At 72.9% G+C, this 55739-nt stretch carries 51 protein-coding genes, 1 tRNA gene and 1 pseudogene (2 of these 53 running past the window's edge); 29 read left to right on the forward strand and 24 right to left on the reverse strand.

The annotated features are described in order from the left end of the window. The 11 genes from nuoF to SGUI_RS14270 all read left to right on the forward strand — a co-directional run. Positions 1-439: the 3' portion of an NADH-quinone oxidoreductase subunit NuoF gene (gene nuoF, locus SGUI_RS14220; RefSeq protein ID WP_066641385.1), read on the forward strand. Its footprint begins 875 nt before the window's first position; only the last 439 of its 1314 coding nucleotides appear in the window; its start codon lies off the left edge, out of view; it ends in the stop codon at positions 437-439. Further along, positions 436-2970: an NADH-quinone oxidoreductase subunit G gene (locus SGUI_RS14225; RefSeq protein WP_066641386.1), complete on the forward strand. Its 2535-nt coding sequence runs from the start codon at positions 436-438 to the stop codon at positions 2968-2970. The genes nuoF and SGUI_RS14225 overlap by 4 nt, the downstream gene beginning before the upstream one ends. Next, positions 2967-4400: an NADH-quinone oxidoreductase subunit NuoH gene (gene nuoH / locus SGUI_RS14230; protein WP_066641387.1), complete on the forward strand. Its 1434-nt coding sequence runs from the start codon at positions 2967-2969 to the stop codon at positions 4398-4400. The genes SGUI_RS14225 and nuoH overlap by 4 nt, the downstream gene beginning before the upstream one ends. Next, entirely contained in the window at positions 4393-5109 is a 717-nt protein-coding gene (gene nuoI / locus SGUI_RS14235; RefSeq protein ID WP_083190707.1) for an NADH-quinone oxidoreductase subunit NuoI, read from the forward strand. Before nuoH ends, nuoI begins: the two co-directional genes overlap by 8 nt. Continuing rightward, positions 5106-5999: an NADH-quinone oxidoreductase subunit J gene (locus tag SGUI_RS14240; protein ID WP_066641388.1), complete on the forward strand. Its 894-nt coding sequence runs from the start codon at positions 5106-5108 to the stop codon at positions 5997-5999. The genes nuoI and SGUI_RS14240 overlap by 4 nt, the downstream gene beginning before the upstream one ends. Then, the gene (gene nuoK / locus SGUI_RS14245; RefSeq protein ID WP_066641390.1) at positions 5999-6298 is read left to right on the forward strand and encodes an NADH-quinone oxidoreductase subunit NuoK; all 300 of its coding nucleotides are present in this window, start codon (positions 5999-6001) and stop codon (positions 6296-6298) included. Before SGUI_RS14240 ends, nuoK (SGUI_RS14245) begins: the two co-directional genes overlap by 1 nt. Before the next feature lie 15 nt (positions 6299-6313). Beyond that, positions 6314-8290, forward strand: coding sequence for an NADH-quinone oxidoreductase subunit L (nuoL, locus tag SGUI_RS14250; protein ID WP_083190708.1), 1977 nt, complete (start codon positions 6314-6316; stop codon positions 8288-8290). Next, complete coding sequence (locus tag SGUI_RS14255; RefSeq protein WP_066641393.1) at positions 8290-9852, forward strand: NADH-quinone oxidoreductase subunit M; 1563 nt, start codon at positions 8290-8292, stop codon at positions 9850-9852. The genes nuoL and SGUI_RS14255 overlap by 1 nt, the downstream gene beginning before the upstream one ends. Then, positions 9852-11396 (forward strand): NADH-quinone oxidoreductase subunit NuoN, encoded by a 1545-nt coding sequence (gene nuoN, locus SGUI_RS14260; RefSeq protein ID WP_066641395.1) that lies wholly within the window; start codon positions 9852-9854, stop codon positions 11394-11396. Before SGUI_RS14255 ends, nuoN begins: the two co-directional genes overlap by 1 nt. After that, on the forward strand, positions 11393-12391 hold the full coding sequence (locus SGUI_RS14265; RefSeq protein ID WP_066641399.1) for a polyprenyl synthetase family protein: 999 nt from the start codon (positions 11393-11395) through the stop codon (positions 12389-12391). Before nuoN ends, SGUI_RS14265 begins: the two co-directional genes overlap by 4 nt. 277 nt (positions 12392-12668) lie before the next feature. Then, a complete protein-coding gene (locus SGUI_RS14270; protein ID WP_157621857.1) occupies positions 12669-13169 on the forward strand; it encodes a hypothetical protein in 501 nt (166 codons plus the stop codon). Between the two features lie 16 nt (positions 13170-13185). Here the strand turns inward: SGUI_RS14270 and SGUI_RS14275 are convergent, their stop codons facing one another. Next, positions 13186-15162, reverse strand: a complete 1977-nt coding sequence (locus SGUI_RS14275; protein WP_066641401.1) for a PhoX family protein — start codon at positions 15160-15162, stop codon at positions 13186-13188. Positions 15163-15364: 202 nt separating this feature from the next. On the opposite strand from SGUI_RS14275, the gene SGUI_RS14280 reads away from it, so the two are divergent. Beyond that, positions 15365-16357, forward strand: a complete 993-nt coding sequence (locus tag SGUI_RS14280) for a hypothetical protein (protein WP_157621858.1) — start codon at positions 15365-15367, stop codon at positions 16355-16357. Here the strand turns inward: SGUI_RS14280 and SGUI_RS14285 are convergent. The 7 genes from SGUI_RS14285 to SGUI_RS14315 form a co-directional block, all read right to left on the reverse strand. Then, positions 16327-19146: an MMPL family transporter gene (locus SGUI_RS14285; protein ID WP_083190709.1), complete on the reverse strand. Its 2820-nt coding sequence runs from the start codon at positions 19144-19146 to the stop codon at positions 16327-16329. The two genes, SGUI_RS14280 and SGUI_RS14285, sit on opposite strands and share 31 nt — an antisense overlap. Before the next feature lie 21 nt (positions 19147-19167). Then, on the reverse strand, positions 19168-19797 hold the full coding sequence (locus tag SGUI_RS14290; RefSeq protein ID WP_066641404.1) for a TetR/AcrR family transcriptional regulator: 630 nt from the start codon (positions 19795-19797) through the stop codon (positions 19168-19170). A gap of 78 nt (positions 19798-19875) precedes the next feature. Continuing rightward, positions 19876-20925, reverse strand: a complete 1050-nt coding sequence (gene rarD, locus SGUI_RS14295; protein WP_237141375.1) for an EamA family transporter RarD — start codon at positions 20923-20925, stop codon at positions 19876-19878. 16 nt (positions 20926-20941) lie between these two features. Further along, positions 20942-22180, reverse strand: a complete 1239-nt coding sequence (locus SGUI_RS14300; protein ID WP_237141376.1) for a 2-oxoacid:ferredoxin oxidoreductase subunit beta — start codon at positions 22178-22180, stop codon at positions 20942-20944. Further along, positions 22177-24072, reverse strand: coding sequence for a 2-oxoacid:acceptor oxidoreductase subunit alpha (locus tag SGUI_RS14305; protein WP_066641405.1), 1896 nt, complete (start codon positions 24070-24072; stop codon positions 22177-22179). The genes SGUI_RS14300 and SGUI_RS14305 overlap by 4 nt, the downstream gene beginning before the upstream one ends. A gap of 83 nt (positions 24073-24155) precedes the next feature. Next, a complete protein-coding gene (locus tag SGUI_RS14310) occupies positions 24156-24476 on the reverse strand; it encodes a TraR/DksA family transcriptional regulator (RefSeq protein ID WP_066641406.1) in 321 nt (106 codons plus the stop codon). Between the two features lie 37 nt (positions 24477-24513). After that, positions 24514-25608 (reverse strand): lipid II:glycine glycyltransferase FemX, encoded by a 1095-nt coding sequence (locus SGUI_RS14315; RefSeq protein WP_066641408.1) that lies wholly within the window; start codon positions 25606-25608, stop codon positions 24514-24516. Between the two features lie 70 nt (positions 25609-25678). Between SGUI_RS14315 and SGUI_RS14320 the strand changes: the two genes are divergently transcribed. After that, positions 25679-26614, forward strand: coding sequence for an SDR family NAD(P)-dependent oxidoreductase (locus tag SGUI_RS14320; RefSeq protein ID WP_066641411.1), 936 nt, complete (start codon positions 25679-25681; stop codon positions 26612-26614). 30 nt (positions 26615-26644) lie between these two features. Here the strand turns inward: SGUI_RS14320 and SGUI_RS14325 are convergent, their stop codons facing one another. Then, positions 26645-27157 carry a low molecular weight protein-tyrosine-phosphatase gene (locus SGUI_RS14325; protein WP_066641413.1) on the reverse strand — a complete coding sequence of 171 codons (513 nt, stop codon included), beginning with the start codon at positions 27155-27157 and terminating at the stop codon, positions 26645-26647. A gap of 266 nt (positions 27158-27423) precedes the next feature. Between SGUI_RS14325 and SGUI_RS14330 the strand changes: the two genes are divergently transcribed. Genes SGUI_RS14330 through SGUI_RS14345 form a run of 4 tightly spaced genes read left to right on the forward strand, consistent with a single transcriptional unit; the run spans position 27424 to position 30699 of the window. Then, entirely contained in the window at positions 27424-28170 is a 747-nt protein-coding gene (locus tag SGUI_RS14330) for a fructosamine kinase family protein (RefSeq protein ID WP_066641415.1), read from the forward strand. Positions 28171-28201: 31 nt separating this feature from the next. Continuing rightward, entirely contained in the window at positions 28202-29692 is a 1491-nt protein-coding gene (locus tag SGUI_RS14335) for a serine hydrolase (protein ID WP_157621859.1), read from the forward strand. A 10-nt stretch (positions 29693-29702) separates the two neighbouring features. Next, positions 29703-30059, forward strand: a complete 357-nt coding sequence (locus SGUI_RS14340) for an NADH-quinone oxidoreductase subunit A (protein ID WP_066641417.1) — start codon at positions 29703-29705, stop codon at positions 30057-30059. Between the two features lies 1 nt (position 30060). Next, complete coding sequence (locus SGUI_RS14345) at positions 30061-30699, forward strand: NADH-quinone oxidoreductase subunit B (RefSeq protein WP_066641418.1); 639 nt, start codon at positions 30061-30063, stop codon at positions 30697-30699. Here SGUI_RS14345 and SGUI_RS14350 read toward each other — a convergent pair. From SGUI_RS14350 to SGUI_RS14390, 9 genes are all read right to left on the reverse strand, one after another. After that, complete coding sequence (locus SGUI_RS14350; RefSeq protein ID WP_191090921.1) at positions 30684-31253, reverse strand: OmpA family protein; 570 nt, start codon at positions 31251-31253, stop codon at positions 30684-30686. The genes SGUI_RS14345 and SGUI_RS14350 overlap by 16 nt on opposite strands. 26 nt (positions 31254-31279) lie before the next feature. Further along, positions 31280-31879 (reverse strand): hypothetical protein, encoded by a 600-nt coding sequence (locus tag SGUI_RS14355; protein WP_066641420.1) that lies wholly within the window; start codon positions 31877-31879, stop codon positions 31280-31282. Between the two features lie 81 nt (positions 31880-31960). Further along, the gene (locus SGUI_RS14360) at positions 31961-33181 is read right to left on the reverse strand and encodes a protein kinase domain-containing protein (RefSeq protein ID WP_237141377.1); all 1221 of its coding nucleotides are present in this window, start codon (positions 33179-33181) and stop codon (positions 31961-31963) included. Next, complete coding sequence (locus SGUI_RS14365; protein ID WP_066641425.1) at positions 33178-33810, reverse strand: RNA polymerase sigma factor; 633 nt, start codon at positions 33808-33810, stop codon at positions 33178-33180. Before SGUI_RS14365 ends, SGUI_RS14360 begins: the two co-directional genes overlap by 4 nt. 47 nt (positions 33811-33857) lie before the next feature. Next, the gene (locus tag SGUI_RS17215; protein ID WP_066641427.1) at positions 33858-34415 is read right to left on the reverse strand and encodes an OmpA family protein; all 558 of its coding nucleotides are present in this window, start codon (positions 34413-34415) and stop codon (positions 33858-33860) included. Next, positions 34412-35068: a hypothetical protein gene (locus SGUI_RS17765; protein ID WP_066641429.1), complete on the reverse strand. Its 657-nt coding sequence runs from the start codon at positions 35066-35068 to the stop codon at positions 34412-34414. The genes SGUI_RS17215 and SGUI_RS17765 overlap by 4 nt, the downstream gene beginning before the upstream one ends. Positions 35069-35167: 99 nt before the next feature. Next, entirely contained in the window at positions 35168-35860 is a 693-nt protein-coding gene (locus tag SGUI_RS14380) for an anti-sigma factor (protein WP_066641431.1), read from the reverse strand. Further along, entirely contained in the window at positions 35857-36399 is a 543-nt protein-coding gene (locus SGUI_RS14385; RefSeq protein WP_157621861.1) for an RNA polymerase sigma factor, read from the reverse strand. Before SGUI_RS14385 ends, SGUI_RS14380 begins: the two co-directional genes overlap by 4 nt. A gap of 98 nt (positions 36400-36497) precedes the next feature. Then, entirely contained in the window at positions 36498-38618 is a 2121-nt protein-coding gene (locus SGUI_RS14390) for a choice-of-anchor Q domain-containing protein (protein WP_066641436.1), read from the reverse strand. A 241-nt stretch (positions 38619-38859) separates the two neighbouring features. On the opposite strand from SGUI_RS14390, the gene SGUI_RS14395 reads away from it, so the two are divergent. Both SGUI_RS14395 and SGUI_RS14400 read left to right on the forward strand, forming a co-directional pair. Continuing rightward, the gene (locus SGUI_RS14395) at positions 38860-39702 is read left to right on the forward strand and encodes a L,D-transpeptidase (protein ID WP_066641438.1); all 843 of its coding nucleotides are present in this window, start codon (positions 38860-38862) and stop codon (positions 39700-39702) included. Positions 39703-39744: 42 nt separating this feature from the next. Beyond that, positions 39745-40347: an NADH-quinone oxidoreductase subunit C gene (locus SGUI_RS14400; protein WP_066641440.1), complete on the forward strand. Its 603-nt coding sequence runs from the start codon at positions 39745-39747 to the stop codon at positions 40345-40347. Between the two features lie 4 nt (positions 40348-40351). Here SGUI_RS14400 and SGUI_RS14405 read toward each other — a convergent pair whose 3' ends face one another. Continuing rightward, positions 40352-40795: a GNAT family acetyltransferase gene (locus SGUI_RS14405; protein WP_066641442.1), complete on the reverse strand. Its 444-nt coding sequence runs from the start codon at positions 40793-40795 to the stop codon at positions 40352-40354. A 211-nt stretch (positions 40796-41006) separates the two neighbouring features. On the opposite strand from SGUI_RS14405, the gene SGUI_RS14410 reads away from it, so the two are divergent. The 8 genes from SGUI_RS14410 (at position 41007) to htpX (ending at position 49557) form a co-directional block, all read left to right on the forward strand. Further along, complete coding sequence (locus SGUI_RS14410; protein ID WP_066641444.1) at positions 41007-41981, forward strand: complex I subunit 1/NuoH family protein; 975 nt, start codon at positions 41007-41009, stop codon at positions 41979-41981. 5 nt (positions 41982-41986) lie between these two features. Further along, positions 41987-42445, forward strand: a complete 459-nt coding sequence (locus SGUI_RS14415; RefSeq protein WP_237141378.1) for a 4Fe-4S binding protein — start codon at positions 41987-41989, stop codon at positions 42443-42445. Continuing rightward, positions 42442-43002 carry an NADH-quinone oxidoreductase subunit J family protein gene (locus SGUI_RS14420; protein ID WP_066641448.1) on the forward strand — a complete coding sequence of 187 codons (561 nt, stop codon included), beginning with the start codon at positions 42442-42444 and terminating at the stop codon, positions 43000-43002. Before SGUI_RS14415 ends, SGUI_RS14420 begins: the two co-directional genes overlap by 4 nt. After that, positions 42999-43334, forward strand: coding sequence for an NADH-quinone oxidoreductase subunit NuoK (nuoK, locus tag SGUI_RS14425; protein ID WP_066641450.1), 336 nt, complete (start codon positions 42999-43001; stop codon positions 43332-43334). The genes SGUI_RS14420 and nuoK (SGUI_RS14425) overlap by 4 nt, the downstream gene beginning before the upstream one ends. After that, positions 43327-45348 (forward strand): NADH-quinone oxidoreductase subunit 5 family protein, encoded by a 2022-nt coding sequence (locus SGUI_RS14430; protein WP_083190714.1) that lies wholly within the window; start codon positions 43327-43329, stop codon positions 45346-45348. Before nuoK (SGUI_RS14425) ends, SGUI_RS14430 begins: the two co-directional genes overlap by 8 nt. Next, the gene (locus tag SGUI_RS14435) at positions 45345-46952 is read left to right on the forward strand and encodes a complex I subunit 4 family protein (protein WP_237141379.1); all 1608 of its coding nucleotides are present in this window, start codon (positions 45345-45347) and stop codon (positions 46950-46952) included. Before SGUI_RS14430 ends, SGUI_RS14435 begins: the two co-directional genes overlap by 4 nt. Next, entirely contained in the window at positions 46949-48526 is a 1578-nt protein-coding gene (locus tag SGUI_RS14440; protein ID WP_066641452.1) for a proton-conducting transporter transmembrane domain-containing protein, read from the forward strand. The genes SGUI_RS14435 and SGUI_RS14440 overlap by 4 nt, the downstream gene beginning before the upstream one ends. A gap of 161 nt (positions 48527-48687) precedes the next feature. After that, positions 48688-49557 (forward strand): zinc metalloprotease HtpX, encoded by an 870-nt coding sequence (htpX, locus tag SGUI_RS14445; protein ID WP_066641454.1) that lies wholly within the window; start codon positions 48688-48690, stop codon positions 49555-49557. Between the two features lie 140 nt (positions 49558-49697). Here htpX and folP read toward each other — a convergent pair. The 4 genes and pseudogenes from folP to SGUI_RS14465 form a co-directional block, all read right to left on the reverse strand. Beyond that, positions 49698-50667 (reverse strand): annotated as a pseudogene (gene folP, locus SGUI_RS14450) (dihydropteroate synthase). 20 nt (positions 50668-50687) lie between these two features. Continuing rightward, positions 50688-52103: a hypothetical protein gene (locus SGUI_RS14455; RefSeq protein WP_066641456.1), complete on the reverse strand. Its 1416-nt coding sequence runs from the start codon at positions 52101-52103 to the stop codon at positions 50688-50690. Positions 52104-52175: 72 nt separating this feature from the next. Further along, positions 52176-52721, reverse strand: coding sequence for an RNA polymerase sigma factor (locus SGUI_RS14460; RefSeq protein WP_066641458.1), 546 nt, complete (start codon positions 52719-52721; stop codon positions 52176-52178). A 165-nt stretch (positions 52722-52886) separates the two neighbouring features. Beyond that, positions 52887-52969, reverse strand: a tRNA-Tyr gene (locus SGUI_RS14465). A 96-nt stretch (positions 52970-53065) separates the two neighbouring features. Here SGUI_RS14465 and SGUI_RS14470 point away from each other — a divergent pair. Then, the gene (locus SGUI_RS14470; RefSeq protein WP_066641460.1) at positions 53066-53563 is read left to right on the forward strand and encodes a YajQ family cyclic di-GMP-binding protein; all 498 of its coding nucleotides are present in this window, start codon (positions 53066-53068) and stop codon (positions 53561-53563) included. Positions 53564-53699: 136 nt separating this feature from the next. On the opposite strand, the gene SGUI_RS14475 is transcribed toward SGUI_RS14470, so the two are convergent. Then, positions 53700-55217, reverse strand: coding sequence for an MFS transporter (locus SGUI_RS14475; RefSeq protein WP_066641462.1), 1518 nt, complete (start codon positions 55215-55217; stop codon positions 53700-53702). 52 nt (positions 55218-55269) lie between these two features. Here SGUI_RS14475 and SGUI_RS14480 point away from each other — a divergent pair, with 52 nt between their 5' ends. Further along, positions 55270-55739: the 5' portion of a TetR/AcrR family transcriptional regulator gene (locus SGUI_RS14480; RefSeq protein ID WP_066641464.1), read on the forward strand. It continues 61 nt past the right edge of the window; only the first 470 of its 531 coding nucleotides appear in the window; it begins with the start codon at positions 55270-55272; its stop codon lies beyond the right edge, outside the window.

Raw genomic sequence — 55739 nt, forward strand, 5'->3', positions numbered from 1 at the left:
CACCGACCAGCACCTGGACGTGCCGCTCGACTTCGAGTCCGTCGCCGCCGAGGGCTCGATGCTGGGCACCCGCGCGCTGCAGATCTTCGACGAGAGCGTCTCGGTGGTCCGCGCGGTCTCGCGCTGGATCGACTTCTACGCCCACGAGTCCTGCGGCAAGTGCACCCCCTGCCGTGAGGGCACGTTCTGGCTCAAGCAGATCCTCGAGCGGCTGGAGGCCGGCCGTGGCCACGAGGGCGACATTGAGAAGCTGGACGACATCTGCGACAACATCCTCGGCCGCAGCTTCTGCGCGCTGGGTGACGGTGCCGTCAGCCCGGTGACCTCCGGCATCAAGTACTTCCGCGAGGAGTTCGAGCAGGGGATGCACACCCCGTGGCACGAGCTCTTCCCGGCCGAGCGCAACACCCTCTTCGCGAAGGAGAGCCAGCCCGCATGAGCGTCAAGACCGAAGGACCGTCGCAGGAGGCCATCGAGGCCGAGGTCGACGTGAAGATGGTCGACCTGACCATCGACGGCGTCGACGTCTCGGTCCCCGACGGCACCCTGGTCATCCGGGCCGCGGAGCAGGTCGGCATCCAGATCCCGCGGTTCTGCGACCACCCCCTGCTGGAGCCGGTGGGTGCCTGCCGCCAGTGCCTCGTCGACGTGTCGACCCCGGACCGCGAGGGCAACCTCAAGCCGATGCCCAAGCCGCAGGCCTCCTGCACCATCGCGGCCTCGCCGGGCATGGTCGTCAAGACCCAGCACACCTCCGAGGTCGCCGACAAGGCGCAGCAGGGCGTCATGGAGCTGCTGCTCGTCAACCACCCGCTGGACTGCCCGGTCTGCGACAAGGGCGGCGAGTGCCCGCTGCAGAACCAGGCGATGTCCGACGGGCGCCCCACCTCGCGCTTCGAGGACATCAAGCGCACCTTCCCCAAGCCGGTCAACATCTCCAGCCAGGTGCTCCTCGACCGCGAGCGTTGCGTGCTCTGCGCACGGTGCACCCGCTTCTCCGACCAGATCGCCGGCGACCCCTTCATCGCGCTCATCGAGCGGGGTGCGCTGCAGCAGGTCGGGATCTACGAGGAGCAGCCCTTCGAGAGCTACTTCTCCGGCAACACGGTGCAGATCTGCCCGGTCGGCGCGCTGACCGGCGCGGCATACCGCTTCCGGTCCCGGCCCTTCGACCTCGTCTCCACCGAGAGCGTCTGCGAGCACTGCGCCGGCGGGTGCGCGATCCGCACCGACCACCGCCGCGGCACCGTGCTGCGCCGGATGGCGCTCGACGACCCCGAGGTCAACGAGGAGTGGAACTGCGACAAGGGTCGCTGGGCCTTCGCCTACCCGACCCTCCCGGACCGGCTGAACGACCCCGTCGTGCGCGGTGCCGACGGTGACTACGCCGTCACCTCCTGGCGCGACGCCTACGCCGCGGCGGCCGCCGGCCTGGCCGGGGCCCGCGGGACCGGCGGCGTCGGGGTGCTCCCCGGCGGCCGGGGCAGCGTCGAGGACCTGTATGCCTACGCCAAGTTCGCCCGGGTCGCCCTGGGGACGCACGACGTGGACCACCGCGCCCGCCCGCACAGCGCCGAGGAGAGCGACTTCCTCGCCTCGACCGTGGTCGCCACCCGCGACGTGAGCTACGGCGACCTCGAGACGGCCGGCTCGGTCCTGCTCGTCGGCCTGGAGGCCGAGGAGGAGGCCGCCATGGTCTTCCTGCGGCTGCGCAAGGCCATGCGCAAGAGGGGCACGCAGGTCTACTCCGTCGCCCCCTACGCCACCCGTGGGCTGGAGAAGATGGCCGGCACGCTGCTGCCGGCCGCCCCGGGCACGGAGGCCGAGGTGCTGCAGGCGCTCACCGCCCGCCGGGAGCAGGGCGAGCAGGAGCAGGTCGACGGCGCGGCCATGCCGCTGGAGCAGGACAGCTACGACGCCGCCTCCGACGCGCTCGGCGCCCGCGCGGTCATCCTCGTGGGCGAGCGGCTGGGCATGGTGCCCGGCGCGCTGTCCGCCGCCGTGCGGCTCGCCGAGACCACCGGGGCGCGCCTGGCCTGGGTGCCCCGTCGTGCGGGAGAGCGCGGCGGTGTCGAGATGGGCACCCTGCCCGGCCTGCTGCCGGGCGGCCGACCCGTCGCCGACGCCACCGCCCGCGACGAGGTCGCCGGGCGCTGGGGGATCGACGGCGCTGCCCTGGCCTCCGGCCCGGGCCGCGACGCCACCGCGATCCTCGAGGCCGCGGCCGCCGGGGAGCTGGGGGCGCTCGTCGTGGGAGGCGTCGAGATCGACGATCTGCCCGACCCCGAGCTCGCCCGCCGTGCGCTGGCCCGCGCCTTCGTCGTCTCCCTCGAGGTCCGCGAGAGCGCGGTCCACGAGTACGCCGACGTCATCCTCCCCGTGGCCCCCCACCAGGAGAAGGCCGGCTCCTTCCTCAACTGGGAGGGTCGCCCCCGGCCGTTCGACCGGGCGATCGAGTCCGGCGCGAGCTCGGACCACGTCGTCCTGGACCGGCTGGCGGCCGCGATGGGCGCCCCGCTGGGCACCGGGACCCTCCCGGTGGTCCGGCAGGAGATCCAGGCGCTGGGCAGCTGGTCCGGCACCCGGGCCACAGTCCCGGACGTCCCCGCCACCGGCCCCGCGGCCGTGGGCCCGGGCGAGGCGGTCCTCGCGACGTGGCACCAGGTGCTCGACGCCGGCCGGCTGCAGGACGGCGAGCCCTTCCTCGCCGGCACCCGGCACACCCCGGTGGCGCGCATCTCCGCCCGCACCGCCGCCTCGCTCGGCGTCGTCGACGGCGACCCGGTCGCGGTCTCGACCGACCTGGGCCGGATCGAGCTGCCGGCGGCGATCACCCCGATGCCCGACGACGTCGTGTGGGTGCCCGCCAACCAGGTCGGCTCCACCGTGCGGCCGACCCTCGGCGTCGGCGCCGGCGACGTCGTGCGCCTGACCGGCGCCCCCGCCCAGACCACGCGAGGTGAGGCATGAGCCTGCTGACGGCATACCCCGAGATCGCGGCGAGCGTCCCGCTCCTCACCGAGGACCTCCCCGCCGCCGACTTCAGCGACACCCCCTGGTGGCTCTCGCTCATCAAGGCGACGCTGCTGTTCGTCTACGTCATGATCTCCGTGGTCATCGTCATCTGGTTCGAGCGGCGCGTCATCGGCCAGATGCAGCAGCGCCCCGGCCCCAACCGGATCGGCCCGCTGGGCATCCTGCAGACCGCCGCCGACGGAATCAAGCTGTTCTTCAAGGAGGACGTCACGCCCAAGGGCGCGGACAAGCTGATGTTCTACGCGGCGCCGCTCATCGTGGCCTCGCTCGCCTTCGTCTCCTTCGCCATCATCCCCATGGGCGGCGACGTGCGGATGTTCGGCCACACCACGCCGCTGCAGCTCACCGACACCCCGGTGGCGGTGCTGCTCGTGCTCGCGGTGGCCGGCGTCTCGGCCTACGGCTTCGTGCTGGCCGGGTGGTCCTCGGGCTCGACCTACCCGCTGCTCGGTGGCCTGCGCTCGACCGCCCAGGTCATCTCCTACGAGATCGCGATGGGTCTGTCCCTCGTCGCGGTCTTCCTCTACGCCGGGTCGATGTCGACCAGCCAGATCGTCGAGGCCCAGCAGCAGACGACGGTCCTCGGCATCCCGCTGTGGTACGTCGTGCCGCTGTTCTTCAGCTTCGTCGTCTACGTCATCACGATGATCGGCGAGACCAACCGGCTGCCCTTCGACCTCGCCGAGGGCGAGGGCGAGCTCGGCGGCGGGTTCCACACCGAGTACTCCTCGATGAAGTTCGGCATGTTCTTCCTCGGCGAGTACATCAACATGTTCACCGTCTCGGCGCTGGCGACCACCCTGTTCATGGGCGGCTGGCACGCGCCGTGGCCGCTCAACCTCATCGGTGACGGCATGCTCGACCAGGGCTGGTGGGGTCTGCTGTGGTTCACCGCCAAGATGTGGGCCTTCATCTTCTTCTACGTCTGGGTCCGTGGGTCGCTGCCCCGCGTGCGTTACGACCAGTTCATGGCGCTGGGCTGGAAGATCCTCATCCCGCTGTCCCTCGTCTGGGTCGTCGCGGTCATGCTCATCCGCTCGGCGCAGGAGGGCTACTTCGGCGAGGGCCGTTGGGTCACCGTGGTCACCCTCGGTGGCATCGGCCTGTTCGTCCTCATCGGCATCCTCGTCTGGGACCGGTATGCCCAGCGCCGCGCCGCGGCGAAGGAGGAGGCCCGCGAGGTCCCCGAGGAGATCGACCCCTTCGCGGACGGATACCCTGTCCCGCCGATGCCCGGTCAGCGGCTGGTCGAGCCGCGGCCCGCCGTGGAGCAGGCGGCCCCGGTGACCGTCCCGGCCGGGGCGCGACCCACCGACGACGCACGCACCAGCCCGACCGACGAGGAGAAGGAAAGCCGTGGCTGACCCCACCGAGCCCGACAACGCCCGCGAGCCCGCCCGCCGGCCGGAGGCGACGACCCCGGTCCGCTCGGGCGACGTCGGTCCGTCCGGCGGCAAGAAGGAGCCCGGTGTCCTGGGCCAGCTCTTCGCCCCCGTCGCCGGCTTCGGCGTCACCTTCGCGACCATGTTCCGCAAGGTCCCGACGCAGGAGTACCCCGAGGTCAAGCGTCCGACGGCCACCCGCTACCACGGGCGGCACCAGCTCAACCGGCACCCGGACGGGCTGGAGAAGTGCGTCGGCTGCGAGCTGTGCGCCTGGGCCTGCCCGGCCGACGCGATCTACGTCGAGGGGGCCGACAACACCGACGAGGCCCGCTTCAGCCCCGGTGAGCGCTACGGCCGCGTCTACCAGATCAACTACCTGCGCTGCATCTTCTGCGGCCTGTGCATCGAGGCGTGCCCGACCCGCGCGCTGACGATGACCAACGAGTACGAGCTGGCCGACTCCGAGCGCGCCCCGCTCATCTACGAGAAGCACCAGCTGCTGGCCCCGCTGCGCCCGGACATGCTCACCCCGCCCTTCCCCATGGTCGAGGGCATGGAGGAGCGCGACTACTACCAGGGCAAGGTCACCGGCGCGAGCCAGGACCAGCGGGAGTACGTCGAGGCGCGCGAGGCCGACCAGGCCGACAAGGTGGACGCCGCGGCCGCCGAGGCGGAGGCGACGTCGTGACCCCGGACCGGATCGACGGCATGGAGCTCGGCCTCTTCTGGGTGCTCGCCGTCGTCGCCGTCATGGGTGCGCTGGGGCTGCTCTTCGCCCGCAAGGCGGTGCACGCCGCGATGGCCATGGCCATGACGATGATCAGCCTCGGCGTCATCTACATCGTCCAGCGGGCCGAGTTCGTCGGGATCATCCAGATCTTCGTCTACTCCGGCGCCGTGATGATGCTCTTCCTCTTCGTCGTCATGCTCGTCGGTGTCGACTCCTCGGACTCCACCGTCGAGACGCTGCGCGGCCAGCGCGTCTGGGCCTTCGGCCTGGGGGCGGTCTTCGTCGTCGTCGCCGCCCTGGGCCTGGCGCGCGTGTCCTGGCCGGACGCGGTCGGCCTCGAGGAGGTCCAGACCGAGGGCAGCGTCACCGCGCTGGCCCGCGAGATCTTCGAGCGCCAGGTGCTGACCTTCGAGACGCTCGGGGCGCTGCTCGTCATCGCGGTCATGGGGGCCATGGTGCTCGCGCACCGCGAGCGGCTCACGCCGCGGCGCACGCAGCGCGAGGTCTCGCAGGAGAAGCTGCGCTCGGGCGAGTGGCTCTCCGGCAAGCCCAACCCGGGTGTGTATGCCCGGCACAACGCCGCGGACACCCCTGCCCTGGCCCCGGACGGGACCCCCGTCGAGGAGTCGGTGCCGCGCGTGCTCGTGGCGCGCGGCCAGGTCACCAACCCGACCGAGTACCGTCTGGCGGGCGCGACCGCACGGCCCGACGGACAGCCGCCGGCCGACCTCGCGCCCGAGGACCTGCCGACGGGGACCAACGCCGCCGTCGACCAGCAGGGCCACGACATGGAGCCCGACGACACCGGCGGTGACGCCACCGAGGAGCAGGGGAGGAGCGAGCGCTGATGGGGCTCGAGGCATACATCTATCTGTCCGTGGTGCTCTTCGCGCTCGGCTCGATCACGGTGCTGACGCGGCGCAACACGATCATCGTCTTCATGGGCATCGAGCTCATGCTCAACGCCTGCAACCTGGCGCTGGTCACCTTCGCCCGCATCCACGGCACCCTCGACGGCCAGGTCTACGCCCTGTTCGTCATGGTCGTCGCGGCGGCCGAGGTGGTCGTCGGGCTGGCGATCATCATGTCCATCTTCCGTGCGCGCCGGTCGGCCTCGGTCGACGACGCCAACCTGCTGAAGCTGTAAGGAGCGCTCGTGTCTGTGCACGACCTGAGTCAGGGCCTGGCCGCGGTCAGCCTGACCCTCGCCGACGACCCGGGCGGTCTCGGCGCGACCCACGCCACCCAGGCGGACGGCATCGCCGGCCTCGGCTGGCTGCTCGTCGCGCTGCCCCTGGCGGGTGCCGCGCTGCTCCTCCTCGGGGGGCGGGTGACCAACAGCTGGGGCCCGGCGCTCGCGACCGGGCTGTCCTGGGCGAGCTTCGGCGTCGGCGTCGCGATCATCGCCCAGCTGGCCGGGCTGCCGGAGGCCGAGCGCGCGCTCTCGGTGCCGCTGTGGGAGTGGGTGAGCGTCGGTGACCTGTCGCTGCGCGCCGGCCTGCTGCTGGACCCGCTGTCGCTGGCCTTCGTCATGCTCATCACCTTCGTGGGCAGCCTCATCCACGTCTACTCGCTGGGCTACATGGAGCACGACCCGGACAAGCGCCGGTTCTTCGCCTACCTCAACCTCTTCGTCGCGGCGATGCTCATCCTCGTGCTCGCCGACTCCTACCTCCTGCTCTTCGTCGGCTGGGAGGGCGTCGGGCTGGCGTCCTACCTGCTCATCGGCTTCTGGAACTGGAACCCGGACTACGCGGCGGCCGCCAACAAGGCCTTCGTCGTCAACCGGGTCGGTGACGTCGGCCTCATCACCGCGATGGCGATCATGCTCGCCACCTTCGGCGCGCTGGACTTCGCCACGGTGCACGGCAGCGCAGGGGGAGCGAGCGACCTCACCCTCACCCTCGTCGGCCTGGCGCTGCTGCTTGCCGCCTGCGGCAAGTCGGCGCAGTTCCCGCTGCAGAGCTGGCTGGGCGACGCGATGGCCGGCCCGACGCCGGTGTCCGCGCTCATCCACGCGGCGACGATGGTCACCGCGGGCGTCTACCTCATCGCCCGCAGCCAGGCGATCTACGACCTCACCCCGGACGCCCGGCTGGTCGTCGCGGTCGTCGGTGCCGTCACGCTGCTCTACGGCGCGATCGTCGGCTGCGCCAAGGACGACCTCAAGAAGGCGCTGGCCGCCTCGACGATGAGCCAGATCGGCTACATGATGCTCGCCGTCGGCCTGGGCCCGGTCGGCTACCTCTACGCGATCTTCCACCTGGTGACGCACGGCTTCTTCAAGGCCAACATGTTCCTCGGCGCCGGCTCGGTCATGCACGCCATGAACAACCGGGTCGACATGCGCCGCTTCGGCGCGCTGCGCAAGGACGTCAAGATCACGTTCATCACCTTCGCCGCCGGCTGGCTCGCGATCATCGGCTTCCCCCTCACCGCGGGGTGGTTCTCGAAGGACTACATCATCGAGACCGCCTTCACCATGGAGGGCTGGCAGGGCTGGGTCTTCGGCGGCGTCGCGCTGCTGGGCGCCGGGATCACGGCGTTCTACATGTCCCGCCTGTTCTTCATGACCTTCTTCGGCGAGAAGCGCTGGCACGAGGACGACCACCCGCACGAGTCGCCGCTGGTGATGACCGTGCCGATGATGGTGCTCGCCCTGGGGTCGCTGGTGCTGGGCGCCGTGCTCTACCCGACCGGGATCATCACCGGCTGGCTGGAGCCGGTCTTCGGCCACGCCGAGCACGGTGAGCCGCTCATCCCGCAGCTCGCCATCCAGATCTCCGCCTTCGTGCTCATGCTCGCCGGGGCGGGCCTGGCCTGGATGATGTATGCCCGGCGCGAGGTCCCGCAGACCGCGCCCAGGGCCAGCCTGGTCACCGTGGCGGCCCGCCGCGACCTCTTCCAGGACGACGTCAACGACGCGCTGTTCACCGGCCCGACGATGGCGCTGGCCCGCACCACGGTCGACGCCGACGACGTCCTCGTGGAGGGCGGCGTGACCGGGGGCACCACCGGCGGCCTCAACGCCGTCTCCGGCCTGCTGCGACGCGCGCAGAACGGCTTCGTCCGCTCCTATGCCCTGACGATGCTCCTGGGCGTCGTCGCGATCCTCGGCGCAGTCTGGGTGATGCAGTGATGAACTTCCCCTGGTTGACCACGCTCCTCGTGCTGCCGCTCGTCGGCGCGCTCGTCGTGTCGCTGCTGCCCAAGGGCAGCACCCTGGTGCGCCCGGTGTCCCTCGGCGTGGCGCTGCTGACCCTCGCGGTCGGCATCGGTGCCGCGACCCAGTACCAGATCGGCGGGGGATCCGGCGGCGAGCAGTTCCAGCTGACCGAGGTCTACTCCTGGATCCCGCAGTTCGGCGTCTCCTACGCGCTGGGCGTCGACGGCATCTCGCTGTCGATGATCCTGCTCGGCCTCGTGCTCGTGCCCATCTGCATCGTCGCCGCGTGGGACGACGTCCCGGCGGTCGGCCGGCGCCAGCACGCCTACTTCGCCCTCATGCTGGCGCTGAGCTCCATGATGATCGGTGTCTTCGCCGCCATCGACGTCTTCCTCTTCTACGTCTTCTTCGAGGCGATGCTCATCCCGGTCTATTTCCTCATCGGGGTCTTCGGCGGCACCCGGCGGGCGAAGGCGGCCACGACCTTCCTGCTCTACTCGCTCGTCGGCGGGCTCATCATGCTCGTCGCGGTCATCGGGGTCTACCTCGCCGGACCGCGCGGCACCGACGGCTTCCTGCTGTCCAACCTCACCGGGCTGGACCTGTCGGTGGAGGCCGGCCGCTGGCTCTTCCTCGGCTTCTTCATCGCCTTCGCGATCAAGGCGCCGATGTGGCCGGTGCACACCTGGCTGCCGCTGGCGGCCGAGCAGGCGCGCCCGGCGACGTCTGTGCTGCTGGTCGGCGTGCTCGACAAGGTCGGCACCTACGGCATGATCCGCTTCTGCCTGGCGCTCTTCCCCGAGGCCAGTCAGTGGGCGACCCCGGTGATCCTCGCGCTCGCGCTCGTCTCGCTCTTCGTCGGCGCCTTCCTCGCGATCGGCCAGACCGACATGCTGCGGCTCATCAGCTACACCTCGATCAGCCACTTCGGCTTCATCGTGCTCGGCATCTTCGCCTTCACCACGATCAGCCAGACCGGTGCGACGCTCTACATGGTCAACCACGGCTTCACCACCGCCGGGCTGTTCCTCGTCGCGGGCATGCTCATCATGCGCCGGGGCTCGCGCGACCTGCGCGACTTCGGCGGCTGGCAGCGGGTCACCCCGCTCGTGGCCGGTGCGCTGCTCGTCTCCGGCCTGTCCGGGCTGGCGCTGCCCGGTCTGAACTCCTTCGTCAGCGAGTTCCTCGTCATCGTCGGCACCTTCGGCCGGCACCCGTGGCTGGGCGTCATCGCCGCCCTGGGCGTCATCCTCGCGGCCGTCTACATCCTCGTGATGTACCAGAAGGTCGCCACCGGGCCGAGGCCCGAGGGTGCCGAGGTCGAGGGCATACCGGACATGAGCGGGCGCGAGAAGTGGGTGGTGGCGCCGATCATCGCGGCTTTCCTCGTCCTCGGCTTCTACCCGCAGCCGGTCCTCGACCTGCTCCAGCCGGCCGTCGAGCAGAGCATGCAGACGGTCGGGATCACCGACGTGAGCCCGACCGTGGACACGGGCCTCGCCACGACCTCCGACTCCGAGGGGAGTGACCACTGATGGGTGGCATGTTCGTCGCGCCGGACATCAACTACACCGCGCTGCTGCCGATGATCATCGTCTTCGTCGGCGGGCTCGTCGGGGTCACGGTGGAGGGCTTCGCCTCCCGCCGCACGCGGTATGCCGTCCAGGTGCCCCTCTCGGTGGCGACGCTGGTCCTGGCGCTGGTCGCGCTCATCCTGCTCGGCCGGGACAACCAGGGCCTCACCGCGGCGGACACGGTCGCGATCGACGGGGTGGCGCTGTCGCTGCAGGGCCTCGTGCTCGTGCTCTCGATCCTCGGCCTGCTGGCGATGAGCGAGCGCTTCGGCGGGCAGCAGCCCGACGCCTTCACCCAGTCCGGCGTCTCGACGCCGGGCTCGGCCGAGGAGACGCTGGCGACCAAGGTCGGCGCCACGACCACCGAGGTCTACCCGCTGACGCTGATGTCGGTCGGCGGCATGATGCTCTTCGTCTCGGCCAACGACCTGCTGCTGCTCTTCGTCGCCCTGGAGATCCTCTCGCTGCCGCTCTACGTCCTCACCGGGCTGGCCCGGCGCCGGCGGCTGCTGTCGCAGGAGGCCTCGCTGAAGTACTTCTTGCTGGGCAGCTTCTCCTCGGCCTTCTACCTCTTCGGCGCCGTGCTGCTCTACGGCTACGCCGGCTCGATGCGCTTCGCCGACATCGCGGCCGCGATCAGCTCCGAGGTGGGCATGGACGGCCTGCTCGTGCCGGGCGTGCTGCTCGTCGCGGTCGGGCTGCTCTTCAAGGTCGGCGCGGTGCCCTTCCACGCGTGGACGCCGGACGTCTACCAGGGGGCCCCGACGCCGGTCACCGGCTTCATGGCGGCGTGCACCAAGGTCGCCGCCTTCGGCGCCATGCTGCGGGTGCTCTACGTCGCCGTCGAGGGTGCGCGCCTGGAGTGGCAGCCGGTCATCGCCGTCGTCGCGGCGCTGTCGATGGTCGTCGGTGCGCTGCTCTCGATCGTGCAGACCGACGTCAAGCGGATCCTGGCCTACTCCTCCATCGCGCACGCCGGCTTCATCCTCACCGGCGTCGTGGCGCTGGACGTCTCCGGCGTCACCAGCACGATGTTCTACCTCGCGACCTACGGCTTCATGACGATCCCCGCCTTCGCGATCGTGGCGCTGGTCCGCAGCGCCGGCACCGAGGCCACCCTCGTGGACCAGTGGGCCGGGCTCGGCCGCCGCTCCCCGTGGATCGCCGCCTCCTTCACCTTCCTGCTCATGGCCTTCGCAGGCATCCCGCTGACCTCGGGCTTCACCGGCAAGTTCGCGGTTTTCTCGGCCGCGGTGAGCCAGGGCTGGGCATGGCTGGCGGTCGTCGGTGTGCTCGCCAGCGCCGTCACCGCCTACATCTACTTCGTCCTGGTCGTGCAGATGTGGCTCGGCGACGCGGACGCGAGCGGTGACACCGTCGTCGTGCGGCCCTCGTGGATGACCTCGGTCGCGATCCTCGTCGGGGTGGCCATGACCCTGGCCCTGGGCATCATGCCCTCCCCGGTCCTCGACCTGGCGCAGAGCACCGCGGCGTTCCTGAGGTGAGACCGCCCAGCATCCCCGGTGCCGACGAGGAGCTGACGAGCCGCGTCGAGGCCGGGCTCGCCCGGGTGTCTCAGCGGCTGGCGGAGGTCGTCGACCACGACGACCCCTTCGTCTCGGAGGCCAACCACCACCTCGCCGCCGCCGGGGGCAAGGGCTTCCGCCCGTTGCTGACCCTGCTGTCCAGCGAGGTCGGCACCGGCTGGGACGAGCAGGTCGTCGATGCCGCGGTCGGCGTCGAGCTGACCCACCTGGCCTCGCTCTACCACGACGACGTCATGGATGAGGCGGAGCTGCGGCGCGGCGTCCAGAGCGCCAACGCCCGCTACGGCAACTCCACCGCGATCCTCGTGGGTGACCTGCTCTTCGGCACCGCCTCCTCGGTGGTCGCGGGGCTGGGGGCCCAGGCGGTCCGGATCCAGGCCGACACCTTCATCCGGCTGTGCGCCGGCCAGATCCGCGACGACCGGCAGGCGGACGCCGACCTGCCGAGCGATCAGGCGGTGCAGGCATACCTCGAGATCCTCGCGGACAAGACCGGCGCGCTCATCGCGACCGCCGCCCGCTACGGCGCGATGTTCGGCGGCTGCGACGAGGCCACGACCCGCACCCTCACGGCCTACGGCGAGAAGGTCGGCGTCGTCTTCCAGCTGGCGGACGACCTGCTCGACGTCGCCTCGGACGCGCAGGAGTCGGGCAAGACGCCCGGCACCGACCTGCGCGAGGGCAAGGCCACGCTCCCGGTGCTGTATGCCCGGAGCAGCGAGGACCCCGCCGACGCCCGGCTGCTGGAGCTCACCCGCGGCCCGATCGAGGACCCGGACGACCTCGCCGAGGCCCTGTCCCTGCTGCGGGGACACCCCGCGATGGCCCAGGCGCGCGAGCAGACGCTGCACGTCGCCGCGCAGGCCAGGGAGCTCCTCGACGACCTGCCGGCCTCGCCCGCCCGGGCCGCGCTGCAGGCCCTCGTCGACGGCGTCGCCGACCGCTCCCGCTGACCCCACCACCGCGCACCCCGCCCCGCCCCGCCCTCCCACCCCCCCGGAGTGCGGTCACCTTCGAGCAACCTCCATCACCCTGTAGGGCGATGGAGGTTGCAGGAAGGTGACCGCACTCTCCATTCAGCTGCCCTCGCATCTCGTGTGGCCGTCGCTGCTCCTATCTACTACAAAAAGTAGTATACTGGGAACTGCCCGACGAACCCGATGGGACAAGGAGTTGGCTGACATGAACACCACCGCCAGAACCGACCGGAACCGCAGCACGCCGACTCCGGTGAAGAACGAGAGGAACGGTCTGCCGGTCCTCGGGGGCCTCGCCCTCGGGCTCCTCCGACTGTCCTTCGGGTTCTACTTCCTCTGGGCCTTCCTGGACAAGACCTTCGGCCTGGGCTACGCGACCCCCTCGGAGGGTGCCTGGATCCGGGGCGGGAGCCCGACGACCGGCTACCTCTCCGGCGTCGAGGGCCCGCTCTCGGGCTTCTACCAGGGGATGGTGGGCAGCACCGCCATCGACTGGCTGTTCATGCTCGGTCTGCTGGGCATCGGTGTCACGCTGATGACCGGTATGGGCGCCCGGGTCGGCGCGCTGTGCGGCGCCCTGATGTACCTCTTCATGTACGGCGCGGCGCTCCCGACGGTCACGAACCCCTTCCTCGACGACCACCTGACCGGTGCGGTCGTCATGCTGCTCATCGCCGCCATCCCGGCCTCGTGGGCCTACCTGGGCCTCGGTGAGCTGTGGCGGAGGGTGTCGCCATCCCCGGCCCTGCGCTGAGCGCGGACCGACTGGATCAGCCCCGGCGTGGGTAGACGTGAGCCACGCCGGGGCGCGGCACGCTGTCGCCGAGGTAGGGGTAGCCGCTCTGGCCGCCCTCTCCCGGATGCTGCACGCTGACCAGCACCGAGCGGTCCTTCCACGAGATCACCGGCCCGCAGCACTCTGCGCCCGTGGGCACCGACAGGAACTGCTCGACCAGGCCACGGTCACGACCCCGCGTCGGCATACGGAACAGGCCGTCGCAGGTGCCGAGGGTGCCGGGCGCACCGTCGGTGGAGATCCACAGATGCCCGGGCTCACCGTCGAAGGCGACGTTGTCCGGGCAGCTGATGGGGGTGACCTCACGCTGGTCGGTCCCGTGGAAGTAGGTGCCCGGGTCCGAGGGGTCGCCCGCGACGAGCACGATCCGCCACCGGAAGCGGAGGGCGGCGGCGTCGTCACCCTGCTCCCGCCACTCGATGACGTGGCCGAACTTGTTGGCGGCGCGGGGGTTGGCCTCGTCGATCTGGCCGGGGGTGCGGGCCGTGTTGTTGGTCAGGGCGACGTAGACGCGGCCGGTGTGCGGGTCGGGCTGGACGTCCTCAGGGCGGTCCATCTTCGTCGGCCCGACCGTGTCCGCCGCCAGCCGGGTCCAGGTGCAGACCTCGGCCACGGCCATACCGTCGACGTGCGACTCGCCGTCCACGATCAGCGGCAGCCACTCACCGCGCCCGTCGTACTCCCCGTCCTGGAAGCCGTCGCCGGTGAACCGGGCGACGTAGAGGTCTCCGTCGGAGAGCAGCCGCAGGTTGTGCCGCTTGTCGCCCTCGCGGTAACGGCGTCGGGAGACGAACTTGTAGACGTAGTCGAAGCGCTCGTCGTCGCCCATGTAGGCCACGGCCCGCCCGTCCTGCGCCAGCCGGATGGTGGCACCCTCGTGCTTGAACCGGCCCAGCGCCGTGTGCTTCACCGGGGTGGAGCCGGGGTCGTCGGGGTCGACCTCGACGATCCAGCCGAAGCGGTTGACCTCGTGCGGCTCCTCGACCAGGGAGAAGCGCGGGTCGGCCTGCTCCCACCCGCGGCCCGCGGACGTGATGCCGTAGCGGGCCAGCCTACCCTCCGGGTCCGGCGCGTCGGTGGCGTCGAAGTACTGGTTGAAGTTCTCCTCGCCGGAGAGCACCGTCCCCCACGGGGTGTCCCCGCCGGCGCAGTTGTTGAGCGTGCCCAGCACGCGTCGCCCGCTGCGGTCCGCGCCAGTCCGCATCCACGCGGCCCCGGCCGCCGGGCCGTCCAGGGCGAAGGTCGTCCAGGCGTGGATGCGGCGGTTGCGGGTCCCGCGCCGGCGGTAGGTCCACGGGGACCGGTCGTTCCTGCGGGTGACCTCGACCACCGTCATACCGTGCGCGGCCATCTCGATCTCGGCCTGCTCGGCGGTGACCGACCCGTCCCAGTCCGGGAACATCATCTCGGGGTTGGTGTACTCGTTGTTGAAGACGATGACGCCGCGTCGGGACCGCCAGCCCCGGTCGCCGTCCAGGCGCAGGGTGAGGTAGTCGGCGTTGTAGCCGGCCTGCCCCTTCTGCGCCTCCACCGACTGGTGGTCGACGTCGAAGGCGGGGGCGCCCGGCTCCACCGGGTCCCCCCAGGAGATGACCGGTGCCCAGGTGAAGCCGCGGGGGACGACGAGGTCGTCGACGTCGGCGGGCGTGGGCGGGATCGAGGGAAAGCCGCGCAGCCGGTGGTCGGTGTCCGGCAGGTCCTCGGCGGCGACGGCGGGCTGCGGGGCGGCCGCCCAGGCGACGCCGGCGAGCGCGGCGCCACCGCCGGTGAGCACCGCGCGGCGACGGATCGCCGTCTGGACGACGTCGCCGAAGTAGGTGTTGTCGCTCGTGTTCGGGACCGGCTGGGAGCAGGCGTCCCCGCAGCGGTAGCGGCAGGTGGCCGAGCTGCGCCCGCCGGGATGGGCGGCGAGCAGCGGCAGCAGGGTGCGGCGGCTGGTGGTCGAGGGCATGGGCACGCGTGATCCTCCGTCGTGAGGGTTTCCCCGAGAAGCCGGCCCCGGGACGGGGGCGCGACGTCCTCCGAACGTAGGCCGCCGACCCCCCGGGCCGGGCGACGCGCAGGTGAACCGGGCACGGCGGGCGGGCGACAGATGGAGGAACGGGGGAGCGGGCATACCCTGGGGGCTCGCCGCAGATCGAAGGAGGCAAAGGGTGAGACGCATGCTGGCGGGTCTGTGGGCCATGCTGCCGCTGGGGGTGCTGCTGGTGGCCGTGACCGTGCTGCCGACCCCGGAGCGGGTGCCCACGCACTGGTCCGGGCGCCTCCCGGACGCCTCCGCCGACGGCGCGCGCTTCCTGTCCGGGATCCTCGCCACCACCGTGGTCTGCACCGTCGTCGCGGCCCTCACCGCCATCGCCCGCCGCATCGTGCCCGCCACCTGGTGCCGCTGGGTGCTCGCCGTCGTCGCCGCGATCGGGTGGGGCGCCGCGGTCCTGTGGGTCGTCACGGCCTGGAGGGTCGGGGTCGACGGCCCGGGCCAGGTGCGCGAGTGGTGGCCGCTGCTGGCGCTCGTCGGCGCGCTGGTCGCCGCCGTGGTGGGGTATGCCGTCCACGGCCGGCGGGTGCCCAGCCGGGAGGAGCTGGAGGACCTGGTGCCGGAGCGCTCGCGCGTCCGCCCGGTCCACGAGGTACGTCCGGTCGAGCCGTGGAGCACCGAGGTGGAGTCGCGCACGCTGAAGGTGCTCGCCTGGGGCCTGCTGGTGGCGCTCGCCGTGGTGGCGGTGGTCGTCCGGCTCGTCGGGGAGAGCCTGGCCCTGTCCGTAGTCGTCCTGCTCACGGGGGTCGGGGCGAGCGGCCTCGCGCTGCTGTGGTCGGCGATCCGGGTCGAGGTGGACGAGTCCGGTCTGCGGGTGCGCTCCCGGGTGGTCCCACGCGTCGTCCTGCGGGTCCGCGCCGAGCAGGTCGCCGGCGTGGACGTGCAGGAGCTCGACCCCATGAAGTGGGGCGGCATCGGGCTGCGGGCGCTGCCCGACCGCACCGCCTACATCGTCGGGGCCGGGGGTGGCCCGGGGATGGTGGTCTACCAGCGCGACGGGCGCCGGCTCGCGCTGCAGATCACCGAGGGTGATGCTGCCGCGCGGACCGGCGCCCGGACGCTGCTGCAGGCCGCGGGTCAGCGGCTGGGGGAGGGCTCGCTCTCCTGAGCCGGCTCCCGGTCCGCGGCGTCCGCGTCGCGGTCGCCGTCGGTGCCCTCGCCCGGCTCCTGCTCGTCGTGGCTGATCCCGAGCGTGCGCTCCAGCTTGGCGCCCTCGACATCGACGTCCGGCAGGATCCGATCCAGCCAGCGCGGGATCCACCAGGCCCTCTCGCCCAGCAGTGACATCACCGCGGGGGTGAGGGTCATCCGGACGAGGAAGGCGTCGACGAGGACGCCCACGGCCAGCCCCAGCCCGATCGGTCGGACCATCGTCAGGTGCGCCCAGACGAAGCCGGCGAAGACCGAGATCATGATGATCGCCGCCGCGGTCACGACCCTCGCGCTGTGGTTGAAGCCGCTCACCACCGCGGTCCGGGCGTCCTTGCCGTGGACCTTCTCCTCCCGCATCGCGGACACGAGGAAGAGCTGGTAGTCCATGGCGAGCCCGAAGAGGATCCCGATGAGCAGGATCGGCAGGAAGGACAGGATCGGCCCGGCCTCGTTGACCCCGAAGAAGCTCGAGGCGAAGCCGAGCTGGTAGACCCCGACCACCGCACCGAAGGCGGCACCGACGCTGAGCAGGAAGCCACCCGTCGCCAGCAGCGGCACCAGGATCGAGCGGAAGACCAGCAGCAGCAGGATCAGCGAGAGGCCGACGACCACGACGAGGTAGATCGGGAGCGCGTCCGCGAGCTGCTCGGAGATGTCGATGTTGGCGACCGTCTGCCCGGTCAGGCCCAGGGTCGCACCCTGGTCCTCGCCGATCTGCTCGACCGCCGGGCCGAGCCGGTCGACGAGCGCCTCGGTGGAGGCGTCCGCCGGGCCACCCTCGGGCTGCAGCCGGAAGGCCAGCACGTCGCGCGCGTCGTTGACGCCGGCGGGCAGCACCTGCTCGACGCCGTCGACCTCGGCCAGCTCCTCGCCCAGGTCGGCCTGCGCGCTCATGAGCGCGGTGTCGCCCTCGGCGAGCGGCTCGTCCAGCTCGGCGACGACGAGGATCGGGCCGTTGGCGCCGGCGCCGAACTCGTCGCGCACCGTGTCATAGGTCGTGTATGCCGTAGAGCCGGCGGGCTCGCTGCTGCCGTCGGGCAGGCCGAGCCGCAGGTCCAGGGTGGGCCAGGCCAGGGCGCCCACCACGGCGAGCACCCCGACGACGGCCAGCCAGGGGTGCTTCTGCACCCGGGCGGCCCAGCCGCGACCGGGGTCGTCGGCGTGCTCCTCGGCGGGGTCCTCCTCGTGCTTGCCACGGTGGCCGCCCGCGCGCTCGCGGCGGGGGAGCACCTTGTCCCCGATGAGGGAGAGCATCGCCGGGGTGAGGGTGATGGCCACGAGCACGGCGATGGCCACCGTCGCCGCGGCCACGATCCCCATGACGCCCAGGAACGGGATGCCGGTGAGGGTGAGCGCGACGAGCGCGATGATCACGGTGAGCCCGGCGAAGGTGACGGCGTTGCCCGAGGTCCCCACGGCGAGCGCGATCGAGTCGCGCAGCGGCATACCCTGGCGCACCTGCTGCCGGTGCCGGTTGATGAGGAAGAGGGAGTAGTCGATGCCGACCGCGAGGCCGAGCATGAGCGCCAGCACCGGGGTGATCGACTGCATGTCGACCCACTGGGACAGGGCGAGGGCGCCGGTGAGGCCGACGCCGACCCCGACGAGGGCCATGAGGATCGGCAGGCCGGCGGCGACGAGGCTGCCGAGCATGACGATGAGGACGACCGCGGCGACGACCAGGCCCACGACCTCACCGGGGCCGAGGAGGCTGGACAGGTCGTCGGTGATCTCCTTGGAGAAGTCGACGCTCAGGCCGTCGCCCTCGAGGTCGTTGCCGATCTGCTGGATCGAGGCAGTGGTCTCCTCCGGGATGAAGCCCTCGGCGTCGGCCACGGATACCTGGGTGAGGGCGACGGTGCCGGCCTCGTTGACCACGCGGAAGCCGTCGCTGAGGTCGACCATGCGGCGCGCGACGGCGAGGTCCTCCTCGCCCTGGGCGATGTCGTCCTCGGCGTCGTCGAGCTGGGCGGCGTTGTCCTCCAGCTCGGCCTCGCCGTCCGCCAGCTGCTCCTCGCCGGCCTCGAGCTGCTGGGCCTGCTCGTCGAGCTGGGCCTGGCCCGCCTCGAGCTGCTGGCGACCGGCGTCGATCTGCTCCTGGCCCGCGGCGATCTCCGCGCGCGCCTGCTGCTCGGCGGCCGGCGGCACCTGGCCCGCCGCGACCCCGTCCTCGAGCTGCTGCAGCTGGGCGTCGAGCTCCTCCTGGGACTGCTGCAGGGTGGCGGCCTGCTCGTCCAGCTCGGCCTGGCCGGCCTCGAGCTGCTCCCGCCCGGACGCGAGCTGGTCCCGTGAGTCCTCCAGGTCCGCCCGGCCCTGCTCGAGCTGCTCGCGGCCGTCCTCCAGCTGGGCGCGGGCGTCCTCGAGCTCGGCCTCGCCGTCGGTGATGTCCTGCGGGGCCGAGTCCAGCTCGGCCTGCGCCTCGAAGGGGTCGGTGGAGGTGACCCCGTCCAGGTCCTCCCAGTCCTGCACCGCGCCGGCGATGGCCTCGCGCTGCTCGTCGGTGAAGCCGTCGTCGTTGCGGAAGACCACGGTGCCGGTGGTGCCGGCAGCCTCCGGGATCTCCTGCTGGAGGGTGTCGAGCACCTGCTCGAACCGGCTGCCAGGGATGGAGAACTCGTTGGACAGGGGCTTGGCGAGCGTCGCCATACCGGTGCCGGTGATGGCGAGCACGGCGACCCAGATCGCGATGACGCCGAGCCGGTGGTGGGCGCACCAGCGCCCCAGGCGGTGCAGAAGAGTGGCCACGGGGGTCCTTTCGGGGTTTGCTCAGTCGTGGTCGGACCGCCAGCCCGAGGCCAGCAGGCCCAGGGCACGGTCCAGGTGGTCGTGGAAGGCCGCCGTGTCGGCGGGGGAGAGCGGCGCCGCTCGGTGCGGGTCCTCGACCCACGTCTCCTCGGCCGCCTGGAAGCAGCTCATCACCGCCGAGGAGAGGGTGGCGACGAAGAGCGGGTCGGCCTCGGGGAGCAGGGCGTGCAGCTGCTCCCGCAGCCAGCCTGCCATGTCCGCCCAGACCGTGCGCTCCAGCAGCATCTGTCCGTCGGTGCTCTGCCCGTGGCTGTTGAGGTCGGAGAGCCACCCGATGAGGTCGGTGGGGATCTCCCCCGCCTGGACGAGCCGGCGCAGGGCCGCGAGCGGGTCGAGGCGGACCTGGTCGGGGTCGAGCCGGGAGATCATGCCGGAGGCGTGCTCGGCGAAGACCGCGCTGAGGGCGGCGGGGATGCTGCCGAAGTAGTTGAAGAAGGTGCGCCGGGAGATGCCCGCCCGCTCGGCCACCTGGTCGACGGTGACCTCGGCGGCCGGCAGCTGCGCGACGAGGTCGCGCAGCGCCCCGAGGATCGCCTCGTGGGTGCGCGCCTTGTTGAGCTCGCGCCGTCCGGCGGGGGGTGCCTCGGTCATGGGGACGATGCTACGGCAAGAGTTGCACACCGTGCAAAATTGCACGACGTGCATACCGCCGCGCGGTGCGGAAGGAGGTCAGAGGGGCGTGGGGTCGGTCAGGCCGGTCCCGCCCTCGGCGCTCCGACGGCGGGCGCGGCGCTCGCGCCGCCCGCGGCGCACCTGCCGCACCATGTCGGTGGACAGCACCGCCAGCGCCAGCCAGACGAGCGCGAAGCCCACCCAGCGGGAGGCCGGGACGCTCTCCCCGAGCAGCAGCACGCCGCAGAGCAGCTGCAGGACGGGGGTGAGGAACTGCAGCAGGCCCACGGTCGACAGCGGCACCCGGCTCGCGGCCGCGGCGAAGAGCAGCAGCGGCACCGCGGTCGCGATGCCCGTCGTCATGAGCAGGACGGTGTGCACGCCGCCGTGCCCGCCCCACGTCGTCGCGTCGGCCCGGGCGAGCCAGAGCAGGATGATCACCGCGACCGGCAGGATCGCCAGCGTCTCGCCGACGAGCGAGCGCAGCGCGCTGAGGGAGACGCCGAGCCGGTTCTTCAGCAGGCTGTAGAGCGCGAACGAGCACGCCAGGGCCAGGCTGATCCAGGGTGGCGAGCCGTAGTCGATCGTCAGGTAGATCGCCGCGACGATCCCGATCCCCACGGCGGTCCACTGCAGCCGGCGCAGGCGCTCCCGCAGGATCACCACGCCCAGCGCCACGGTGACCAGCGGGTTGAGGAAGTAGCCGAGCGCGGCCTCGGTCACGTGCCCGGACAGCACGGCATACGTGTAGATGCCCCAGTTGGTGGCGATGAGCGCGCCGGCGAGCGCGACCCCGAGCAGCCGCCGGGGGGTCCGCGCCAGGGCGACCATCCACGCCAGGTCGCGGCGGATGAGCAGGATGAGCCCGCACAGCACCAGCGTCCACACGATGCGGTGCGCGACGATCTCCCACGGCCCGGCCGGGCGCAGCGTGGCGAAGTAGAGCGGGAAGATGCCCCACAGCAGGTAGGCGAGGAAGCCGTAGGCCGTGCCCTGCTGGGTCCGCCGTGCCGCGTCCTCCGCGCCGGTGGCCGCTGCGCCGGAGGACGGCTCGGCCGGCCGGCCGGAGGCCTGCGGCCCCCCTGACAGGTGGGTGTCGCGGGTCACCACCGGAGTCTACGGCTCACTCCTCGAAGGCCTCCTCGGCCTCCTCGACCAGCGTCTCGCCGGCCGCGGGGATGGGGCCCTCGGTCGTCTCGCCCTCGAGCGTCTGCTCCACCTCACCGGGCCGGGTGCCGTCGACGGTCCAGGTGTCGCGGCCGTGGAGCAGGCCGTCGAGCGAGGCCTCGTCCCGCACGCTGCCCGCCGTGGCGCTCGCGACCTGCTCGCGCACCCCGTCGTCGTAGGTCGTCCGCTCGACCTGCCGGAAGATCCCCATCGGCACCGTCTGCATGCTGGGGTCGTCCAGCCGGGAGAGGGCGAAGGCGGGGGTCGGGTCCGGGTCGGCGGGGTCGTGCACGACGACGGTATGCCCGTCCGGCACCGCGGCCTCGGGCACGACCCGCAGGTGGCCGCCCGCGTCCCGCGCGACGACCTTGGCCTCGGCGCTGCCCTCGGCCCCGATCCGCACCGGCTCCCCGGCGCGGAGGTGGGCCACCCGGCCGGTGGCCTCGTCGCGGTCCTTGAGCAGCTGGAAGGCGCCGTCGTTGAAGATCGGGCAGTTCTGGTAGATCTCCACGAGCGAGGTGCCGCGGTGCGCGGCCGCCGCCCGGAGCACCTCGGTGAGGTGCGCCCGGTCGGAGTCCATCGTGCGGGCGACGAAGGTCGCCTCCGAGCCGAGGGCGAGCGAGACCGGGTTGAAGGGGTGGTCCACCGACCCGGCGGGCGTCGACTTGGTCACGGCGCCGACGTCGGAGGTGGGGGAGTACTGCCCCTTGGTCAGCCCGTAGATCTTGTTGTTGAAGAGCAGGATCGTGAGGTTGACGTTGCGCCGCATCGCGTGGATGAGGTGGTTGCCACCGATCGACAGCGCGTCGCCGTCACCGGTGACGACCCAGACCGACAGGTCCTCGCGCGCCGTGGCGAGCCCGGTCGCGATGGCGGGGGCACGCCCGTGGATGGAGTGCATCCCGTAGGTGTCCAGGTAGTAGGGGAAGCGGCTGGAGCAGCCGATGCCGGAGACGAAGACGATGTTCTCCCGGCGCAGGCCGAGGTCGGGCAGGAAGCCCTGCACGGCGGCGAGCACGGCGTAGTCGCCGCAGCCCGGGCACCAGCGCACCTCCTGGTCGGAGGTGAAGTCCTTCTTCGTCTGCCGCTCGCCCTCGGGGAGGGTGGGCACACCGGCGGTGCCGGCGACTGCGTCGTTCCGGGGGGACCCGGGGGCGGAGCCCCCGGGCGAGGGCATACCGAGGTCGATGCTCATGCGCGGGCCTCCTGTCCCTGGATCTCCATGAGGTTCTCGTGGATCACCTGCGCGAGCTCCCCGGCGGTGAAGGGCAGCCCCCGCACCGCGGTGTGGCTGCGCACGTCGACGAGGTAGCGCCCGCGCAGGAGCAGCGCGAGCTGGCCGAGGTTCATCTCCGGCAGCACGACCCGGTCGTAGCGCCGCAGCACGTCGCCGAGGTCGGCCGGGAAGGGGTTGAGGTGGCGCAGGTGCGCGCGGGCGATCTTCGCGCCGGTGGCCCGCACCAGCCGGGTGGCCGCCGCGATGGGGCCGTAGGTGGAGCCCCACCCCAGCACCAGCACCCGGGCCTCGCCGCTCGGGTCGTCGACCTCCAGCGGCGGGATCGAGTCGGCGACGGCGTCGATCTTGCGCTGGCGCAGCCGGACCATGTGGTCGTGGTTGGCCGGGTCGTAGGAGATGTTGCCGGTGACGTCGGCCTTCTCGATGCCGCCGATCCGGTGCTCCAGCCCCGGGGTGCCCGGCACCGCCCACGGCCGGGCGAGGGTCTCGGGGTCGCGCAGGTAGGGGTGGAAGACCGGCTCGCCGGACTCGTCGGTCGCGTTGGGCTCGGTGGTATGCCGCACCGTCAGGTCGGGCAGCTCGGCCGCCGCGGGGATCTGCCAGGGCTCGGACCCGTTGCCGAGGTAGCCGTCGGAGAGCAGGATCACCGGCGTGCGATAGGTCGTGGCGATCCGGGTCGCCTCCAGCGCCGCGTCGAAGCAGTCGGTGGGGGAGGACGCCGCGACGACCGCGACCGGGGACTCGCCGTTGCGCCCGTGGAGCGCCTGCAGCAGGTCGGCCTGCTCGGTCTTGGTCGGCAGCCCGGTCGAGGGGCCGCCGCGCTGGATGTCGATGACCAGCAGCGGCAGCTCGGTGGCGACGGCCAGCCCGATCGTCTCGCTCTTGAGCGCCAGCCCGGGTCCGGAGGTCGTCGTGACGCCCAGCGACCCGCCGAAGCTGGCACCGAGCGCCATCCCGACCGCGCCGATCTCGTCCTCGGCCTGCAGCGTCGTCACCCCGTGCGCCTTGAGCGCGGACAGCTGGTGCAGGACGTCGGAGGCGGGGGTGATCGGGTAGGACCCGAGCACCAGCGGCAGCCCGGTGCGGTAGGCCGAGGCCACCAGGCCCAGGGCGAGCGCCTGGTTGCCGGTGATGGTCCGGTAGGTGCCGGGGGTCATCGGCGCCGGCGCCACCTGGTAGCGCACGGCGAAGTCCTCGGTGGTCTCGCCGTAGGCGTGGCCGGTGCGCAGCGCGGTGAGGTTGGCGTCGAGGATCTCCGGGGCGCCGGAGAACTTCGCGCGCAGGAAGGCCTCGGTGGACTCGGTGTCGCGGGAGTAGAGCCAGGACAGCAGGCCCAGGGCCAGCATGTTCTTGGCCCGCTCCTTCTCCTTGCGGGTGAGGCCCTCGATCTCGGCGAGCGCCTCGACCGTCATGGACGTGAGCGGCAGCGCGTGCACGTGGTAGCCCGCGTCGGCGAGCGAGTCGTCGGCGAGGGGGCTCGCGGCATACCCGACCTTGGCCAGGTTGCGCTTGGTGAACTCGTCGGAGTTCGCGATGACCGTGGCCCCCCGCGGGAGGTCGGGGAGGTTGGCCTTGAGCGCGGCGGGGTTCATGGCGACCAGGACGTCCGGGGCGTCGCCGGGGGTGGCGATGTCGTGGTCGGCGAAGTGCACCTGGAAGGAGCTGACGCCCGGCAGGGTGCCCTGCGGCGCGCGGATCTCGGCCGGGAAGTTGGGCAGGGTCGACAGGTCGTTGCCGAGCGACGCGGTGTCGGAGGTGAAGCGGTCGCCGGTGAGCTGCATGCCGTCACCGGAGTCACCGGCGAAACGGATCACGACGCGCTCGAGCTGGTGGAATGGAGTAGAAGACATGTCAATAGACAAGGTTACTCTCCCCTAAAGGCGCCCAGGGACGCGCCATCCGCCGCCAGGGGCAGCCGCGGGGACCGGTCGGCTCAGCCGTGCCGGACGCAGGTGGTGGCCCAGGGTCGGGCCTCCAGGCGGTCCTCCGGGATCGCCTCGCCGCAGAAGCTGCACCGTCCGTAGCTGCCGTCGTCGAGCGCGCGCAGCGCGGCCCGGACCTGGCCCAGCAGCGCCTGCAGGTTGTCGTGCGCGGTGACCGCGGTCAGCCGGTCTACGGCCATGGCGGTGCCGTCGCCGACCCGCTTGCCGAAGGAGATGCTGCCCTGGTCCTGCACCGGGGCGGCCAGCTGGTCCATCTGGGCGACCAGCTCGGTCTCCTTGGCCTCCAGCTGCGCCCGCGCCTGCTCGTGCATCGGCCCAGCATCGCACGCGCCCGCGCGACAGGTGGGCTCAGAGCACGTCGTCGGTGGTGCCGAAGCTGCGATAGTTGAGGTAGGAGCGACGCAGCCGCAGCGCGCGCCGCAGTGCCGGGCTGAGCGGGCTGAGCGACAGGTCGTAGGCCGGGAACCAGTAGCGGTCGGCGCCGAACTTGAGCTTCATCTTGTAGACGCCGAAGGAGTGCTTGCTCTCGTCGAGCAGGCGGGGGATGCCCCACAGGTCCAGCGTCGAGTAGCCGTGCTCGTGCGCGTCCTTGATCGAGGCCCAGTAGAACGCGTCCGGGGCCTTGGCGTCCTTGCGCTTCTCACCCTCCTGCGGCGGCCGGTCGTCGCGCACCGACCCGCCGTAGAGGTAGCAGGTGGTGTCGCCCAGCGCGATGTAGAAGCCGCCCGCGAGCGCCCGTCCCTCGTGCCGGGACAGGACGAGGTATGCCTCGCCGCCGTCCTGGTCGGCCTCCCGGCGCAGCGCCTCGTAGTAGGCGCGGGGGAAGGCACCCAGGCTGGACCGCTCGTTGGTGGCGGTGAAGATCTCCCAGAAGTCCTCGAAGCTCTCGTCCCGCCCGGCCTCGACCCCCATCCGCTCCGCGGTGCGGACGTTGCGCCGCGCCATCTTGTGCAGCCCGGCGAAGAGGGTGTCCAGGTCGGGCGTGGTGTCGATGAGGATGGTGTGCTCGGGCTGCTCGGTCCTGGCCCGGCGGAAGGGCCCGTGGCGCGCCGGGATGCGGGACTGCTCCTCCTCGAGGTCGTCCTGGCTGGCGCTGTGGCCGGCGAAGATCGGGTGCGGCGGCTCGATGGTGAGGTAGTGGTCGGTGCGGCGGGCCACGCCGCGGATCGCCTGGGCGACCTCCGGGAGGAGGTCCAGGTCGGTCAGGGCCGGGCCGCGCGGGGCATACAGGGTGCTGACGCCGGGCACGAGGCGCTTGCGCAGCAGCTGCACCGCGCCGACCACCTCACCGCCACGGCGGATGAAATAGCGCAGGGGCTCCTGGCCGAGCTCCTTGCGTGCCTCGCCGTAGCCCCACCCCTGGAGCGGGCTGCTGATCGGCATCTCGGCCACGGCGGCCGAGAAGGAGGCGCGGTCGTCGGCGGGATCGAGGGTCACCGTCATGCGGACAGGGTAGCCGTCGGCGGACGCCCTCCCGGCCACGACGAGCCGGGCCGCTGGCACACTCGGTGCCATGTCGGAGCAAGCGGTGGAGAAGGCGGGCGACGTGCTCGGGTGGGAGCACCTGCGCGCACCGGACCTGCGCGGTCGCACCGTCGTGGTGACCGGGGCGAGCGACGGGATCGGGCGGGAGGCGGCGCTGCACCTGGCCCGGTGGGGCGCCCGGCTCGTCCTGCCGGTGCGCAACCGGGACAAGGGGGAGGCGGTGCGCGCCCGGCTCGCCCGGGAGACGACGGCACCCGGGCCGGACCCGGTCCGGCTGGTCGACCTCGACCTCGCCGACCTGGCCTCGGTGCGCCGGGCGGTGACCGAGATCGCGGGTCTGGTCGAGGGGGAGCAGGTCGACCTGGTCAACGTGGCCGGCGTCGTGTCGCCGCGCCGGCAGGAGAGCGTCGACGGCTTCGAGCTGCTGCTCGGCGTCAACGCGCTGGCGCCGATGCTGCTCGTCGAGTCGCTGCTGCCCGCAGTTGGCGGCAGGGTGGTGCTCGTCACCTCGCACGCGCACACGTCCGGCCGGATCGACCTGGAGGACCCGCACTTCCGGACGACGCGGTGGAGCCTGCCCCGGGCATACTCCCGGTCCAAGCTCACCGCGATGCTGTGGGGTCTCGACCTCGCCTCCCGTATGCCGACCGGCACCGAGCTGCAGCTCGTCCACCCCGGGTGGGTGGTCACCAACCTGCAGAACGCGAGCGGCAACGCGGTGGTCGACCGTGCGGTCACGGCCGCCAGCCGGCCGCTGGCGATGACGGCGGGCGAGGGCGCCGCGGCGGTGCTCCTCGCGCTCACCCAGCCGCTGCCGCCGGGCTCCTACGTCGGACCGGACGGGTGGCAGCACCTGCGCGGACGGCCCACCCTCATCCCCCGGTCGGAGCGGGCCTGCGACCACGACCTGGCCCGGCGCGTCGTGGACTGGATGCGCGGTGAGGTCGGCCTCGACGGGGGCTGACCGGTGTCCGGGAGATGACTGGCGGAGCCGTCAGCGCGCGGCCCGGTAGGCGGCGAGCACCTCGTCGACGCGGTCCTCGCTGATCGCTGCCACCAGCCCGGCCACGGCGTCCTCGACCTGGTCGTACATCGCGACGAAGGCCTCGCGCGACTGGCCCCAGGGGTCCGGCACGTCGGCGACGTCGCCGCCCTCGGTCGCGTCGGACGCGAAGGCGCCGAGCCGCACGACCTTCGCCTCGTCCTCGGGGGTCGGGGCCAGCGCGAGGACGTCCTCCTCGTTGGAGGAGTCCATGACCACCACCAGGTCCGCGGCCTCGAGGTCGCCGGCGACGAGCTGCGCGCCCCGGCTGGTGAAGGCATACCCCCGGCTCTCGCCCTCGGCCTGGGACTGCGAGTGCGGCCGGTCGCCGACGTGGTAGTCCGCGGTGCCCGCCGAGCTGACCGTGACGTCGTCGAGGCCGGCCTCCTCGAGCCGGGCGTGGAGGACGGCCTCGGCGGCGGGGGAGCGGCAGATGTTGCCCAGGCAGACGGTGATGATGTGCATGGACCCAGCCTCGCAGGCCCGCCCCCCGTCCTCGACATCGCTGCCCCGACACCCGCCCTCCCGCCTGCCCGTCCCCCTCTGCCCGAATTCGACCTCTGGAATCGTCGCCATGGCGACGTTTCGAGAGGTCGAAATCCGGCGGGCTCGGTCGCTGCCCGTTTTCGACATCTGGTGTGTTAGCCATGGCGACGTTTTCAGTCGTCGAATTCCGGCAGGGGCTGCGAGGGTGGGGCGATGCCGGGACGAGCGCGACCGATGAGCGAGGTATGCCCGTGAGCGAGGTCTTCACCAAGACGCGGGCCGGCGCGCCGCCGCTGTTCTTCGACCGTGAGGCGCTGGGGCTGCGGACGCTCGCGGAGGCCGGGGCCCGGGTGCCCGCCGTGCGCGAGGTCGGCGAGGAGGGCATCACCCTGGACCGGGTGAGCAGCGGCGGGCAGCGCACCGCCGCCTCGGAGGAGGCCTTCGGGCGCGAGCTGGCCGCGCTGCACCGGACCACGGGGGAGCGCTACGGCGCGATCGACGGCGAGCCGACGGCATACCTCGGCGACTGCCCGGTCGACCTCACGCCGTGCGAGACCTTCGCCGAGTCCTGGCTCGACCGCCGCGTGCTCCCGCTCACCCGGCGCTGCGTCGAGCGCGGCCAGCTCGACGCCAGCAGCCTGGCGGACGCCGAGCGGCTCACGCCCGAGCACCTCGGCCCGCTCGAGCCGCCGACCCTCGTGCACGGGGACCTCTGGGCGGGCAACCGGCTGGTCGACCCGCGCGGCCGCAGCTGGCTCATCGACCCGTGCGCGCACTACGCCCACCGGGAGGTCGACCTCGCGATGATGCAGCTCTTCGGCGGCTTCAGCGGACGGGTCTTCGCGGCCTACGCCGAGGACTTCCCGCTGGCCGACGGCTGGGAGAGCCGCGTCCCCGCCTACCAGTCCGTCCCGCTGCTCGTGCACGTCCTCCTCTTCGGCGGGGGGTATGCCGTCCAGGCCGCCGAGGCGCTGCGGAGCGCGACGTGCTGAGATGGTCCCCAGGCACGAGGGAGGCGGCACGATGCGCAGGCTGGTCGGTGGTGCGCTCGCCGGCGCGCTCGTGCTCGCCGGATGCACGCAGGAGTACGACGACGACATGGCGATGACGACGACCCCACCGCTGGTCCTGGAGACCTCCGCGCCGGAGGAGGCCGCCGCCACCTCGGCGCCCACGACCGACGCGCAACCCGCGGAGCCGGTCGACCCGGCCACCGCGATCCCCGAAGAGGAGCTGCTGGAGCAGACCGAGTGGGTCCTGGGCCTGCTGGAGGAGGACGCCACCGGACCGGCGGCGGAGGAGTCGGCCCGGCGCTTCGCCCCGACCTTCCTCGAGGAGGTCTCGGTCATCCAGCTCGGCACGATCTTCGCCGGGCTGCGCGGCTCGGCGCCCTACACCGTGACCTCGGCCGCGCAGAGCGAGGGCGTGGGCCGCACGGCCACCCTCACGCTGCACGCCGCGGACCAGCCCCTGGTCATGACGCTGAGCCTGGACGAGAACGACCAGATCGCCAGCCTGCTCTTCCAGCCGGACACCTCGGGGGAGGCGCCGCAGATCTCGTCCTGGCCCGATCTCGACGAGGCGCTCACCGAGCTCGGCGGCCAGAGCCAGGTCGTCGTGGGCGACGTCAGGGACGGCACCTGCGAGGTCACCTACACGACCCGGGGCCTCGACCCGGGCGAGGCCTTTCCCAGCGGCTCGGTCGTCAAGCTGCTCGTGCTCGCGGCGGTCGCCGACGCGGCGCAGGAGGGGGACCTGGCCTGGGAGGACGAGCTGACGATCACCCCGGACGTCACGAGCCTGCCCTCGGGCGTCCTGCAGGACCGCGAGGACGGCTCCACCGTCACCGTGCGTGAGGCGGCCGAGCTCATGATCTCGATCAGCGACAACACCGCCACCGACCTGCTCATCGAGGCCGTCGGCCAGGGTGCCCTGCGGGAGAGCGTCACCACCGCGGGCCTGGACACGACGCGCATCATGCCGGTGCCGACGACGCGGCAGATCTTCCAGCTCGGGTGGCAGGTGGACAGCGAGGTGCGCGACCGGTGGGCCGAGGCGGCGGTCCCCGAGAGCCGGGAGGCGATCCTGGCCGACCTGCCCGAGGAGCTCGACGTGCCGGCGGCCGCGGTGACCGTCCCCGTGTGGGAGAGCGGCGTGGACTGGTTCCTCACCGGCGCCGAGATCTGCTCGCTGCACGCCCGGCTCCAGCAGCAGGCCACGTCCGGGGCGGGTGAGCCGGTCCGGGAGATCCTCGCGACGAACCCCGGGCTCACCCCGCCGGACGGGGTGACCTACCAGGCCTTCAAGGGCGGCTCGGTCCCCGGCGTGCTCGCCCTGTCGTTCTACCTGGAGACCTCCCGGGAGACCGAGGAGACCGACGGTGACCCGGACGCCTCCCCGCCCGGCGGCGTGGTGCTCGTCGTGCAGACCCGCAGCGAGGAGGCCATCGACCAGATGCGGGCCGTGACCATCATCGAGGCCGGCCTCCAGCACCTGGCGCAGGGCCCCGGCTAGTCTGGGGACGATGTCCGACTACCTCGTCGTCGCGCTGGTCACGCTCCTGGGCGTGGCCCTGGTCGCGACCGCCTTCGGTGCCCGCCGCGCGCTCGCGCCGAGCGACCCGACGCCCGAGAAGGTCACGACCTACGAGTCCGGCGTGGACCCCGTGGGCGACGGCTGGCAGCAGGGCAGCGTGCGCTACCTCGTGTATGCCCTGCTCTACGTCGGCTTCGCCGTCGACGCGGTCTACCTCTTCCCCTGGGCCCTGGTCATCCGGACCCACCTCGGCGTCGCGAGCCTGGTGGAGATGGCCGTCTTCGTCGGCGTCCTCGTCATCGCGCTGCTGCACGTGTGGCGGCGCGGGCTGCTGCGGTGGTGGTGAGGTGAACGCGCCGACCAGGCCCGGCACCGGGCATACCGCCAGCCTCCCGACGCCGCGGGTCGGGGCGCCGGTCGAGAAGGCGCCGCGTGCGGTGCAGGTCGTCCTCAACTGGGGGCGGAGGTACTCCCTCTGGGTCTTCAACTTCGGGCTGGCCTGCTGCGCGATCGAGTTCATCAGCGCCTCGATGGCGCGCCACGACTTCATCCGGCTCGGCGTCATCCCGTTCGCGCCGGGCCCGCGCCAGTCCGACCTCATGGTCGTGTCCGGGACCGTGACCGACAAGATGGCGCCGGTCATCCGCCGGCTCTACGACCAGATGCCCGAGCCGAAGTACGTCATCTCCTTCGGCGCCTGCTCCAACTCCGGCGGCCCCTACTGGGACAGCTACTCGGTGACCAAGGGCGTCGACCAGCTCATCCCCGTCGACGTCTACGTCCCCGGCTGCCCGCCCCGCCCCGAGGCGCTGCTGCACGGCATCGTCACCCTGCAGGACCAGATCGCGGCCGAGACCCCGGGCCGGGCGCGTGCCCGGTCCGGGTCCCGGTATGCCGACCGCCCGGTCAGCGGTGCCGAGGTCACCCGCGGTCTGGTCGCGCCGCCGACCGAGCCCGCGGGCGACGAGGCTCAGCCCCCGTCGTAGCGCACCTCGACCCGCCGGTTCTGCTGACGCCCCTCCGGGTCGTCGCTGCCGTCCGGGTGCGTGTTGTCCGCGACCGGGTCGGTGGAGCCCAGCCCCTCGGTCTCCATCCGCGAGGCCTCGACCCCGGCACCCGCCAGGTAGTCGGCCACCGCCTGGGCGCGGTCCTGCGAGAGCGGGCCGTTGACCTCCTCGGTGCCGAGGGAGTCGGTGTGGCCGGTGACGGTGATCGGGCCCTCGGTGTCCTGCAGCAGGGCCGCGAGCGTGTCCAGGCTCTGCTCGGCCGTCGGCCTCAGGTCGGCGGAGCCGAAGTCGAAGAGGAAGCGGTCCGAGAGCGTGGCCACCGTGTCCTCCCCGTCCTGCTCGGCGCCGACGGTCTCCTCCAGCACCTCCGGCTCGACGTCCTCGGGGTCGGTGTAGAAGAAGGTCGTGGAGGTCAGCGGTGCGTCCCAGGCGGAGTAGACCTCGACCGTGGACCGCGGAGCCTCGTAGTCCGCGGGGACGGGTGCCTCGCTCGCGGCGGCCACGGGCGTACCGGTCGCGCCGAGGCAGGCCACCAGGGTGAGTGTCCCGAGACGCCGCTTCACCGGGAACCACCCAGGGGCACCTCGAAGGTGAGCTGGGACCACGACTCGCCGAGCGCCTCCAGGTCCAGCGTCAGGCTGCTCGTCTCCGGGTCGACCCGCCCGGCGAAGACGAAGACCGCGTCCACCCCCTCGCGCCCCTGCAGGTAGAGCGTCTCGCCCTCCCCGCCGGCCTGCGGCTGGAAGGTGAACTCCCGCCCGCGGTCGTCGTAGAGCCGCGGGGAGTTGTTGGATGCGCCGTACCACGTGGCGAGCTCGTCGTCGGAGTCGTTGACGACGGTGACCTCGGCCTCGACGTAGTAGTCGTGCACGGAGACGTCGTGCACGGTCACCGAGAACGCCTCCTCGTCCTCGCTGACGTGGCGTGTCTCCTCGAGCTCGACGGTCTGCGGCTCGGCGGGCTCGACAGCGGTGGACTCCTCCTCGGTGGCCCCGTCCGCGGGATCGGCCGACGCCACGGCCTCGTCGGCGCCGGTCTCGCCGTCCGCCTCGCCCTCGACCTGCTCGAAGGTCGCGGGGTCGTCGCCGGCGCAGGCGGTGAGGCCCATCGCCCCGGCGAGGGCGAGCGCCACGAGGGTGCGGTGCTGGTGCGTTCTCATCTGCTGTCTCCTGGTTCGGGGTATGCCGTCACGGGGTCTGTCGGCGGGCGCGCCCGCAGAGTTGCACCGGGACCGGGACGACTACTCGTCGGCGCGGACGTCGAGACGGTGCTCGGCCAGCAGCTCCCTGCCCTGCGCGTCCGTCGCGTGGACGACCACCGTGGCCCGCCCCGGCCCGGTGGGCCGCAGCGTCACCGAGGGCTCGTCCGTGACGTAGCGGCCACCGGGGAGATCCCACGCCCAGGACCGCACCCCGGTCGACTGCAGCGTGAACTCCGCCTGGTCCCCCACCGTCACCTCGTCGGGCCCGCTGATGGCGATCCGCGCGGTCTGCGTCGCCGCGGGCGGTCCGGAGGTCGCCCGCCCGAGCACGACGCCGCCCACCAGGAGCAGGAGCGCCGCGAGCGCCGCGGCGAGGACGAGGCGGACCCGCGCGGGCCTGCGCTCGTGCGCCGGCACCTCCGGCGCCGCGGACGCGGGGACGTCCGGGGCCGGCTCGAGCGCCTCCTCGACCTCCGCCAGCCAGGCGGGCACGTCCTGCTGCCGGTCTGCCGGGTCGGTCGCCTGGCCGCGGGTGAGCGCCCGGTCCAGGGCCTCGGGCAGGTCGGCGTCCTCGCAGACCCAGGCGAGCAGCGCCGACAGCGAGTAGAGATCGGCCCGGCCGTCGACGACCGCGGGACCGGCCTGCATCTCCGGGGCGCGAAAGCCGGTCGTGCCGCCGGCCACGGTGAGACCGGAGTTGATCGCCAGGTCCTTGCACATGCCGAGGTCGGCGACGAGGACCTGCTCGTCCTCGCGCACGAGGCGCAGCCCCGCACGCCGGGAGTCGGGCGCGTCCGCGGTGTCCAGCGAGGTGAGCAGGACGTTCGCCGGGCTGAGGTCCCGGTGCACGAGCCGGGCCCGGTGCACCGCGGTGAGGGCGGTCGCGAGCTGCCGCGCCAGCACCAGCACCTCGGCCGCGGAGGCGGTCCACCCCTCGGACCGCAGCTCACGCACCCGCTGCGCCAACGTGCCGCGGTCGGCGTGCTCCAGGACGTGGTAGGGCTGCTGCCGCTCGCTCTCGCCCAGGTCGTAGAGCGTCACGACGTGCGGGCTGCTCACCCGCCGCAGCGCCCGCCCCTCGGCGATGAAGCGCTCGCGCACCTCGGGGTTGAGGCTGTGGTTCTCCGCAAGGATCTTGACGACCACGGTGGCGTCGAGCCGGTCGTCGGTGGCCCGGTGGACGGTCGCGAAGGAGCCGACGCCGATGACCTCGTCCAGGGCGTAGCGCCCCACCGACAGCCGACCCCCCACCGGAGTCACCGGCTGGTCCACTCCGACGGGTCCAGCGCCCCGGCGACCAGGGCCCGGCCACGCGCGATCTGCGCCTTCACCGTGCCGAGGTTGCGGTCGAGCCGGCCGGCGATCTCGGCATACGTCAGACCCTCGACGTCGCGCAGCGTCACGGGCTCACGGTAGAGGTCGGGCAGGGAGCCCAGGGCCTCGCGCACGGTGGCGCGGGTCGCCAGCATCGAGCTCATCCGTTGGGAGGGCGCCTCCTGCTCCGGGGGCAGGGGAGCGGTGGCGCGCTGCCGTCGCAGGTGGTCCACCACCCGACGCCGCACGATGCTGTGCACCCACGTCGACACCCGGGCGGAGCCGCGGAAGGAGCCGATCGAGCCGGCGACCGAGATGAGGGTGTCCTGGCACACGTCGTCCACCGCGGCGGGGTCGAGCAGCGAGCTGCGCACGAACCGGCGCACCATCCCGGACCCGTCCAGCTGCTCGAGGAGCAGCTCGGTGGCCAGCCTCGAGCCGTCCGCGGCCAGCGTCGCAAGCGCCTGCAGCTGGTCGTCGAGGCCGGCGGCCGGGGTGTCCCGCAGCAGGGAGCGGGCGGCGAGGTCGTCCCCGGCCTGCACCGCGGCGACGACCGCAGCGCTGGCCTCGTCCATGGGGGGAGGTTAGCGCGCCCGTCCACGCGCGGCGGGCATACCGTGCCTCAGCCCTCGAAGCGGATCTCCACCCGGCGGTTGAGCGCCCGACCCTCGGGGTCGTCCTCCCCGCCCTCCTCGTTGGGGGCGACCGGCTCCTCCTCGCCGAAGCCCTCGACCTCCAGCTCCAGGTCGGGGCGGGACCGTTCGATGATCTGCGCCACCGTGTCGGCCCGCTCCTCGGACAGCTCCTGATTGTCCTGCGCCGTGCCGATGCTGTCGGTATGCCCGTGCACCTGCACCGTGGCACCGTCCGGGACGTCGGCGACGAGCTCGGTGATCTTGTCCTCGGCGGCGCCCGTGACGTCGGCCTCGCCGAACTCGAAGAGCACGTCCGAGGCGAGCGAGATCACTGTCTCCTCGCCCTCGGTCGAGCGGGTCTCGACGGGGGTGATGTTGTCCTCCAGCTGGACGACCCGGGGGTCGAGCTCCGTCACGCTCGCCGCGAGCACGTCGGGGGTGACCCACCGCAGCGCGTCCTCGACCGAGTCACCGGGGTCGGCGCCCTGGGCCGGGAGCGGGGAGAGCAGCGCCCCCGCCAGTGCCGCCGTGGCGATGATGCTCACCGGAGCTCGACCTCGACGGTGGGGGCGCCCTCGACCAGGCTCAGCGTGACGGTGGTGACGTCCTGCGGCGGGGCGGCGAAGACCGCGTAGCCGTAGATCGTCTGCCCGGGGAGGAACTTGAGCTCCTGGGAGCTGGTGGCGGCCTTCGTCCCCGGCCCGGACACCACGTCGTGCCGCGTGAGGTTGACGGTGTCGACGAAGTAGGGCTTCCAGCTGCGGTCGCCCATGTAGCTGTAGATCCAGGCCGGCGCGACCCCGCGCGCGTCGCTCTGGACCTGGAAGGAGAAGGTGCCGAGGACCACGTCGCCGTCGCGGACCATGCTGTGCACGGCCACCTCCAGCGTGGCGTCCTCGTCTCCCTGAACGGTGGCCGGGATGGTCGCGGTGGCCAGCGGCTCGCCGACGTCGTTGACGTCGACCCCGGCCGCTGCCGCCGAGTCGGCCTCGACGTCGGTCTCGGTCTGCTCCCCCTCGGTAGCGGCCTCCTGGTCCCCGTCGTCGGCCTGCTCCTCCGGGGCCTCGTCCTGGGTGTCGTCCTGGGCCTGCGAGGCCGAGGAGTCCGCGTCCTCGAACTGCGCGGCCTCGCCCTCGCAGGCGCTGAGCGCGAGCGCCCCGGCGAGCACGAGCGGCAGGATGCGTGACGCACGTCGCATGGTGGTGTCTCCTTCGTCGTCCTGATCTGTCAGGAGGTGTGTCGGCGGCGGAGGAGAGAAAGTTGCACCAGGTTTCCCGCCGATCACGACGGGGAGAGGTTAGCGCCCGTCCTGCTCGAGGAGGGTCGCGCTGCCGCTCAGCACCACGTCGCCGGAGGGGCTCGGGTCGCCGTCCGGCAGCTCGCGGGTGATCTCGATCATCGGGTAGAGCTCGGGGTCGACCGCCGCGTGCAGCACGACGTCGGTGCCGCTGCCGTCGTAGGCGGGGTGGAAGGTGCCCGCGGAGATGCGGTCCGGGCTGTCGGGGGAGTCACCGGGGGCGAGGAACCACAGCTCGTAGTACTCCCCGATCGGCAGGTCCGGCAGGCTCTCCGAGCGCAGCCGCACGATGCGTCCCTCGGGCGCCGCCGAGCCCTCGACGTCGACCTCGGCGCCCTCGGAGCCCAGGGTCGCCTCGAACTCCGGGACCCCGCGGGCCAGGACCTCGTCGGTGCTCTCGCCGCCCAGGTCCACGGCGGTGCCGATGCCGACACCCACCGCGACCGCCGCGGCCACGCCGGCGGCCGTCCACCAGCGGGTGCCGGTGCCGGTGTTCTTGGGTCGCTCGCGTCGTGACGGGGCTGGTGCGCCGGTGTCGACGCTGCGCAGCTCTGCCCCCTGCGGGGCGTCCGGCTGGTCACGTCGGGCCCGCTCGGCCTGCTCGCGCAGCGCGGCGACCCGGTCCTCCGGCGGCTCGGCGTCGGCAGGGGTGAGCGCCTGCGCGATCGCGAGCTCGAGCTCGTCGTCGTTCACGGGTGCACCTCCTGCATCGTCGTACGTAGTCTCGTGAGGGCTCTGGACTGGGCCTGGCGGACGGCGCCCTCGCCCCGTCCCACCAGGGTGGCGGTCTCGGCGGCGGACAGCCCCGCGACCACCCGGAACCACAGGAGCTCCTGGTCGTCCTCGCTGAGCCGGGAGAACCCTTCCCGGACCGCTGCGGACTCCTCTTCGTGCAGCACGGTCTGGAGGGGTCCCCGGCCGGCGTCCTCGTGGGTGTCGAGGTCGACCGCCTGCGACCGGGAGGAGCTGCGGATGTGCTCGAGCACGACGTGCCGCAGCACCCCGAACAGCCACGCCCGGATGCGCATGCCACGGTCCTCGAAGGTGTCGATGCGGTCCAGCGCCCTGGCCATCGCCTCCGAGACCAGGTCGTCGGGGTCGGCTCCGGCGGGGGCCCGGCGGGCGGCATACCCCCGCATCATCGAGTAGCTCTGCCGGTACAACGCCTCCCAGGCGTCGGGATCCCGTTGCTGCAGCAGCTGCAGGTCGGGGTCGTCCGTCGTCGGGGGCATCTCGCTCAGGCTACAGGGCCGGTGCGGCGCGAAGGCGTGGTCCGGCTGGACCTGTCCTTCGCGCCGCACGAGCTCACCTGTTCACCGTGAGGGTGGGATCAGCCGGTGAACGTCGGGTCCGCCTCGACCGGGTCGGCCGGGGAGGCCGGCGGCATCGAGCCGTCGTCGTCACCGTCGTCACCGTTGTCGTCGTCGCCGCCGTCGTCGAACTCGCCGGCCTCGACCGAGCCGCTGTCGACCGCAGCCCCGACCGGACGGTCGGCACCACGCTGGTCGACGTCCAGGGCGTTGGCCTCGACACCGGCGTCGATGACGACGCTGCCCTCCACGGGCGCGTGGGTCATCGTCGGGCCGCCGTTGTCGGCCAGGTCACCCAGGCCCGGGTCGCTCACGCCACCGAGGTCGTCGTCACCGGCGGTGATGGTGTCACCCACGACGTTGCCGCCGGTGCTAGTCACCGCGTCGGTTCCGTCGGCGCCACCGTTGTCGGCGACCACCGAGTTGCCGATCTCGATCGCTCCGGCGAGGCCGCTGGAGTTGTGCAGCACCGTGGTGTGCACCAGCGTCACGGCCCCGGAGACGCTGGACACGCCACCGCCCTCGGCCGCGTCGTTGGAGCTCAGGGTGCTGTTCGTCAACTCGAGCGTGCCGCCGTCGTTGTAGAGCGCGCCACCCATACCGTCCGTGGTGTTGTCGTTGAGGGTGGTGGCATTGACGGTCATCGTGCCGGTGCCGGAGTTCCACAGCCCGCCGCCCTGGTTGGACGCGGAGTTGCCGGTGACGGTCGAGGTGTCGACCGTCACCGTGCCGGCGCCGGTGAGGTGCAGGCCACCGCCGTTGCCGGGGTTGGCACCGGTGGAGTTGCCGGAGAGCCGGCTGTCGGTGACCGTGGTCTCGCTGCCGTCGACGACGGCCTCGATCCCACCGCCCGCGCGGACCGCGGTGTTGTCCATGACGTCGCTGCCGGTCACGGTGAGCGAGCCGCCGTTGTTGAGCAGCCCGCCGCCGGAGCCGGCCTCGCCGTCGGCGACGTTCTCGCCGACGGTGCTGCTGCTGACGCTCAGCTCGCCGCCGTCGTTGTAGAGGCCGCCGCCGCCCTGGTCCGCCTCGGCGCCGGACGCGGTGTTGGAGCTGATCGTGGCGTCGGTGACCGTCATGGTGCCGCCGGCGGAGTTCCACAGGCCGCCGCCCTCGGCGCCGGCCGTGTTGTCGGCCACGACGGTGCCGGTGACGTCGACGGTGCCGGCCCCGGTGAGGTGCAGGCCGCCGCCGTTACCGGGGCTGTCACCGGTGCTGTTCTGCCACAGGGTGCCGCCGGTGATGACCGTCGAGCTCCCCTCGGTCGCCTCGATGCCGCCACCCGCGCGGACGCTGGTGTTGCTGTCGACCTTGGAGTCGGACACCTCGACCGAGCCGCCCAGGGTGAGGATGCCGCCACCGGAGCCGGCCTCGCCGTCGGCAGTGTTGCCGGTCACCTCGGTGCCGTTGACGACCAGCGTGCCGCCGTTGTTGAACAGGCCGCCGCCTCCGTCGTCGGCCTCGGCGCCCGAGGCGGTGTTGCCCGAGACGACGCTGTCGGTGACGGTCATGGTGCCCGAGCCGTTCCACAGGCCGCCGCCCTCGAGGCTGGCGGTGTTGTCGGTGACGGTCGAGCCGGTGATGTCCGCGTCGGCCGCGCCGGTCAGGTGCATCCCGCCGCCGTTGCCGGGCGCGTCGCCCGTCGTGTTGCCGGTCAGGGTGACCGCGGCGAGGGAGGTGGTGGAGCCCTCGGAGCCCTCGATGGCGCCACCGGCGCGGGTCGCGCTGTTGCCGCTCATCTCCACCGTGTCGGCGGTGAGCGAGCCCTGGTTGAGCACGGCGCCACCGGAGCCGCCGCCCTCGGCAGACGGCTCGTCGACGGCGGTACCGCCGGTGAGGGTCACGTTGAGCAGCGTGAGGCTGCCGCCCCCCGCGACATGGAAGCCGCGGTCACCGAGCGCGGAGGCGTCGATGGTGGCGCCCTGCCCGTCGACGGTGATGTCGCTGGTGACGTCGAGGTCGCCGGTCGCGGCCTCGTCCTCACCCGCCCCGGTCAGGTCCAGGGTGTAGGTGGAGGCGCCGTCGAGGGTGACGGTGTCCGCCTCGTCGTTGCCGTTGGCGGCGATGATGGCAGCGCGCAGGCTGCCCTCCTCGGTGCCGTCCGCGGTGCTCGTGACCTCCAGAGAGGCCGCGTTGCTCATCAGCGGAGCGCTGACGGCGAACCCGCACGCGAGGGCTGTCGCCCCCAGGGTTGCGATGGATCTACGCACGATGTCTCCTCATGCTCGGTGTCTGTCGTTTCCGGACAGCGGACCCCGGTGTCCCGGCCAGGTGGCAGGCATTCTGTGGATGAGTCCACACCCCTACATGCACGGACCGGCCGTTTCGTCACACCCCGATCTCCGAGGAGTTTCGTGGGCGTCCCGGGTTAGGCTCGGCGGTATGACTTCCGCCGCGACCCCGCGACGCCGCGCCGTCCTCCGGGCGGCCCTGGCCGGCTCACTGGCCGGTGCCCTGGCCGCGTGCTCGGGGAGCGAGGATGCCGAGCCCTCGGGGGAGTCTGCGGGCGACGGCGCCGGCACCACCGAGCCGGAGGAGGGCGCGGGCAGCGCCGAGCAGTCCTCGGACCCGGAGGCCACCAGCGCCGAGGCCGCGCGCCCGGAGACGATCGTGGCGACCGCGCTCGTGGACCAGCTCCAGGTCTTCGCCGAGCCGGAGGACATGGACGCGGTGGGGGAGAGCCGCGAGCCGGAGATGGTGCTGGACCGCACCGAGCGGACCACCGGCCAGCTGGTCCTGCTGGCCCTGCAGACCGGAGACGTCTGGACCCAGGTGCAGCTGCCCGTGCGGCCCAACGGCAGCACCGGGTGGGTCCGCTCCAACCAGGTGTCGCACAGCGGGCACAGCTTCCGCATCGACGTCGACCTCGCCGGGCACGAGATCGTCGTGACGAACGCCGGCACGGAGGTCGCCCGGACGCCGGTGGGCGTGGGGCGCTCGGACCGGCCGACACCCGGCGGCGACTACTTCGTCACCGAGCTGCTGCAGCCGCCGGACCCCGACGGCATCTACGGCCCCTACGCCTACGGGTTGTCGGGCTACTCCGACGTGGTGATGGACTTCCGCGGGGGCGAGGGCGTCATCGGGATCCACGGGACCAACGAGCCCGAGCTCATCGGCACCGACGTCAGCTCGGGCTGCATCCGGATGGACAACGCCGAGATCGTCCGGCTGGTCGAGCAGGTCGGGCTCCCCCTGGGGACGCCGGTGACGATCCGGGCCTAGGCAGACCGCACGACAGACCCGCACGGAGCACGCAGGAGAGACATGAGAGCGACGCCCGGCGCCACGCCGGCCCTCGACACCCGTCGCCTCCCCGCGGGGGAGTGGCACGAGGGCGTCCGCGCGGCCCGGGCCGAGGGGTATGCCTTCTTCGACTGGCTCTCCGGCGTGGACGAGAGCGACGCCGAGGAGGCGGAGGAGGCGGAGGCCGACGCCGAGCCGGGGCTGGAGCCGGGTGTCGACGTCCTGTGCCACCTCATCGACGTGAGCCGACGTGGCCCGGGTGGGCTGCGCCGGCTGCTGCTGCGGACGCGGGTGCCGGAGGGTGGGTCGCTCGCCTCGGTCACGGACCTCTTCGCCGGGGCCGCGTGGCACGAGCGGGAGACGCACGAGATGTACGGCGTCGGCTTCGAGGGCTTCGACGACGGCACCGGCCTGGGCCTGCGGCCGCTGCTGCTGCCCGAGGGCTTCGAGGGGACGCCGCTGCGCAAGTCCTTCGTGCTGGGTGCGCGGGCCTCCAAGCCGTGGCCCGGCGCCAAGGAGCCCGGGGAGGGTCCGGGCGGGGCGCCGGCCAAGGGTCGCCGGCCGCGCAAGCGGCTGCTGCCGCCGGGCGTGCCCGACCCGTCCTGGGGCCCGCGCGAGAGCTAGCTGCTCAGGCCGAGCCCTGGCGCAGACGCTGCAGGTCCTCGTCGAGGAAGCGGCCCAGCACGGACACGCCCTGGTCGACGTAGCCCAGCCGTTCGTAGAAGCGGCGCACGTCGTCGTTCTCGGCGCGGATCATGAGCATCACCTTCGGTATGCCCTGGCCCTCGATCCACTCCTCCGCCGCCGCGACGAGGGCCTTGCCCAGGCCCGAGCCCCGGTGGGCCTGGTCGATGGCGAGGTAGTAGATCCAGCCCCGGTGCCCCTCGTGCCCGACCATGACGGTGCCGACGAGGAGGTCGTCGTCGAGAGCGCCGAGGACCTCCGAGGACGGCCCCGACACCGCCATCCGGAAGTCCGACCGCGGGTCGTTCCAGGGCCGCGTCAGGCCGCACTCGGACCACAGCCGGGCCGCGTCATCGGCGTGCTCCGAGGTCAGGGGGAGGATCTGCATACCCCCATCCTGCCCGCACCCTGGTCGACTGGCCGCACGCTTTGTGTCGACCGGCCGCGCGCTTTGGTCCGACTGGCCGCGCACCTTCCGTCCTGCACAGCAAATCGTGCGGCCGGTGCGCGCAAACCGTGCGGCCGGTCCGGGGTTCCGGTGCGGTTCCCCCGGGGCGTCGGAGCCGGTCGTGCCGCCGTCAGTCGTTAGGGTGGCTGCGATGCTCGCCGAACTCCCGTGGGCCCTCGAGGCCGGGCTGAAGGCCGCCTGCGTGCTGGCGGCCTTCCTCGTCCTGCCCCTGGCCCTGGGCCAGCTGGAGCACAAGCTCATGGGCCACATGCAGGGTCGGCTCGGGCCGATGGAGGCCGGGCCGCACGGCATCGGCCAGCTCGTCGCCGACGGCATCAAGTTCGCCCAGAAGGAGGACGTGACCCCCGCGGCCGCGGACCGACCGGTCTTCCGGCTCGCCCCGGCGGTCGCCCTCGTCCCCTACCTCGTCGCGCTCTCCGCGATCCCGCTCGGGGCCACCTGGGTCGCCGTCGACGTCCCCGCCAGCCTGCTGCTCGTGCTCGCCGTGACCAGCGTCGGGGTCATCGGCACGCTCATGGCGGGCTGGGGCTCGGGCAACAAGTACTCCCTGCTCGGCGGCATGCGCGCCGGAGCCCAGCTCGTCTCCTACGAGCTGCCGCTCGTCCTCGCCGCCGCCAGCGTCGCGATGGCCGCGGGCTCGCTGTCGCTCACCGGGATCGTGCAGGAGTGGTCGTGGTGGTGGCTCTTCTGGCAGCTTCCCGCCGCGCTGGTCCTCCTCGCCGCGAGCGTCGCCGAGCTGCAGCGCACCCCCTTCGACGCCCCGGTCGCCGACTCCGAGATCGTCTTCGGCCCGCTGACGGAGTACACCGGGCTGCGCTTCGCCTTCTTCCTGCTCGCCGAGTATGCCGGCATGGTCGTCATGGCGCTGCTGTTCACCGTCCTCTTCCTCGGGGGCTGGCGCGGGCCGTGGGGCGACATCGGCGTGGTGGGCGCGCTGTGGACGCTGCTCAAGGCCACCGGCGTCGGCGTGCTCATCCTCTGGCTCCGGGTCGCGTGGCCCAGGGTGCGCGAGGACCAGCTGCAGCGGCTGGCCTGGCTGGTCCTGCTGCCCCTCGCGCTGGTCCAGCTGGCGATCACCGGCGTCGGGGTGGTGGTCCTCGGATGAGGGGCGTGACCGGCCTGCTGCGCGGCCTGGCGACGACGGGGCGCACCCTGACCCGGCGGGCGCACACGGCCCGCTACCCGCATACCGAGCCCGAGCTGCCCGAGCGCAGCCGCGGCGTCATCGCGCTGCTCGAGGACAACTGCACCTCGTGCATGCTGTGCGCCCGCGAGTGCCCGGACTGGTGCATCACCATCGACTCGCACAAGGAGACCCTCCCGGCGGAGACCGAGGGCGGGCGGGAGCGCTCGCACAACGTCCTGGACCGCTTCGACATCGACTTCTCGCTGTGCATGTACTGCGGCATCTGCATCGAGGTCTGTCCGTTCGACGCGCTCTTCTGGGCGCCGGACTTCGCGTATGCCGAGGGGGACATCCGCAACCTCCTGCACGACAAGGAGCGGCTCGGGACGTTCATGGACTCGGTCCCGAAGAGCGCCCTGCCGGCGACGGAGGAGGAGCCGTGAGCGGGCTGGACGTGCTCTTCAGCGCCGTGGGCCTGGTGACGCTCGGCGCCGCGCTGCTCTCGGTCACCTCCCGGGTGGTCCTGCACGCGGCGCTCTGGCTCGTGGTGACCCTCGGCGGGCTGGCCGGCTGCTACCTCGTGCTGGGCGCCGAGCTCGTCGCGCTGGTCCAGCTGCTCATCTATGTCGGCGCCGTGGTCGTGCTCGTGCTCTTCGCCCTCATGCTCACCCGCTCCGGCGGGGTGCCGGTCGTCACCTCCGTGCCCCAGCGGGTGGCCGCCGGGCTCGTCGGGGCAGGCACCACGGTGGTGCTCGGCGGGGCGCTGCTGTCCGCCTTCGGCTGGGGCAGCGTGCCGCTGGACGGGCCGGGCAACGAGGCGGTGGCCGCGACGATCTTCGGCACCGACGTCTGGCCCTTCGAGCTGCTGTCCGTGCTGCTGCTCACGGCGCTCGTGGCCGCGGTCGCGGTGGCGCGGGCCCCCGTCGGCGGGCAGGACGCCCCCAGCCAGCGGCCGGACGCCCCGCCCGAGGTCGAGGCCGTGCAGGGGGAGGACACGTGATCCGCCCCGCCCTGCCCTACCTCCTCGTCGCCCTGCTCGCGGGCCTGGGCGCCTACGGCATCCTCGCCCGGCGCCACGCCGTCCTCGTGCTCATCGGCGTCGAGCTGCTGCTCGGCGCGGCCGGGCTGCTGCTCGTCACCGTCGCGCAGACCGCCGCCGGAGGCGACGCGAGCGCCGCGGTGCTCACCCTCTTCGTCATCACGATCGCCGCGGCCGAGGTCGTCGTCGCGCTCGCGGTGCTGCTCGCGCTGTTCCGCGCCCGCGGTCACGTCGACCTGCACGCCGAGCTCGACGGCGCCGACGGCCCGGGGGAGGTGGGCGAGCATGCCTGAGCTCCCCGACGTGCCCTGGTCCGACCTGCAGCTCCCGGACATACCGCTGCCCGAGCTGCCCATGCCGGACCTGTGGGGCGCGCCCGCCCACTGGGCGATCCTGGCGACGCTGCTCGCGGCGCTCGCCGGTCTGGGGCTGACCGGCCGCTCCAACCGGCTCGCCGCGTGGGTGGGGGTCGGCGGCTCGCTCGTCGCCTTCCTCGCCACGCTGTGGCAGCTCTACACCCTCACCCGGATCGAGGGCGCGCAGCGCGAGGTCGGCACCATCGGGGCCCTGCGCCTCGGGGAGCTGCAAGCCCCGCTGGGGCTCATGGTGGCCTGGCCGACCGCCCTGGTCGCCGCCACCGTCGCCGCGGTCGCGCTCGTCGTCCAGGGGTATGCCCGCTGGTACCTCTGGTACGACCCGCGCTACCGCTCCTTCGCCGCCACGGTGTCCCTCTTCACCGCGGCGATGCTGCTGCTCGTCCACGCCGACGACCTGCTGCTCACACTCGTCGGCTGGGAGGTGATGGGCTGGTGCTCCTACCTGCTCATCGGGCACCACTCGACCCGCTCCGCCGCCGCGCGCGCCGCCAGCAAGGCGCTGCTCGTCACCCGGACCGCCGACATCGGCTTCGTCCTCGGCCTGGTGATCCTCGCGACCGGCGCCGGCACGACGCGCACGAGCGGGGTGGTCGAGCACTGGGCCGCGGACGGCGCCTCGGCCACGCTCACCCTCGCCCTGTGCCTGCTGGTCGTCGGGGTGGCCGGCAAGTCGGCGCTCTTCCCCTTCCAGGACTGGCTGCCGGACGCCATGGAGGGTCCGACGCCGGCCTCGGCGCTCATCCACGCCGCGACGATGGTCGCGGCCGGCACGGTGGTGCTCGCCCAGCTCTTCGACCTGCTCGTGCTGTCCGGCACCGCGCGCCTGCTGCTGGCCGTGCTGGCCTGCACCACGATGATCGGCGCCGCCCTCCTGGCCTTCGCCCAGGGCGACCTCAAGCGGCTCCTCGCCTGGTCCACGGTGAGCCAGGTGGCGCTCATGCTCGCCGTCCTCGCCGCCGCCACGCCGGCGACCGGCCCGGACGCCGCGCTGCAGCACCTCGTCGCGCACGCGTGGTTCAAGGCCCTGCTCTTCCTGACGACCGGCTGGCTGGGCGTCCTCGTGGGCGGCACCGCGATGGCCCTGGTCGCCTCCGGCGCGCGGCGCTACCGCGTCCTGCGCCACCGCTTCGGCTGGGGGTTGCTCGCCCTGGCCGGCGTGCCGCCCTTCGTCGGCTTCTTCTCCAAGGAGCTCATCCTGGGCACCGCCGAGGCCGGCACCGGTCCGGGGGCCGGCGGCGGTCTCGTCCCGGTGCTCGTCCTGGCCTCGGTCGGGGCCAGCGCCCCGCTCACCGCGGCCTACTGCATGCGCGCCTGGCTGGTGCTCAGCCGCCCGACGGTGGTCCAGGACCTGGCGCAGACCTACCACCCCGGCCCGGTGCAGCGGATCGACGACTTCTTCGACGAGCCGCAGGTCGTCCAGGAGGCCGAGGGGGTCGAGCGGGCCGAGGCCGCGATCAGCTCCTCCGCCCGCATGGGCACCTCCTTCCTCATGCTCATGACCCTCCTCGGCGCGCTGGTCTCCCTCCTCCCGGTCTGGGGCCCGCAGGTCGAGCTCGACCTGCAGCTCACCGTCGCGACGCTGCTGCTCATGCTGGTCAGCGCGCTGCTCGTGCGCCTCGCGGCGGGCGGGGTGCGCACCCGTGACGCGGCCGCGCGCATACCCGCCGCGGCGAGCCTGGCCGCCGAGCGGGGCCTCTACGCCGACGTCGCCTACCGCGCCCTCGTCGCCACCCCGGTCCTCGCGCTCGCCCGGGGGGTCGCCTGGTTCGACGACCAGGTGCTGGACGCCTGGGTGCGCGGCCTCGGGGCGGGTCCCCGGCCGCTCGGCCGGGTCGGCGACCTCCTCAGCCCGCGTCGGGCGACGCCCGGGCTCGCGCTCGTCCTGGCCGGCATGCTCGTGCTGGCCGCGATCGGGGTGGTGACCGCGTGACCGGGACGATCGGCCGGGTGCGCGACGACCTCCTCGCCCTGGTGCCGGACCTCGGTGCCTGGTGGTATGCCCTCGCGCTCGCCCCGCTGCTCCTCGCCGCCGTGACGCTGCTCGTCGTCGGGCGTTGGCCGGAGCAGCCGGGCCACCGCGTCGTGCACCGCACCTCGCTGGCCGCCGCTACGCTCAGCGCCCTCGGCGTGGCCGGGGTGGCGCTGGACCGCCCGGTCGTCGAGGTCAGCTGGATCCCCAGCCTCGGCGTGTGGTTCAGCCTGCGCCCCGACGGGCTGTCCGTCCCGCTGCTGCTGCTCACGGCGGTGGTGGGCGTCGTCGCGACGGCGCTCCACCTCCACCCGGCGCACGAGCCCCGGCACGTGCCGGTGGACGAGGAGGACACCGACCCCACCTCGCCCATCCCGGTGGTGCGCGCCGTCGACGTCCCCGGGCTCGCGAGCTACCACGCCTGCCTGCTGCTCGTCCTGCTCGGTGCGCTGGTCGCCTTCCTGGCCGGCGACGCCCTGCTCTTCTTCATCGGCTTCGAGCTGGTGCTCGTGCCCATGTGGCTCCTCGTGGCCCGGCACGGCGACCCGGGCAGCGACCGGGAGGGTGCCGCGGTCCGCTTCCTCATGGTCACCGTCGTGGGCTCCTCCCTGGTGCTGCTCGGCATCCTCGCGCTCGCGACCGCGCTCGGCAGCACCGACCTGCAGGTGTGGGCCGAGCAGGGCGGCGCCACCCTGGGCCGCGGCTCCCAGCTCGCGATCGCCGCGGTCCTGCTGGTCGGCCTGGCCCTCAAGGTCCCCGTCTTCCCGCTGCACACGTGGCTGCCCTGGGTGCACGCCACCGCCCCGACCGCGGGCTCGGTGCTCCTGGCGGCGGTCCTGCTCAAGCTCGGCACCTACGGCATGGTGCGCCTCGTGGTGCCCGTCGTCCCCGAGGGCTTCGCCGCCTGGTCGCCGCTGCTCGCCGGGCTCGGGGTGGCCGGCATCGTCTGGGCCTCGCTGGTCTGCCTGGTCGAGCGGGACCTCAAGCGCCTCATCGCCTGGTCCTCCATCGCGCACCTGGGCTTCGTGGTCCTCGGCATCGCCTCCGGGACGCAGGCCGGGCTGCAGGCCGCCCTCTTCGGCAACGTGGCCCACGGCCTGGTCTCCGCGCTGCTCTTCGTCGTGGTCGGCGGGCTCAAGCACCGGTGGGGCAGCGCCGACCTCACCGTCCGGCACGCCGCCCTGCGCGAGGTGACCCCCCGCCTCGGGCTGGCCCTCGTGGTCGGGATGGCCGCCTCCAGCGGGCTGCCGGGGCTGGCCGTGTTCTGGGGCGAGATCGGCGGTCTGCTGGCGGCGTGGTCGCCGGCGCCGGACCGGCCGGAGGGGTGGTTCCGGGCTTTCGCGGTCGTCGGCGCCCTCGGCGGAGCCCTGGCCGTGGCGTACGCCGTGCGCGTGCTGCGCGAGGTGTGGTTCGGCGACCGCGTGGAGCCGGGCATACCCGACGCGGTCCTCACCGAGCGGGTGGCGCTGCGCCTGCTCGGGGTCCTGGTGCTGCTGCTGGGCCTGGTCCCGACCCTGCTCCTGTCGCTGACCGCGCCCTTCGTCGAGGGGGTGCTGCTCCGATGACGCTGCAGCTCGACCTCGTGGCGCTGCTGCCGGTCCTCGCGCCCGTCCTGGCGGCGGTCGTCGTGCTCGTGCTCGACGTCGCGCTCCCGGGCCGTCGCACGCCCCACCTCTACCTCGGCGGCGCCGGGCTCGCGGCCGGGGCGGCCGCGGCCGTCCCGGGGCTCCTGCTCCCGGCCGGCGACCGGCGCTCGGCGTTCTGCCTGCCTGACGGGTGGTGCGCCTACGCCGCCGACGACCTCACCTCGGTGCTGCAGCTCGCCGCGCTCCTCGCGGGGCTCGTGGTGCTGGTGCTCGCCTGGCCGGACTGGTCGGCCCCGGGCCGCGACGGCGGCGCGGAGCCGACGGGCCGCGCGCCCGTCGTCATGGCTCTGATGCTGGCCTCGACCGCCGGTGTGGTGGCGGTGCCCGCCGCCGGGGACCTCAGCTCCCTGCTCGTGTCGCTCGAGCTCGCGACCCTGCCGACGGTCGCGCTCGTCGTGCTGGTGCGCACCACCTGGGCGGCGCCCCGCCGGGCCCGCGCGGTGGACGGCGCCGTCGCGCTGCTCACCACGTCGCTGGTCTCGTTCGGGCTGCTGGCGCTCGGTGCCGGACTCTGGGCCGCCGCGACCGGCAGCACCCGCTTCACCGGCATACCCCCGACGCACCCCGAGCTGCTCGTGCTGGCCGCGGTGCTCCTCGCCGCCGGGCTGGCGTTCAAGGTGTCCGCCGTGCCCTTCCACGCGTGGACCCCGATCACGTATGCCGGGGCCCCGCTCCCCGTGACGACCTACCTCGCGACCGTCTCGAAGGTCGCCGCCCTCGGGGGCCTCGTGGTCGTCGTGCGGGCCCTCGGCGTGCTCGACGGGACCACCCTCGTCGCGCTCGCGCTGCTGGCGGCCGCGTCGATGACCGTCGGCAACCTCGTGGCGCTGGTGCAGCACGACGGCGTGCGGCTGCTCGCCTGGTCGACCGTCGCCCAGGCCGGCTGGGTGCTCCTGCCGCTGGCCACGGTGTCCTCGCGGGCGGCGAACGCCGCCGGCTCCTACCTCGTGGTCTACGTCGTCGCCACGCTGCTGGCCTTCGTCGTCGTGGCGGCGGTGGCGGCGCTCGCCCGCGACGGGGGAGCGGAGGCTGCGGAGGGGTCCGGTGCGGCGCCGGGGCGGACGTCGCTGGAGGCCCAGCGCGGCCTGCTGCGGGACCGGCCGCTGCTCGCCGTCCCGCTCGGGCTCGCCCTGCTGACCCTCGCCGGGCTGCCCCCGGCGATCGCCGGCGTCGTCGCCAAGATCGTGGCGCTGCGGCCGGTGCTCGGCGACGAGACCTGGTGGCTGGCGCTCGTGGCGGCGGTCAACATCGCCCTGGGGATCGCCGTCTACCTGCGCTGGCTGGTCGTCCTCGCCGGCCCGCGGGCCGAGGGCGTGCGGCAGGGTGAGGCACAGGAGGCACCGGAGGGGCAAGAGGCGCAAGAGGCGCCGGAGGGGCAGAAGGCGCCGGAGGGGCAGAAGGCGCCGGGGGTGCCGGTGCGGCTGTGGGTGCTCGTCGGCCTGCTCACCGCCGCCCTCGTCGTCGGCAGCATCGCCCCCGTCGGCATCGTCTGAGCACTCTCGGCGCGTCAGCTCGTGCCGAGTGGCCCAGTTGCGTACCCCAATCGAACGTGTCTGCGCGCCGAAGTGGGCCACTCGGCGAGCCGGGAACGGCATGCCGGTGACTCCGGGCATACCTCGGGAACACCGGAACGACGCCCCGTCGTTCACCTGACATGCACAAGCACTACAACGGGCTGAAGACGACTTTCCTCTTCGGCGCCATCTGGGCGATCTTCCTCGGGATGGGCGCCCTGCTGGGCGGCAACTGGATCTGGATCTTCGCCATCTTCGGTCTGGCCACGACCGCCTACAGCTACTGGAACTCGGACAAGCTGGCCATCAAGGCGATGCGCGCCCAGCCGGTGACCCGGGAGCAGCAGCCGGCGATGTACCGCATCGTCGAGGAGCTCTCCCGCGAGGCCGGCAAGCCCATGCCCCGGCTCTACGTCAGCCCCACCGCGGCGCCCAACGCCTTCGCGACCGGGCGCAACCCGGAGAACTCGGCGGTGTGCTGCACCGAGGGCATCCTGCACCTGCTCGACGAGCGCGAGCTGCGGGGCGTGCTCGGCCACGAGCTCATGCACGTCTACAACCGCGACATCCTCACCAGCTCGGTCGCGGCCGGCATCGCCGGCGTCATCACCTCGGTGGCGCAGATGGCGCTCTTCTTCGGCGGCAGCCGGGAGAACGGCGGCAACCCCTTCGCCATGCTCGCGATGGCGCTGCTCGCGCCCTTCGCCGCGACCGTGGTGCAGCTCGCGATCAGCAGGACCCGCGAGTACGACGCCGACGAGGACGGCGCCCAGCTCACCGGGGACCCGCTCGCGCTCGCCTCGGCGCTGCGCAAGCTGGAGTCCGGCACCCAGAAGGCCCCGCTCCAGCCGGAGCGGCAGCTCGTCAACGCGAGCCACATGATGATCGCCAACCCGTTCCGCGCCCGCGACGTCGGCAAGATGTTCGCCACCCACCCGCCGATGGCCCAGCGGATCTCCCGCCTGGAGCAGATGGCCCGGGGCAGCCAGCCGGGCATCGAGCGCCTCTGACCGAGGCCGCCGGACCTGAACACGGATATGGGGGCGGAGCGTAGGAAATAACCTGCGCCCTGGCCCCATGTCCGTGTTCAGGTCCCGGAAGCGTGCTCAGGTCCGGCAAGCGTGCTCAGGCGCCGGAACCGTGCACAGGCTCAGGCCCCTCGCGCGGTCCGGGGTATGCCGTCCGCCGGCTCACCCCTGACCGCCCGGGCCGGGGGACGGTCGCCGCGGATGCTCGCGACCATGTCGACGACGCGCCGGGTGGCCCGCACGTCGTGGGCCCGGAAGACCGCCGTGCCCAGCCAGGCCGCGACCGCCGTCGCCGCGAGCGTGCCCTCCAGCCGCTCCTCGACCTCCAGGTCGAGGGTCTCGCCGACGAAGTCCTTGCGGGACAGCGCCTGCAGCACCGGGAAGCCCAGCGCCGCGACGTCCGCGGTGTGCCGCAGCGTCGTGAGCGAGTGCCGGGTCGTCTTGCCGAAGTCCAGGGTCGGGTCGACCAGCACCCGCTCCGACGGCACCCCGGCCTCCACCGCAGCCCGTGCGCCCCGCGCGAGCACCGCCACCACGTCGCGCACCACGGCGAGCTCGTCCTCGCCGTGGCCGTCGGCATACCGGACGTCGACGGGGTCGGTGCGCGGCGGCAGACCCCCGGTGTGCGAGACCACGACACCCGCCCTAGCCCGGGCTGCGGCGTGCACCAGCTCCGGGTCGTGGCCCGCCCAGGTGTCGTTGACGAGGTCGACCAGCCCGCCCGCGGCGGCCGCGACCTCGCTGCGCCAGGTGTCCAGCGAGAGCACCAGCCCGGGGTGGGCCGCCCGCGCCGCCTCGAAGGAAGGGCAGCACCCGGTCCTTCTCCAGCGCGGCGCTGACGTCCTCGCCCTCCTGACCGGCACGCACCCCGCCCACGTCGACGATGTCGGCGCACTGCGCGACCGCGGCGTCCAGGGCGGCGAGCGCGTCGTCGAGGTCGCCGTGCCGGTTGCCAGCCCAGAACGAGTCGTGGGTGCGGTTGACGACCGCCATGACGGCCGGTCGCCCGCTGTCGAAGCGCTGCCCGCGCAGCACGAGGGCCGGCGGGCGGGGCAACGACAGGGGGACGACGGCGGGCATCACGCCCGCCATCGTCCCACCCGGTCGGTCGGTCAGCCCCAGGAGATCCAGTCGATCGCCTCGTCTGCCACGGCCATGACGGTGTAGGTCATGCCGTCGTCGGTGGAGAGCTCCCACACGGGGACCTCCATGGTGCCGGCGTGGGTGTAGATCGAGCCCCGCACCAGCTCGGCGCCGGTGACCTCCTTGTCCTTGAGGAGCAGGGGGAGGGCCATGCCGTCCTCCACCTCCGGGGGGTCGGGGAGCTCGGGTGCGACGAAGGTCGTGCCCGTCGTGCCCGTCGCGCTCGGCGCGGTGTCCTCCAGGTCCTCCGGGAGCTGCACGCCGTACTCCTCGGTGAACTCCTTCTCCCCGTAGCGCTCCACGGCCTGGGCGGGGGAGATCACCGGGTAGTCACCGATCGCGACCATCTCGCCCAGTCCCGCGCCGGCGTCGATGACGCCCTCGGGTCCCACGGTGAGGTGGACGTGCCGCGGCCCGTAGGCGCCGCCCGGGGGCGCGGCCTCGACGTAGACGACGGGGAAGCCGTCGCCGTAGCCGTACTCCTCGTCGTCCACCCGGAAGTCGAAGCCCTCCGTCGGTATGCCGGCCCGGTCGAGGAAGTCCTGGGCCGCACCCCTGGCCTGCTCCTTCGTCGGCCGCTCGCCGGTGAGCTCGTGGCAGTCCTCGGCCGTCGGCAGCGGCGTCCCCTCGCCGAAGGTCGCCTCCCAGTACTCGGTGAGCATCTCCCGCTCCTGGCCGGAGACGGCGGTGATGCCCTCCCGGCAGTCGGGCGAGGAGTAGAAGTCGGAGTAGGAGACGTAGAGGCCGCCCCCGTCGGTGGAGGCCATGATCATCCGACCCGTCTCCGCCTCGGCCAGACCGACGTCGCCCTCTGGGAGGAAGTCGGCGTCGACCTCCATGGGCACGCCGTCCATCCCGAGCGCCTCCGCCCAGGCTGCGAGGAAGGCCTCCGGGTCCTCGTCGCTGCGCAGCACCGAGATCGGGGCCGTCGTGGTCTCCTGCGACAGCGCGGGGCCGGCCACGAGCCGCACCGGACCGGGGTCGTAGGGCTCGGGGGCGCTCTCGACGGAGGAACCGCTGCTCGCGTATGCCGACCCCGCCATCTCCGCGCTCAGCCCCGGCTCCATCCCGGCGCCGGCCGCGCCGAGGAGCGAGTCCTCGCCGGCGACGAGCAGCGTGCCGGGTCCGCGCTGCGCGCCCAGGGCATACCCGCCGGCGCCGATGGCCAGGGCCGCGATGCACGCGGCCGCCACCCACGGGGCCCGGATGACCGGGTCGCGCAGCAGGTCGTCGACCTGGGTGGCCCGATCGGCGCCGGCGCCCCGGCTGGCCGGCGCCTTGTGCTCGACCAGCGCGCGCAGGCGGGAGAGGTCCGGGTGGGACCCGGTCGCCGGGTCGCTGGCGCGCAGCCGGTGCAGGCCCTCGTCGTCGTGGTGCTCGACCATGGTCGGTCTCCTTCGGTGCGGTGGTGCGCAGGTGGTGCGGGTGTGCCGGGCCGCGGGGTCCGGCGGAGGGGTCTAGTGGTCGTGCTCCCAGGCCTCGCGCAGGCGGGCGCGGGCCCGGGAGAGCGCGGCGGCGGCCCCGCCGCGGGTGAGGCCGAGCGCCTGGGCCAGGCCTTCTCCGTCGAGGCCCTCCCACGCGTGGAGCATGAGGATGGAGCGGTCCCGGGTGCTGAGTCGCGACATCGCCCGGCGGACCTCGTCGTCGGCCATGACCAGGTCGGCGGGGTCGACGCTGCGCACGTGCAGGTCACCCTCCTCCTGCCCGGAGTAGTCCGACAGCAGCGTCAGCGTGGGCTTGCGGCGGTGGTTGGCCAGGACGTAGGAGGCCGTGCGGTAGAGCCACGGCAGCTCGTAGTCGGCCGGGATCTTCTCCCGGCGGCGCCAGGCGGTCGCGAAGACCTCGGCGGTGAGGTCCTCCACGTCGTCCCGTGCCGCGCGCCGGGTGAGGTAACGGTGCACCTGGGTCGCGTGCTGGGCGAAGAAGGAGTCGAACCAGGTCGCGTCCCGGGGGGTCCCGGTCGTCCCCGTGCCGGGCTGGTCCCCGGCGAGGCGTAGCGGCATCGCTCCTCCTGGTGGCTGCGGCGGGCCCGGTCGGCCCGTCCACCTGCACTATGTCCGGCCCCGACCCGGTGTTGCAGGCGCCGCTCCGCAGCGGTGACGGCGGCGGGCATACCCAGGAGGAAAAGAAGGACGGGCACCGGTCTCCCGGTGCCCGTCCTCGGTGGGTGGCAGGTGCAGGATTCGAACCTGCGTAGGCGTAAGCCGACGGATTTACAGTCCGCTTCCATTGGCCGCTCGGACAACCTGCCGTGCGCGCTGAGCGCGGGTGACATGCTAACAGTCACACCCCCGGTGGTCCGAACCCGCGAGCGGGCCGCCACCGACACGACACAGGAGGTATGCCCATGGCCGACTCGTCCTTCGACATCGTCAGCAAGGTCGATCACCAGGAGGTCGCCAACGCCGTCAACCAGGCGGCCAAGGAGATCGGCAACCGTTACGACTTCCGCAACGTCGGCGCCCGGGTGGAGCTGTCCGGCGAGAGCATCTCGATGGCCGCCAACAGCGAGGAGCGCTGCAAGGCGGTGCTCGACGTGCTGCAGACCAAGCTGGTCAAGCGCGGGGTCTCGCTGAAGCACCTCGACTACACGCACGACGGCGAGCCGTACGCCTCGGGCAAGGAGTTCCGGCTGGAGGCCGGGCTCAAGAGCGGCATCTCCTCGGAGAACGCCAAGAAGATCGGCAAGATCATCCGGGACGAGGGGCCCAAGGGCGTGAAGTCGCAGATCCAGGGCGACGAGCTGCGGGTGACCTCCAAGTCGCGCGACGACCTGCAGGCGGTGCAGCGGCTGCTCAAGGAGAAGGACCTCGACGTGGCGCTGCAGTTCACCAACTACCGCTGAGCGGCCACCGCCACCGGCCACCGCCGGCTCTGGCTGGCTGGAACCACCGACCACCGCCGGAATTCGACCTTGGGTTTCATCGCCATGGCGACGAAACCCAAGGTCGAATTCGGGGATGGGCGACCCGGCGGGGCGGTCAGCGCTCCGCGTGCCGGAGCGTGACCCAGCCGACCAGCGCGGCGACCGCCACGAGGACGGCACCCGCGGTGCTCGTGACCCCGACGCCGGCGTCGAAGGCGGCGCGGGCCGCCTCGAGCAGGGCCGGGTCGCCGGTCCGCTCCGCCGCGGCGGCGGCACCGCCCAGCGTCTCGCGGGCCGCCGCGGCCGACGCCTCGTCGGTGCCGGCGGGGATGTGCAGCGAGGACCGGTAGACGGCCGTGAGGAGCCCGCCCAGCACGGTGGTGCCGAGCACCGCGCCGAACTCGTATGCCGTCTCGCTCACCGCCGAGGCGGCGCCGGCCTTCGCCGGGGGCACGGCCGTGAGGATCTGGTCGTTGGAGATCGTCTCGGCGGCGCCGATGCCCATCCCGAGCAGCGCGAAGGAGATCGCGATCTGGGGGATCGTCGTCGCGGTGCCGCCCAGGCTGAGCAGGGCGTAGGCCACGAAGGAGAAGGTCAGCCCGCCCACGACCGCGACCGCCGGACGCACGTGGCGCACCACGCGGACCACGAGGAGCCCGGCGGCGATCATGGCCAGGACGCCCGGGACGAGCACGAGGGAGGCCTCGAGCGGGGGCATACCCTCGACGAGCTGCAGGTGCTGGGTGACGAAGAAGAGGAAGCCGGTCAGCGCCACGATGCTCAGCAGGTTGACCGCCAGGGCGCCGGAGAAGGCGGGCACGGCGAAGAGTCGCACGTCGAGCATCGGGTTGACCGAGCGGCGCATCCGGCGCACGAAGGCGGTGCCGGCGGCCAGCGCGGCGACCAGGGCGGCGACGGAGACAGCGTCGAGCCCCTCCACCGCGACGTGCTTGAGCGACCAGGCGAGCCCGCCGAGCGCGGCCATGGACAGCGCGATCCCGACGAGGTCGATGCGGCCGGGCGCCGGGTCGCGGGACTCCCGGATGAGGAAGGGCCCGAGGACGAGCAGCGGCACGAGCACGGGGACGGCCACCAGGAAGACCGAGCCCCAGTGGAAGTGCGCCAGCAGCACGCCGCCGACCACCGGACCCAGCGCGGCGCCGACGGAGAAGCCGGTGGCCCAAATCGCGATCGCCAGCCGGCGCTGGGACCGGTCGAGGAACATCGTGCGCAGCAGCGAGAGCGTGGCCGGCATGAGGGTGGCGCCGAAGACGCCGAGCCCGACGCGGGCGAGGAGCAGCAGCTCGGCGGTCGGCGCGAAGGCCGCCAGGACGGAGACGGCGGCGAAGCCGGTGGCGCCGACGAGCAGGACGCGGCGCCGCCCGATCCGGTCGCCGACGGTCCCCATCGTCACGAGCAGCGTCGCCAGCACCAGCGGGTAGGCGTCGATGAGCCAGAGCTGCTGGGCCGCCGTGGGGGAGAGCGCCTGGGCGATCTGGGGGAGCGCGAAGTTCAGCACCGTGGTGTCGATGGACACGAGGAGCACCGGGAGCATGAGCACGGCCAGGCCGGCCCAGTCGCGGCGGGTCGCCCGGGGTGCCGTCGCGGGCGGGGTGAGGTCGAGCGCGGTCATGACTAAAACTATACCGTCTGGACGGTTTAGTAGCAACCGTTAGGATGACGCCATGGCCAAGGGTGAACAGACGCGCTCGCGACTGCTCGACGCCTTCGAGAACCTCGTCATCGAGCACGGGGAGCGGGCCGGGACCCTCGCCGCCACCGCCGGGGAGGCCGGGGTGTCCAAGGGCGGCCTGCTCTACCACTTCGGGTCCAAGGACGCGCTCGTCGAAGGCCTGGCAGACCGGCTCGAGGTCTTCGCCGCCGCCGAGGAGCGGCGGCTGGCAGCCCTCCCGGACGCGCTCGAGGTCTTCCTGCGCGAGTCGGTGGCCGCGAACCAGCCCTTCGACCGCACCTACCTCGCGCTGCTCAAGCTCGGGCAGCTGGACGAGCACGCGGCGGCGCGCGAGGCGCTGCTGCGCCTCGACGAGCACTTCCTCGCCGCGCTCACGGAGGCGCTGGGCGACCCCGACCTGGCCCTGCTCGTCCTGCGCGTGAGCGACGGGATCTACGTGCGCACCGCCCTGGGCGGCAGCGA

The sequence above is a fragment of the Serinicoccus hydrothermalis genome, assembly GCF_001685415.1.
Taxonomy (GTDB): Bacteria; Actinomycetota; Actinomycetes; order Actinomycetales; family Dermatophilaceae; genus Ornithinicoccus; species Ornithinicoccus hydrothermalis.

What these genes read in the sequence shown, in the direction of transcription:
- SGUI_RS14225 (WP_066641386.1), top strand. Translation starts at nt 436, where the DNA reads ATGAGCGTCAAGACCGAAGGACCGTCGCAGGAGGCCATCGAGGCCGAG.
- nuoH (WP_066641387.1), top strand. Translation starts at nt 2,967, where the DNA reads ATGAGCCTGCTGACGGCATACCCCGAGATCGCGGCGAGCGTCCCGCTC.
- nuoK (WP_066641390.1), top strand. Translation starts at nt 5,999, where the DNA reads ATGGGGCTCGAGGCATACATCTATCTGTCCGTGGTGCTCTTCGCGCTC.
- SGUI_RS14255 (WP_066641393.1), top strand. Translation starts at nt 8,290, where the DNA reads ATGAACTTCCCCTGGTTGACCACGCTCCTCGTGCTGCCGCTCGTCGGC.
- nuoN (WP_066641395.1), top strand. Translation starts at nt 9,852, where the DNA reads ATGGGTGGCATGTTCGTCGCGCCGGACATCAACTACACCGCGCTGCTG.
- SGUI_RS14275 (WP_066641401.1), bottom strand. Translation starts at nt 15,162, where the DNA reads ATGCCCTCGACCACCAGCCGCCGCACCCTGCTGCCGCTGCTCGCCGCC.
- SGUI_RS14290 (WP_066641404.1), bottom strand. Translation starts at nt 19,797, where the DNA reads ATGACCGAGGCACCCCCCGCCGGACGGCGCGAGCTCAACAAGGCGCGC.
- SGUI_RS14300 (WP_237141376.1), bottom strand. Translation starts at nt 22,180, where the DNA reads ATGAGCATCGACCTCGGTATGCCCTCGCCCGGGGGCTCCGCCCCCGGG.
- SGUI_RS14305 (WP_066641405.1), bottom strand. Translation starts at nt 24,072, where the DNA reads ATGTCTTCTACTCCATTCCACCAGCTCGAGCGCGTCGTGATCCGTTTC.
- SGUI_RS14310 (WP_066641406.1), bottom strand. Translation starts at nt 24,476, where the DNA reads ATGCACGAGCAGGCGCGGGCGCAGCTGGAGGCCAAGGAGACCGAGCTG.
- SGUI_RS14315 (WP_066641408.1), bottom strand. Translation starts at nt 25,608, where the DNA reads ATGACGGTGACCCTCGATCCCGCCGACGACCGCGCCTCCTTCTCGGCC.
- SGUI_RS14320 (WP_066641411.1), top strand. Translation starts at nt 25,679, where the DNA reads ATGTCGGAGCAAGCGGTGGAGAAGGCGGGCGACGTGCTCGGGTGGGAG.
- SGUI_RS14325 (WP_066641413.1), bottom strand. Translation starts at nt 27,157, where the DNA reads ATGCACATCATCACCGTCTGCCTGGGCAACATCTGCCGCTCCCCCGCC.
- SGUI_RS14330 (WP_066641415.1), top strand. Translation starts at nt 27,424, where the DNA reads ATGCCCGTGAGCGAGGTCTTCACCAAGACGCGGGCCGGCGCGCCGCCG.
- SGUI_RS14335 (WP_157621859.1), top strand. Translation starts at nt 28,202, where the DNA reads ATGCGCAGGCTGGTCGGTGGTGCGCTCGCCGGCGCGCTCGTGCTCGCC.
- SGUI_RS14340 (WP_066641417.1), top strand. Translation starts at nt 29,703, where the DNA reads ATGTCCGACTACCTCGTCGTCGCGCTGGTCACGCTCCTGGGCGTGGCC.
- SGUI_RS14355 (WP_066641420.1), bottom strand. Translation starts at nt 31,879, where the DNA reads ATGAGAACGCACCAGCACCGCACCCTCGTGGCGCTCGCCCTCGCCGGG.
- SGUI_RS14365 (WP_066641425.1), bottom strand. Translation starts at nt 33,810, where the DNA reads ATGGACGAGGCCAGCGCTGCGGTCGTCGCCGCGGTGCAGGCCGGGGAC.
- SGUI_RS17765 (WP_066641429.1), bottom strand. Translation starts at nt 35,068, where the DNA reads ATGCGACGTGCGTCACGCATCCTGCCGCTCGTGCTCGCCGGGGCGCTC.
- SGUI_RS14385 (WP_157621861.1), bottom strand. Translation starts at nt 36,399, where the DNA reads ATGCCCCCGACGACGGACGACCCCGACCTGCAGCTGCTGCAGCAACGG.
- SGUI_RS14390 (WP_066641436.1), bottom strand. Translation starts at nt 38,618, where the DNA reads ATGAGCAACGCGGCCTCTCTGGAGGTCACGAGCACCGCGGACGGCACC.
- SGUI_RS14395 (WP_066641438.1), top strand. Translation starts at nt 38,860, where the DNA reads ATGACTTCCGCCGCGACCCCGCGACGCCGCGCCGTCCTCCGGGCGGCC.
- SGUI_RS14400 (WP_066641440.1), top strand. Translation starts at nt 39,745, where the DNA reads ATGAGAGCGACGCCCGGCGCCACGCCGGCCCTCGACACCCGTCGCCTC.
- SGUI_RS14405 (WP_066641442.1), bottom strand. Translation starts at nt 40,795, where the DNA reads ATGCAGATCCTCCCCCTGACCTCGGAGCACGCCGATGACGCGGCCCGG.
- SGUI_RS14410 (WP_066641444.1), top strand. Translation starts at nt 41,007, where the DNA reads ATGCTCGCCGAACTCCCGTGGGCCCTCGAGGCCGGGCTGAAGGCCGCC.
- SGUI_RS14430 (WP_083190714.1), top strand. Translation starts at nt 43,327, where the DNA reads ATGCCTGAGCTCCCCGACGTGCCCTGGTCCGACCTGCAGCTCCCGGAC.
- SGUI_RS14440 (WP_066641452.1), top strand. Translation starts at nt 46,949, where the DNA reads ATGACGCTGCAGCTCGACCTCGTGGCGCTGCTGCCGGTCCTCGCGCCC.
- htpX (WP_066641454.1), top strand. Translation starts at nt 48,688, where the DNA reads ATGCACAAGCACTACAACGGGCTGAAGACGACTTTCCTCTTCGGCGCC.
- SGUI_RS14455 (WP_066641456.1), bottom strand. Translation starts at nt 52,103, where the DNA reads ATGGTCGAGCACCACGACGACGAGGGCCTGCACCGGCTGCGCGCCAGC.
- SGUI_RS14460 (WP_066641458.1), bottom strand. Translation starts at nt 52,721, where the DNA reads ATGCCGCTACGCCTCGCCGGGGACCAGCCCGGCACGGGGACGACCGGG.
- SGUI_RS14470 (WP_066641460.1), top strand. Translation starts at nt 53,066, where the DNA reads ATGGCCGACTCGTCCTTCGACATCGTCAGCAAGGTCGATCACCAGGAG.
- SGUI_RS14475 (WP_066641462.1), bottom strand. Translation starts at nt 55,217, where the DNA reads ATGACCGCGCTCGACCTCACCCCGCCCGCGACGGCACCCCGGGCGACC.